Source organism: Flavobacterium sp. KACC 22758, from assembly GCF_028736135.1.
Taxonomy (GTDB): Bacteria; Bacteroidota; Bacteroidia; order Flavobacteriales; family Flavobacteriaceae; genus Flavobacterium; species Flavobacterium johnsoniae.
Map to the genome: position 1 here is coordinate 1,845,066 of NZ_CP117878.1, position 57,671 is coordinate 1,902,736.

Below are 57,671 nucleotides of genomic sequence, written 5' to 3' on the forward strand. Positions count from 1 at the left end.
GAAAGTAATTCTCCGAAACTTAAAATAGTATCGGCAGTTCTTGGAGACAATTCGCCTAATAAGAAACAACCGTCTAATAAAGTTTCTAAATGATTGATGATTCTTTTTACGTGGCTTAAAAGACTGCTTTGTTCACTTACGGGAATTAGTTCTTTTAAAGTATCAAGGTGTTTTTTCTCGATTTCGGCTACAACTTCTCTAAAGCTTTCATCGTTTGCCGCCGCTTTTGCCGCTGCAGATTGAAGCAAATCGGTCACTTTGCTAAGAGCAGAAACGACAACAACAAGTTTGTCATTTTTAGCTTTTTGATTAACAATTTCGAGAACGAGTTTTATATTTTGAGCATTGGCTACAGAAGTTCCGCCAAATTTTAATACTTTCATTTTGTGATATTTTTTAATAAGGTGCAAAGATTTTGAGTAACAAAGGTTCAAAGGTTATTAACTGTGAACTGAAACTGAAAACTGCGGCTTTTTTTTTCTTTGTAAATGTTTTTTATGTATCCAATAACTCTCTTCTTTCAAGAAAAAAGTATAGGTAACCTAGGATTATATGTAAAAATGTATACCCCTAAGGGGTAGTAGTTGTTGTAGTAGAAATTGTGGCAGCAGCAATTGCAGCTCCTGTTTGAGCTGTAATAATTGTAGATTGATATTTTATGCTGTTACTTTTCATTTGATTTTTCAAAAGTACAGCTTTTTATAAAAGTTAAAAACTTCAAAAGCCTTTTTACGAATATTTTAATAATTCAAATCTCTGCAATTCAATATTGAGCATTTGTTAAAATTAGATATGTTAAGTTGAGTTTTTAATATATTTCAGAATTCATTTAATAAAGAAACAGGATTGGCAGTGTTTTGATTTTTAATAAAAACTGCCGGAAAAAGCACTAGCTGACACCATTTTACTATTGTTAAAAAAATAAAAGTATAGAAATGTGCAGGTTAAATTTTTAATTATTGTGATAAAATGTTGCTTTTTAATGTTGATTTGTTGAATTTTGACGTTTTAAAATTTGAAATCATCATGAGAGAAATCCATTATATAAGTACAGAAACGATCACTTTAGAAACACTTCACGAAATTTTATCAAATAACAAAACACTTGAACTGTCTGAAGAAGCTAAAGTAAACGTTCAAAAATGCCGTGATTATTTAGATAAAAAAATGGCAACGCATACAGCGCCCATTTATGGTATTAATACTGGTTTTGGATCTCTTTACAGCGTAAAAATCTCGAATGAAAATTTATCTAAACTTCAGGAAAACCTTGTAAAATCTCACGCCTGCGGAACAGGGGAGGAAGTTCCTGCAGAAATTGTAAAAATGATGCTTTTATTAAAGATTCAATCTTTAAGCTACGGGCATTCTGGAATTCAGTTAATTACATTACAGCGTTTGGTTGATTTTTATAATAATGATGTTTTACCAATAATTTATACGCAGGGTTCACTTGGAGCTTCTGGCGATTTAGCACCTTTAGCGCATTTATCTTTGCCTTTAATTGGTGAAGGAAAAGTGTATTTTGAAGGAAAAAAAACAGAATCAGCAGAAGTTTTAAAACATTTTAACTGGGAGCCAATTATTTTACAGTCAAAAGAAGGTTTGGCTTTGTTAAACGGAACTCAGTTTATGAGTGCTTATGGCGCTCATATTTTAATTAAAGCATATAAATATTCGTATCTGGCAGATTTAATTGGAACCATTTCTTTAGAAGGTTTTGATGGAAGAATCGAGCCGTTTAACGAATTGATACATTATATACGTCCGCACAAAGGGCAGATCGTAACGGCGCAGCGAATTACAGAATTTTTAGACGGAAGCGAAATCATTGCTCAGGAAAAGAAACACGTTCAGGATCCGTATTCTTTCCGTTGTATGCCTCAGGTTCACGGCGCTTCAAAAGATGCAATTGATTATGTTAGAAAGGTTTTCAAAACAGAGATCAATTCAGTAACCGATAATCCTAATATATTTATTGAAGCCGATCAGATTATTTCGGGCGGAAATTTCCACGGGCAGCCTTTGGCTTTGGCTTTAGATTTTATGGCAATTGCTTTGGCAGAATTAGGAAGTATTTCTGAAAGAAGAACGTATCAGTTAATTTCCGGATTGCGTAACCTTCCTGCATTTTTAGTTGATAATCCGGGATTAAATTCTGGATTTATGATTCCGCAGTATACTGCTGCAAGTATTGCCAGCCAGAATAAACAATTGGCAACGCCTGCCAGTATTGACAGTATTGTTTCGAGTAACGGACAAGAAGATCACGTAAGCATGGGGGCAAACGGTGCAACAAAAGCCTTACGAATTTTAGATAATTTAGAGCGTATTTTAGCAATCGAATTATTAAATGCTTCACAGGCAATTGCCTACAGAGAGCCTTTAAAATCAAGTGATTTTATTGAAATGTTTTTAAATAGTTACAGAGAAGTAGTGCCTTTGGTAAAAGAAGACAGAATCTTACATAATGATATAGAAAACACAGTGTTATTCCTGGAGAGTTTCCAAATAGAAAACGATTTGTTAACAATGGCTTAACATTGCAAAGTATTAATGGAAGTAATTTTGCACTATCAAAAATATAAAAATGTCAATAAACAGTATTTTCCAATTTTTAGTGCCGAAAGACAAGAAATTCTTTCCACTTTTTGAAGAAGCTTCAAGCAATTTAATTGAATTAGCTTCTAACTTACACGAAGCTGTAAACCTTCCATTAAAAGAAAGAGAAATTCTTTTTCAAAAGATTGACGAATTAGAACAAAAGGGCGAAGACATTACACGTCAGACCAATTTGGAATTAAGCAGAAACTTTATTACTCCATTTGATAGAGAGGATATTCATACATTAATTACTTCTATTGATAACGTTGCTGATTACCTTCATGGTGCAGCAAGCCGTATGAGATTATATCAGGTTGATAAGATTACAAAATCTATCAGAAAAATGACTGAGATTAATCTTGAAGCTTGTCAAAACATTGACAGCGCTGTAAAAGAGTTAAGAAATTTACAGAATTTTAAAATCATTAAAGATGCTTGTGCCAGAATTAATAAACTGGAGAACAAATCTGATAATGTTTATAATAAAGCAGTTTTTGAAATTTTTGAAAACGAAACAGATGCTAAAAACATCATTAAATATAAAGAAGTTTTATCTGTTTTAGAATCAGCGACAGACAAATGTAAAAGTGTTGCAAACATACTAGAATCTATTTCTGTAAAACATTCTTAATTCAATTTTTCAATCTGAAGTTATAACTTTATGACGCTACTTATATTAATTATAGTATTGGCCTTAATTTTTGATTACATCAATGGTTTTCATGATGCGGCAAATGCTATAGCGACTGTTGTTGCCACAAAGGTTTTGACACCTTTTCAGGCGGTTGTCTGGGCAGCATTTTTTAACTTTTTGGCTTATTGGGTTTTCGGATTTGGTGTTGCAGATACTGTTGCCAAAACTGCGCACACCATGGAAATTAACCTGGTTGTAATTCTCGCTGGAGTAATTGCGGCAATCTGCTGGAACTTATTGACTTGGTGGTTAGGAATTCCTTCAAGTTCTTCACATACATTAATTGGAGGTTTTGCCGGAGCAGCTGTTGCACATGCAATCGCAGTTCACGGTTTTTCTGGCTATGTTGGAGAAGACGGTGCAACACATTATTGGTATGAAATTGTAAGCTGGTATAAGGCAGGAAAAGATGGTGCAATGCCCTCGGGAGTCCTTATTATTATTGCTTTTATAGTTCTTGCGCCATTATTAGGAGCTTTGGCTTCTTATTTAATTTCTATCTGGTTATTAAATGCTTCTCGAAAAAGTATTGGTCCTAAAATCTTTACTGGAGCATTAATGATTGCTACAATCGTATTTGTATACTATCAGATGATTCCTTATTCAGAGATTGATAAACCAAGATTTGATTCTCATTTTTGGAGTGTTGCTTTTGAAGCCCACAATATTAAATGGTTTTTAGTTGCGTTCATCGTCTTGACAGTTAGTGGTTTTTGTTTAATATTCAGTAGCTTAAACCTTCATCAGGCTGACGCTGCTTTGAAAAAAATGCAATTACTATCTTCTGCAGCGTTTAGTTTAGGACACGGAGGAAATGACTCTCAAAAAGTAATGGGAATTATTGCTGCTGCGGTTGCTGTTTATATCAATACCAATCACGGTGTACATATGGATGCCTGGTTAGATGTTGTTCTGCCAAATGAAGATTTAGGAATTAAAGGACAAATGCCAAGCTGGATTCCGTTAGCATGTTATTCTGCAATTGCAGCCGGAACCTTAAGCGGTGGATGGAAAATTGTAAAAACAATGGGATCTAAAATCACAAAAGTAAGTTCGTTTGAAGGTGTTGCAGCTGAAACTGCAGGAGCTTTAACGCTTTACTTTACAGAACATTTAAAAATTCCGGTAAGTACAACACATACTATTACAGGATCTATTATTGGTGTTGGATTAACAAAACGTGTATCTGCAGTTCGCTGGGGAGTTACAGTAAGTTTAGTTTGGGCCTGGATTTTGACTATTCCAATTTCGGCTATATTAGCAGGTTTGGTTTATTTTATACTAAGTGTATTTATTTAGTAAAATGATTATCGAAAAATGTGAGTTGTAAATTGCATTTTCTTAAATATTTAAAAGCCGATTTCAAATTGAAATCGGCTTTTTTGTTTGTATTGATAGATGAATTTTGTGTCTTAGAATGATAGTTTAAAAACTTTTAATGGATATTTTAAAAATGAAACAATAAGACCTTTGCAAAAAAAATAAGAGCAGTGATAAACTTTTGTTTACAGCTCAATTATGTAATATAAAACAAAATACAAATGCAAAGAATTAATCGTTTCTCGGCTTCAGTTGCTGCTTTAATGTTTATGGGTATCACTTTTTGTTCATGTGACAGTAAACCAGATGATAAGAGAAAGGTTTATTTATTGGAAGATAAAAAGAAAGTTACTGATACTCCAGATCAAAAAACAGATTCTATTTCTTATTTCTTAAAAGAATGTGTAAACAGAACACTAACAGGTATTAAGACAGATGAATTAAAATATTTTTCAAAAGAAAAAAACGATACAGTTCTGGTAATTGTTAAAGTTGGAGATATGAAAGGTATTGAAAAATCTTCCAGAAAAGAATTGTTATTTGCTGTTGAAGACTGTCTAAAAGCAGTTGACTATTTTAAAAATAAGAAAATTTATATTGACGTTGAAGGAAGATTTAATACGTTATTAGTCAAAACACCTGTAAAAGCCGATTTAGACGGTAAATTTGCGGATAGTGATTTGATTTTACCATTTTACGGAAAAAATATAATTCCTAATAAAGAAACTAAGTAATTTAGCACACTTAATTTTCTCGTTTTAATAAAATATGAATTCTGAAATAACATATCAAATACAAAGAATCAAAAAGAAGCTGCTTTTAGCAAAAGAAATTGATAAGGACTTAGAAGTTTTTGGAGCAGACAGTCATAAATATGTTGTAGGCGAAACAGCAGCTGCTGATGAAATTTTTGAATTTGAAAAAAAATACAATGTTTCTCTTCCACATTGTTACAAAGCTTTTTTACTGCATATAGGAAATGGTGGGATATCATATGAAAACTCTGCAGCGGGGCCTGGTTATGGAGTATTTCCCTTTGCTGAAAATGTTGATGAATTTGTTTATTCTAATCCAGAGAATTGTTTAAGTCAGAATTGTTTCATTTATCCAAAAATGAGTGATGAATTTTGGGAAGAATCAATCAAAAATATTGAGGAGAACGATGATATTTCCGAGGAAGATTTTGAAGCTGAACTAGGCAGGATATTTGCGGGAATTTTGCCTCTTGGAACACAAGGCTGTTCTTATTATTATGGTCTAGTTTTAAATGGAAAATTTAAAGGACGGGTAGTAAATGTTGATTTAGACAGACAGAAACCTTTTTTTGCTTTTGAGTCTAATTTTTTAGATTGGTACGAACGCTGGTTAGACGGAATTACGGCAGAAACTGCAATGGATGAAAAAGATTTGTTTAATTATACTTTGGGTGGATCGACGGCACATATTTTAGATGTATTTGTTACTACAGAAGGTGAGGAAACAAAATTAGAATGTTTGCTAGGTCTTTTAAAAAAGAAAAAGATTGATTCTCCCACATTAGATATTTTAGAAAAAGAATATAATTTAAGTTCAGGTATAATCCAGAAAAATCTCCTTCAAATACTTGTAAAATTCGATTATGATCGTGCTTATCCTTATTTGATTGATTGGGTTCAAAAAGATTTATTAAGTGTTTTTCAATTTGTATACTGGTATGCAAAAGACAAAAGTCTTGACTGGCTGGAAGTAATTAAAGAAAATGCTTCAAAAATTAACGACGATGAGACTTTTAACTTTTGTACGTATTTATTAAAAGAAACAGGTACTGATTATAGTTCAGTTATAATTTTATTCACTTCGCATAAAGATGTATCAATACGAGTAACTGCCTTTTTTGCGCTTGGGCAGTTAAAAAATAAGGTTGATTATTTAGAAACTTTTATTTTGGGTTTAAATGATAAAGCAAACAGAGTTGTTCATATTACATTACAAGCTTTAGAAGGTATTAACGACAAAAAGCTTTTGCAGCATTATAAAAATATTGCTGTACGATTTCCAAAAGAGAAAGATTATATTTTAATAAATCTAAATCATAGACTTAAAGCTTTTGGATTAACGAATGAAACAATAAAAGAAATAGATCCTGATAACTATTAAACAAAAGCCGATTTCTAATTTGAAATCGGCTTTTTTGATGTTTGTAGTTAAAATTTTTGAAGATTTTTATGATTGTGTTTTCGCTTATAATGCGATTGTTTAAGATGTTTTTGATCTGCAGAAATAACACTTATCGTTCCATCCATTTCCAGCATGGCAAGTTTGATGTCGGTAAGATGTTCTAAACCGTGTTCGCGTGCCGCTTCCTTTAATTCTTCGTGCGAAATATCCAGTCTGCTCAAAGCTTTGAAATCTAATACTCCGTCATGAATTAAAACTTCGGGTTTGTCAAGTATTAAATCGCCTAAGATTTTCGATCTCTTTGTTAGTTTTTTAATGGCAAAGTTAATTACAAATAAAACTAAAGCTGCAACCAAACCGCCAACAAGGCTAGTGTCTGGACCCACCATTGCGTTTTGAACAGAATTGCTGATTAGTAAAATCAGAATAATATCGGCAGTATTTAATTGTGAAAGTTCTTTTTTACCGAAAATGCGAAGGGCAATTGTCATGAAGAAATAAACAGCAACACTTCTAAAAATAATATCTAAATAAGGAAATGACATAACTTTTTATTTTAAAGTTAAATAAAAAAAGCTTTGTCAAAGGTTCTAAACTTTGACAAAGCTGCTAAATTATTTGTAGATAATTAAGTTAAAATGAACTTAACTATCTATAGTTTGAAATTTTTCTCAATCGCTTTAATCATTTCTCCGGCAACATCTTTGTTTGTTGCGCCCTCAATTCCTTCAAGCCCTGGAGAAGAGTTTACTTCAAGTAATAAAGGTCCTTTTGAAGAGCGAATAATATCAACTCCGGCTACTTTTAAATCCATTGCTTTTGCGGCTTTTATGGCAATCTTTTTTTCTTCGGCCGTTACTTTAATTACAGATGCTGTTCCGCCAAGATGTATATTGGCTCTAAATTCACCCGGCATTGCTTCGCGCTGAATAGCTGCAACTACTTTTCCGTCGATTACAAAACAACGTATATCTTTTCCGTTTGCTTCTTTAATAAATTCCTGAACTAAGATGTTGGCATTTAAACTTTTAAAAGCATTAATTACACTTTCTGCAGCTTTTTTGGTTTCGGCTAAAACAACTCCTTTTCCTTGTGTTCCTTCTAATAATTTTACAATTAGAGGTGAACCGCCCACCATTTTAATTAAGTTGTCTGTATCAAGCGGAGAATTGGCAAATCCTGTAGTTGGAATATCAATGCCGCTGTTCAAAAGAAGCTGCAATGAATATAATTTATCTCTGGATTGTGTAATAGCTGTGGCTGAATTTAAAACAAAAACCTTTAAAGCTTCAAACTGACGTGTTAATGCACATCCGTAAAAAGTAATACTCGGACGGATTCGTGGAATAATAGCGTCAAATTCGTTTAGAATTTTTCCGCCTCGGTAGTGAATTTCAGGTTTTTTAGCATCAAGTTTCATGTAACATTCCTTTATGTTCAGAAAGTGCATTTCGTGGCCGCGCATTTCGCCGGCTTCCATAATACGTTTGTTGCTGTATAATTCCGGATTGCTGGCCAAAAGACCAATTCTTAAACCTGTAGTAGCTTTTTCAGAGTTTTGGTATAATTCTTTTAAAGTTTCCGGAGAAGGCTGTCCTAAAAGATATTTTTGTTCAGGATCTACTAAAACTCTTCCGCTCATGGCCTCGCGTCCAAGAAGCATACGAAAACCCATTGAATCACGATTAGTTAAAGTCATTTCAATTGGCCATTTTGCATCGCCAATTTTTAAATGCGTCTGAATAACATAACGATGTTCTCTGTAACCGCTGGAACTTTTTACAATTCGTTTATCAACAAGCGGGGCTTCACAGTGAATAATGGTTTTAATGTTATTTTGAATTGGGTTAATATCAAATTTTACCCAATTAGCATCATTTTTTATAAAAGGAGCAATATTGATTGCATGCATTGCCGAAGTTTTGGCACCAGAATCGACACGAGCTTTAATTGTCGGGATTCCAAGTTCTGGAAATGAGCACCATTCTTCACTGCCTAAAATGACTTTGTTTTGAAGCATATTTTGTTTTTTATTATAGAATTTGAATTCAAAAATAGCTATTTGCTTTTACTAAAGATAGTGATTTTTGCAAAAAAAATACCCGTTATGTTATGAAAACGTAACGGGTAAATTATTTTTGTTATAAATTTTAACTAATTTATTGATTAGTCGGCTCTTCGGCTTTATGAATTTCTACTGATAGTTCTTGCGAATCATCTTTTAGATCCATCATAATTTCATCACCTGAATGTATTTTTGAAGTGATGATTTCTTCGGCAAGCAAATCTTCAACATATTTCTGAATTGCTCTTTTAAGCGGTCTTGCTCCAAACTGTTTATCGAAACCTTTTTCAGCAATAAAAGCTTTTGCTTTGTCAGTTAAGCTTAACTTGTAGCCTAACTCTGCAATACGAGAATATAGTTTTTTCAATTCGATTTCGATAATCAAATCGATATCAGCTTTTTCTAGTGCATTAAATACAATTACGTCATCAATTCTGTTTAAGAATTCAGGAGCAAAAGTTTTCTTTAATGCATTTTCGATAATGCTTTTTGAGTTTTCATCTGCCTGAGCTGTTCTTGCTGCAGTCCCGAATCCAACACCTTGTCCAAAATCTTTTAACTGACGTGCACCAACGTTAGATGTCATGATGATGATAGTGTTTTTAAAGTCAATTTTACGACCTAAACTATCTGTTAAATATCCGTCATCTAAAACCTGAAGCATCATATTGAATACATCTGGGTGTGCTTTTTCGATCTCGTCTAAAAGAACTACACAATATGGTTTTCTACGAACTTTCTCAGTCAATTGCCCGCCTTCTTCGTACCCAACATATCCCGGAGGCGCTCCAACTAAACGAGAGATCGCAAATTTTTCCATGTATTCACTCATGTCGATACGAACTAATGCATCTTCAGAATCGAATAATTCTTTTGCTAATACTTTTGCCAGCTGTGTTTTACCAACACCAGTCTGACCTAAGAAAATGAACGAACCAATTGGTTTGTTTGGATCTTTAAGTCCGGCTCTGTTACGCTGAATAGAACGTGCGATTTTAAGAACGGCATCATTTTGACCAATTACTTTGTTCTGAATTAATTCAGGTAATTTGGCTAATTTATTGCTTTCTGTCTGTGCAATTCTGTTTACAGGAATTCCGGTCATCATCGAAACAACATCGGCTACATTATCTTCTGTAACTTCAATTCTGTTGTTTTTAGAATCTTCTTCCCATTGTTCTTGTGCAGCAGCAAGATCTTTTTCTATGCGTTTTTCGTCATCGCGAAGTTTGGCAGCTTCTTCATATTTTTGTTTTTTAACTACCATATTCTTCATTTCGCGAACTTCTTCTAACTGACGCTCTAAATCTAAAATTTGTTTAGGAACATCAATATTAGTAATGTGAACACGAGATCCGGCTTCATCAAGAGCATCAATCGCTTTGTCTGGTAAGAAACGTTCAGACATATAACGATCTGTAAGTTTAACACAGGCTTCAATAGCTTCTTGTGTGTAAGTTACATTGTGGTGATCTTCGTATTTGTCTTTTACGTTATTTAAAATAGCGATTGTTTCTTCAACAGAAGTTGGTTCTACAATAACTTTTTGGAAACGTCTTTCTAATGCACCGTCTTTTTCAATATATTGTCTGTACTCATCAAGAGTAGTGGCACCAATACATTGGATTTCACCTCTTGCTAAAGCAGGTTTAAACATGTTAGATGCATCAAGCGAACCTGTTGCTCCTCCAGCTCCTACAATAGTATGGATTTCATCAATAAAAAGAATGATATCGTCGTTTTTTTCAAGCTCATTCATAACGGCTTTCATTCTTTCCTCAAATTGTCCTCTGTATTTTGTTCCGGCAACTAAACTAGCCAGATCCAGAGTAACAACACGTTTGTGGAAAAGAATACGTGATACTTTCTTTTGAATAATACGTAATGCAAGTCCTTCTGCAATAGCAGATTTACCAACCCCGGGTTCTCCAATAAGAAGCGGGTTGTTCTTTTTTCTTCGGCTTAAAATCTGCGAAACACGTTCAATTTCTTTTTCGCGTCCCACAACAGGATCTAGTTTTCCTTCCTCAGCCATTTCTGTTAAATCTCTCCCAAAATTATCTAAAACCGGAGTCTTGGATTTTTTGTTTGACTTATTGGCGGGATTATTAAAACTACTTTCCTTTAAACTGTCATCTTGTCCTGAATCGTCATTATACGATTCGTTTCTTGGCAAGTTTTCTAAGAATTCTTCTTCGTTTGGCGTCATATTTAAATATTGTTCTTTAGCCACGTCATAATCTATTTTAAGTTTATTCAGCAGCTTGGTTGTTGGATCGTTTTCGTTTCGTAAGATACACAGAAGCAGGTGAGCGGTGCTTATCGACGAGCTTTGAAATACTTTAGCTTCAAGAAAAGTGGTCTTCAGGGCTCTTTCGGCCTGTCGGGTAAGGTGAAGGTTTTTCTTTTCTGTATTTACCTCAACGCTGTGATTTGCCGGGCTCAGTATTTCTACTTTCCTGCGTAAATGATCTAAATCAACTGCTAGGTTATTAAGTATATGAATAGCTTTTCCGTTACCATCTCTTAATATGCCCAGCATAAGATGTTCTGTACCAATAAAGTCATGTCCTAAACGAAGGGCTTCTTCCTTACTGTACGTAATAACATCTTTTACTCTTGGTGAAAAATTATCATCCATAATATATAATTGGTAGTGTAAATTTAATTATTTACTGGTTGAAAAACAAAAATCATACCTATCGAGATCTGCTGTCAGCTAATTGACAAAAAAAATAACAATAAAAGCGTTAAAAAACGCTTAATTTATTAACTAAAAGCGAAACTAAAGTTGTTAATAAATCATTTAAATAAGTGTAAGGAAATAGCTGAAAAAATTTTAAAAAAACGTATCTTGGCACGCTTTGAAACTAATATAATTATTTAAACATAACAACTTATGTCTGAAGGAGAAAAGTTAATTCCTATTAACATTGAAGATGAAATGAAATCAGCTTACATCGATTATTCGATGTCAGTAATTGTATCGAGAGCGCTTCCTGATGTTAGAGATGGCTTGAAACCAGTACATCGAAGAGTACTTTATGGAATGTATGATTTAGGTGTAACTTCAAGATCTGCCCATAAAAAATCTGCGAGAATTGTGGGAGAGGTTCTGGGTAAGTACCACCCGCATGGAGATACTTCTGTTTATGATGCAATGGTGCGTATGGCACAGGAATGGAGTATGCGTTATTTATTAGTGGATGGTCAGGGTAATTTTGGGTCTGTTGATGGTGACAGTCCGGCAGCGATGCGTTATACTGAGGCCAGAATGCGCAAAATTTCAGAAGAAATTATGGCAGATATCGAAAAAGAAACAGTTGATTTTCAATTGAACTTTGACGATACAATATATGAACCAAAAGTAATGCCTACAAGAGTTCCTACTTTATTAGTAAATGGAGCTACCGGTATTGCAGTTGGTATGGCAACTAATATGCCGCCGCACAATTTAACCGAAGTAATCAACGGTACTTTAGCTTATCTTGATAATAATGATATCGAAGTAGATGAGTTAATGACTCATATTAAAGCTCCTGATTTTCCAACCGGAGGTATCATTTACGGTTACGAAGGTGTTCGTGAAGCTTTTAAAACAGGTAGAGGACGTATTGTAATGCGTGCAAAAGTTGGTTTTGAAGAAGTTGACGGAAGAGAATCTATCATCGTTACCGAAATTCCATATCAGGTTAACAAAGCCGAAATGATTAAACGTACGGCAGATTTAGTTAACGAGAAAAAAATTGAAGGTATTGCTAATATCCGTGACGAATCGGATAGAAATGGTATGCGTATCGTTTATATCCTAAAACGTGATGCTACACCAAACGTAGTTTTAAATACCTTATATAAGTATACTCAATTACAATCTTCTTTTAGTGTAAACAATATTGCATTAGTAAAAGGACGTCCTCAATTATTGAATCTAAAAGATATGATTCACTATTTTATTGAGCACCGTCATGATGTAGTAGTAAGAAGAACGCAGTTTGAATTGCGTAAAGCAGAAGAAAGAGCGCATATTTTAGAAGGTTTAATTATCGCTTCTGATAATATTGACGAAGTAATTGCGTTAATTAGAGGTTCTAAAAACACAGATGAAGCAAGAGAGAAATTAATCGAAAGATTCAAATTATCAGATATTCAGGCTCGTGCAATTGTTGAAATGCGTCTGCGTCAGTTAACAGGTCTGGAGCAGGACAAATTAAGAGCTGAGTATGATGAATTGATGAAATTAATCGAGCATTTAAAAGCTTTACTTGCAGATGTTAATCTTAGAATCGACTTGATTAAAGAAGAACTTACTGAAATTCGTGATAAATACGGAGACGATCGTCGTTCTCAAATCGAATATTCGGGTGGAGATGTAAGTATTGAAGATTTAATTGCTGATGAAAATGTAGTAATTACAATTTCGCATGCAGGTTATATTAAGCGTACAAATTTATCAGAATACAAAACTCAGAATAGAGGAGGAGTTGGTCAAAAAAGTGCTGGAACAAGAGATCAGGATTTCTTAGAGCACATGTTCGTTGCAACAAACCACCAGTACATGATGTTCTTTACTCAAAAAGGAAAATGTTTCTGGATGCGTGTTTATGAAATTCCGGAAGGAAGTAAAACGGCAAAAGGAAGAGCGATTCAAAACCTTATCAATATCGAAAGTGATGATAAAGTAAAAGCTTTCATTTGTACACAAGATTTAAAAGACAAAGATTATATCAATACTCATAACCTTGTAATGGTAACAAAACAAGGACAGGTTAAGAAAACTTCTTTAGAGAAATACTCTAAACCTCGTGCTAATGGAGTTGCCGCTATTACTATTAAAGAAGGTGATGAATTGCTTGAAGCAAAATTAACCGACGGAGAAAGCCAAATTATCCTGGCAGTTAAATCTGGTAAATTGGTTCGTTTTGAAGAAACAAAAACACGTCCGATGGGAAGAACAGCTTCTGGAGTTCGTGGAATTACTTTAAAAGATGATACTGATGAAGTAATTGGTATGGTTACTGTTGGTAAAAATGATGTTGCTGATTCTCAAATTTTAGTTGTAACTGAAAACGGATACGGAAAACGTACAAAATTAGTTGATGATGATGGTGAAGACGTTTACAGAATTACAAACCGTGGCGGTAAAGGAGTTAAAACCTTAAATATTACAGATAAAACAGGAAAACTGATTTCTATTAATGCTGTAACAGATTCAGATGATTTAATGATTATCAACAAATCTGGATTGACTATTAGAATGGCAATTGAGGATTTACGTGTTATGGGACGTGCTACTCAAGGTGTTAGATTAATTAACCTAAAAGGTAAAGATTCTATTGCGGCTGTTACAAAAGTAATGAAAGATGACGCAGAAGAAGTTGTAGTTGACGAAGATGGAAACGTTGTAGAATCTGTTATTGAAAGAGTTAAACCGGATCTTGATGAAGTTCTTGAAGATGACGGAACTGCTGACGATGACGACGACGACTCTGATGATGTAGTTGAAGACGAAGACGATTCGGAAGAAGAATCTGAGGAATAAATTTAAATTAGTCCACAAGAAAATTAAATTAAATATACAAATTGAACATTATGAAAAGTAAATATGTTATACTAGCATCAGCATTACTGATTTCTGTAGCTACATTTGCTCAAAAAGATCAAATTAAAAATGCAGAAAAAGCGTTAAAAGGCGGTGATGCACAAGGAGCTCTTGCACAATTAAAAGATGCAGAGAACTTAATTGTTAATGCAAAAGATACTGAGCAGGCACAGTACTATTTCGTACAAGGAAATGCTTATTTAGACCTTGCAAACAAAAAAGTTGAAGAGAGTAAAAACTTAAGTGCTGCTGCTGACAGCTATAAAAAATTAATTGATGTTGAAAAAGCTTCTGGAAAACAGAAATATTCAACTCAGGCTGCAGCATCTATCACAAACATCAAGGGATTATTGATTAATTCTGCGATTGCTGACACTCAGGCTAACAAGCATTCAGAAGGAGCTAAGAAATTGTATGATGCTTATTTGTTAGACAAAAACGATACAATTAATCTTTATTATGCAGCTTCTACAGCTGTAAATGCTCAGGATTTTGATACTGCGCTTCCTATGTACGAAGAGTTAAAAAAATTAAACTATTCTGGAAAAGGAACTTTATACTTAGCTGTAAACAAAGCAAATAATAACGAAGATAACTTCGCTAATGCAAAAGAAAGAGATTTAGCTGTAAAATTAGGAACTCACGAAAAACCTAAAACAGAAGCTATTCCTTCAAAAAGAGGAGAAATCTACAAAAACCTGGCTTTGATTTTAGTTCAAAAAGGAAAAATTGAAGAAGCTAAGAAAGCAATTGCAGATGCAAGAAAAACAAATCCAGATGACAGCTCTTTAATTCTTACTGAAGCTAATTTATATCTTGAAACAAAAGACTACGATCAGTACAAAAAATTAGTTGGAGAGGCTTTACAAAAAGACCCAAACAATGCTGATTTAGTATTTAACTTAGGTGTATTGAGCGCAAATGCAAAAAACAATGCTGATGCTGAGAAATACTACTTAAAAGCAATCGAAATTAACCCTAACTACACAAATGCTTATTTAAATCTTGCTGCTTTAAAATTAGAAGCTGAGAAACCAATCATTGATGAAATGAATAAATTAGGTACATCTGCTAAAGATATGAAGCGTTACGATGTATTAAAAGCACAAAGAGAAGATGTTTTTAAAGGTGTTATTCCTTACCTTAAAAAAGCAAATGAGTTAGATCCTAAAAATGATGATGTTGCAAAAACATTATTAGGAGTTTACAAAGCGTTAGAAATGACAGCTGAGGCAAAAGCTCTAAAAGCTACGATGAACTAATAATATTAGGTAAATTATAAAAAAAACCATTCACATTGTGAATGGTTTTTTTATGCCTTATAATTACTTTTTAGCTCACTAATGAAGCAGATAAAGTAATTGTTGTGTTTAAAAGTTTTGAAATTGGACAGATTTCTTTTGCTTTAGCTGCTGTTTTTTCAAATTCTTCTGCTGATATAGAAGGCACTTTTCCTTTTAAATCTAAATGGATTAAAGTAATCGAACCGTCTTCAAAAGTTACTGTAGCTTCTGTAGAGAGATCATCAGCGGTAAAACCTGCTTCGTTAAGCAAGAAGCTTAATTGCATCGTAAAACAGCCTGAATGAGCCGCAGCAACCAATTCTTCGGGGTTAGTTCCAACTCCGTCAGCAAATCTTGTTTTAAAAGATAATTGAGCGTTATCTAAAGTTGTACTCTGAGTACTTATAGTTCCTTTTCCTTCCATCCCGGTTCCTTTCCAGTTGGCATTTGCTTTTCTTGTAAATTTCATTGTCTTTTAATTTAAAATTAATATTAAATGTTATTTGTTGTTAATAGCGGTAACTCAAATATAATCAATATTTTGCAGAATAGTTTTATAGAATTTAATTCGAATGTTAAGTTTGGTGTTCAAATAGAGTGAAGGTTTAACCGCAAAGTACGCAAGGTTTTTTCTATAGCTGAATGCTATTAAAACGCAAAGTTCGCAAAGCTGATTAATAAAAAGCTTTGCGAACTTTGCGTAAATCATAGCGCACTTTGCGGTAAAATGCACACATAAAAAAACTGCAATGAATAATAATTCACTGCAGTTCTTATATTTTAATTACTCCTGACCTAAGTTTCGTAATTGTTTCAATTTGTCTTTCCAAACCTCAAGACTTTCTTTGTGAATAGCAATGTTTTTACGTACTTCTGTAACAATTGAATTCTCTTTTTTAGCATTTTTAGTGTTGGTAAAGAATTGAATGTTATTTTCTAATTGGAAGATTTCATTCTGTACTTCTTCAATTTTACGCATAATAAAGATTTTTTCATTATCTAATTTGCGTGTATCGTTACTATCAGATAAAGAATCTATTCTGTTGGTAAAACGCATCATTTCAGATTCTTTTTTGCTTAAACTTAGTTTTTCAAAAAGAGCATCTAAAATTTTATTGAATTTACCTTCAATATGACGTCTGGAAAAAGGAACTTTTCCATAACCTTTCCAGATTTCAATATGCTGTTTAATTGCATCAAGATCTGTTTTATGATCTCCTGTTAACTGGTAAGCTCTTAAATTCTCTAAATATGCTTTTTTATTATCAAAAGCGGCAACTTCATCTGCATTTTCTTCTGATTTGTGTTCTTTTAGTTTATCAAAATAATGATTGCAGGCATCTTTGAATTCTTTCCAGATTTTATCTGAATATTTTTTAGGAACGTGTCCAATTTGCTTCCATTCTTCCTGAATTTGTTTCATTACTGGAGTAGTAGAGCCAAAATCAGTGCTTTCCTGTAATTCTTTTGCTTTTGCAACAAGAGCCATTTTCTTGTTCAAATTATCGTTTTGATCTTTTTTGATATCTTTATAAAACGAGTTTTTGAATGCGTTGAAATTTCTAACCGCAGTTTTAAAGGAAGCCCAGGTTTCTTCGTTTACTTCTGAAGGAACTTTTCCTGCTGCAAAAAAATCATTTCGTAAAGCTTCAACTTTTTGAATCTGAACCAGCCATTGAGAATGAGAATTCACTTTTTCAGTTCCTAGAACCTCAATTTTTGCAATGATTTCTTTTTTAGCCTCAAGATTTTGCTGTTCATTCGCTCTTTGGCTTTCAAATAAAACTTCTCTCTTATCGTGGATTTTTTTAGTCAGTTCGCTGAATTTATTCCAGATAGAATCACGATGTTCTTTTGAAACCGGACCAATATCCTCTTTCCATAAACGATGTAAATCTTGTAATTCGCGGAAAGCTTTATTTACATCAGTTTCATTTACAAGTTCTTCAACTCTTGCAATAATTTTTTGTTTTTGATCAAGATTGTGTTTAAAATCTAAATCGCGGGCTTCACGATCTAAATGCAGATAATCATAAAAATTTTCTACATGAAAGTGATAGTTATTCCAAACGTGATTGTATTTGTCTTTTGGAATTGCTCCTGCATTTTTCCATCTTTCTCTTAAATCGTTAAAATGTTTAAGAGTATCTTTTATGTTTTCCTGCGGATTTATAAGTTCTTTTAGTTCTTCAACAATTGCAAGTCTGTTTTCCAGATTTGATTTTAGATTAGTTTGTAAATGCTTAAAGTGTGCATTTCTTTTCTCTCTAAAAACATTGTAATATTCATCAAATTTTGATTTTAAAGGAGAATGATACTCAAACTCTTCGTTTGGATCTTCTTTAGATGCATTAAATTCATCTCTTTTTTCATCTAAAAAATGATTGTATTGTAGTAAAAATGATTTTTTGATTTCTTCAATATGATCTTTTACAGACATAATTTTGTCTATATTGATCAGCTTTTTAAGTTCATCAACAAGAGCATCCAAAGAAAAAGTATGATAGTCCTTCATAGGAATGTCATGACGTTCTTTTAGTGTCTCATCTTCGCTTTCTTCAGCATTTGAATTTGTTATGGCATCTAATGCATTTTGATGATCAGGTTGTTCTGTTTCAACAGTTTCTGCTACTGTGTTTTCAACAGCTTCTTCAGCTTTTTCAGAATCTGAGTTTTCAATTGCATTACTTTGCGTAGAATCGCTTATTTCGATTCCTGATTTTCCGTCTGCTTCTTGCAGGTTATCATTCTTTTCTTCTAACATTTTTAAATGTATAAGGTTTTTACTTTAAACAGTGCGAAAGATAGTAAAGGTGTTTCTAACTACAAAATAAATCGTTTGTTTATGCAGTATTTTACGATAAAATTCTTATTCATAATAGAATAATGCATATAGATATATAAAATTTTATCCCTTTTTTACAAGAAATAGAAATTTCAAATCATTGCATTTTTAAATCTTTTTTGAACATTTTCCTCATTTTTCGTCTTAGAATAAAATCAGAATCCCTGCCTCTAATCCGTAATTGTATGATTTTTGGCCTCCAAATGCAATGCTGGGATGAATGTAAATTAAATTATCGGGAGTAATTTTTCTTCCAAATTCTAAAAATGCATTGTTTTGAAATCCTTTTACAGTGTTATTATACCGAAATGCTGCATCTACAGCAATCCAGTTTCTTCCAAAAAACCATAAGATAACATTTTCAAATGCCGTTACATTTATATCATTCCGGCTGCTAGAACCCGCAAAACTGGTTTGATATTCTAAAGATGAAATCCATAAATACCTTTTTGATTGTAAATAACGGCCATAAAAAACGGTGGGAATAAAAACCCATTTTCCGCTTCCAAAACTGGGATCAGAGGCCGAATTTGAAACAACTCTTGCTCTCAAGGCAATGCCGTTATTTCTTTCCATATACGGTATAAAACTTATGCCGGCGCTGACGTCGCCAATTCCGGTTTTATTGACAGAATTAGTATTTGCTGATATTAAAGGAAGATCAAAACGAAGGTTCCAGGCTTTATTTCCTATTGGATACAGGAAACGTAATTGAGTAGTATTGTATGATCCATTTTCAGTATCTAAATACTCATTAAAAAATAAAATAGTTTTTAGAAAATAATGATATCTGGCTTCTGAAAATGGATTATTATATTGAATAGTATCTTGTGCTTTAACAGCAGATGAAAAAAGAAAAATTATGCAGAAGTAAAATTGTAATATTTTCATAACTATCTACAAATGAGTAGACTAATTTACGAAAATTACTTTAACTTCTTGAAAATCAGCTTTTTTATTTATTCCAGATCTTCCAGGCTTTCTCTGCCTGAAAAATAAGCATATCGTATCCGTTTTTGATTACTGCGCCTCTTTCTTTTGCATTTTTTAGAAATTGAGTTTCAGCAGGATTGTAAATCAAATCGTAAGCAATATGTTTTTCTGTAAAAAACTCATAAGGCAGATCCGGGCAGGCTTCTACGTTAGGACTTGTGCCAACAGGAGTACAGTTAATGATAATTTGAAAATTATCAAAAGTTGTTGCGTTGATTAAATTATAATAGATAATATTTTCTTTGGCTTCTCTCGAAACAAAAGTATACGGAATATCAAGTTCATCAAGTGCAAAAGCAACACCTTTTGAAGCACCTCCGGTTCCTAAAATCAAAGCTTTTTTATGGTGCGGCTCCAATAATGGTTTTAATGATTTTTTAAAACCGTAATAATCGGTGTTGTAGCCTTTTAATTTTCCGTTTTTGGTAAATTTAATAGTGTTTACAGCACCAATTAAAGCTGCTTTTTTTGAAAGTTTATCCAGAAAAGGAATAATTTGCTCTTTATATGGAATTGTAACATTTAAACCTTTCAAATCAGGATTGTTTTTCAATAATCCGGTAAAATGGCTGATTTCAGAAATATCGAAGTTTTCGTAGCTGTTGCCGGCGAAAATTTCGTCGTTGAATTTTTCTGTAAAATAACCTTTTGAAAATGAGTAACTAATATTACGGCCCAATAAGCCAAATCTTCTCTTTAAAACTTCAATCATTCTTATTTTCTGTGTTTTTCGATGTAATTTCTAACTGTCTTTTTTGTCCATACTACAGGAAATAAATCTTCGATAAGGATATAATTATCAAAGTTTAAACGCAAACCATTACTTAAGTGGAATTTTGCTTTTGTATTGTCCTGAATCATGAAATATAAACCTGCTAAACGATATTCGATTTCGTTTTCTTCCGGAAAATATTCTGAAGCTTGTAATAAGGTTTGAATGGCACTTTCAAATTCTCCTAAAAACTGCAGTATATCAACCCAGTATAACCAGGTATCAAGTGCATAATCTCCAAATTCTACTGCTTTTCTGTATCCAAACTCAGCCTCTTCAAAAAAGTTCATTTGTTTGTTGATCGTTGCATAACGTTTCCAATACAAACGATTTTGATTGTCAATTGCTAATGCTTTATTGACAAAAAATAAGGCTTTTTGAAAGTTTTTCTGGCGAACATGGAAATCAGTAATTGCGATCCAGCCTTTATCTAAAAGCGGGTCTTCGTGAACAGTCTGGTTGTAATATTGAAGTGCTTTTACGGCATTTCCCAGTTTTTCATAACATTTTCCTATTCGAAGTAAAGCATAAGATGTTGCATCGTCTAATTCGATTGTACGATTATAACTTTCAATTGCTTCATTGTATTTTTTAAGACGCTCATAAGCTTTTGCTTTTTCCATAAAAGCGCCCAAAAATTCGTCATCAATTAAAGTTGCGTAATCAAAAGCACGTATAGCTTCCTCATATTCTTTTACTCCATAGTGAAGTCTGCCAAGCTGATGCCAGGCAATTTCGCTGTAAGGATTTTTGTTGATATAGTCGTTTAAATATACAATAGCTTCTTTGTTTTGATCTAAAAACTCAAAACAATATACTACGTTATATAGGGCAGATTGATCTTCAAAATCTTCTTCAAGACATTTAATGAAGCTTTCCTTTGCCAGTTCAAGATTATCCATAAAAAGATATTCCATTCCAATTAAGTTATACACGTCAGCATAATCATCTGTATACTGCAGAGCAATTTTAAGTAATTCTACAGCTTTTTCGTGTTGATCTCTTTTAGAGCAGATATTGGCTTTCTGAATATAAATTTCCTCGTTGTTAGGTTCAATTGCATACAACTCGTTTAAAAGCTTCTCAGCGATTTCAAGTTTGTCTTCGTAAACCAGCATTTCTACTTGTACTAATTTTAAGCCCGTAGATTTTGGATGCTGATCTAATGCAAGTTTTAAGGCCTTTTTTGCTAAATTAGCCTTACCTATATCTAAATAATGAAGAATAATTTCTTCAAATTCTTCAGAATCAAAAAAGAGCACTTTGTTAGTTTTTAACATCGACTCAAATTTTGATAAGGATAGGTTATAATCTTCTTCTTCGTTGCTTAATTGCATACTTTGTTTTATTTGAAATTAGCCTGTTATAAATTTAGGCAACCATATTATTGATGCGGGGAAGGCAAATTAATTGTTTTGAACAATTTAATTAACAATAAGGACAGAATTTTTATTCTGTTTTTAGATTCAATCTTTTGATTTTTAAAAGATTAATTTGGTTGATATTAAGCTTGCTGTTTTCTCATTATTTCGTCCATAACTTCTAAAATTATAGAACAGCCTTCCTTTATTTCTTCTTCGGAAATGGTTAATGGCGGTGTTATTCGAATTGCACATCCTTCAAACAGAAGCCAGAACAGTATTAAACCTTTATCCTGACAATTTAAAATCACTTCATTGGTTATATCTGCTGTTTCGGTCATTGCGGCCAGCATTAATCCTTTTCCTCTAACTTCTTTTATCAAAGGATGTACCAAAAGCGATCTGAACAGTTTTTCCTTTTCCAGTGCTTCATTCATTAAATTTGTTTCAGTTAATTCCTGCAAAGTAGCAAGACAAGCTGACGCAATGACAGGATGGCCTCCAAAAGTGGTTATATGACCCAATTTAGGATTTTCTGTTAAAAGGTCCATTTTTTCTGCCGAAGCTGTAAAAGCTCCAACCGGCATACCGCCTCCCATACCTTTTCCCATTACCACAATATCTGGAACAACGTCATAGTTTTGAAAACCAAAAAGCTTCCCTGTTCTTCCAAAACCCGGCTGAATTTCATCAACAATCATCAAGGCTCCAACTTCATCACAACGCTTGCGGACTTTTTGCAGAAAGTTATTTTCCGGCTGAATAAATCCGGCACCTCCCTGAATGGTTTCAAGAAGAATTGCTGCGGTTCTGGTTGTTATTTTTTCAAGATCGGCTTCGTTGTTAAAAGTAATAAAATCTACATCCGGAAGCAAAGGTCTAAAAGCTTGTTTGCGTTCTTCAAATCCCATTACGCTCATAGAACCCATTGTGTTTCCATGATAAGCATTGTGACATGAAATAAGCTGGCTGCGTCCTGTTGTTCTTTTAGCAAGTTTCAAAGCACCTTCTATCGCTTCTGTACCCGAATTGACTAAATAGGTTTTGTTTAAAGATTCTGGCAGGAGAGAGGCCATTAATTTGCAATATTGCACAGCCGGACTTTGCGAATATTCTCCGTAAACCATTACATGCGAATATTTGTCTAACTGGTCTTTAATTGCCTGGTTCACTCTCGGATGCTGATGCCCAAGCGTGCAAGCAGAAACTCCGGCAACAAAATCTAAATATTTTTTATTGTTTGTATCGTATATGTAAGATCCAACAGCGTGCGAAACTTCCATTCCTAAAGGATAAGGAGAAGTCTGTGCCTGGTATTTTATAAAATCTGGGTTCATTTTTTTTAAGGTTCAAAGTAGCAAAGGTACTAAGGTTCTGAGGGTTCTCTTGTTTCAGGTTTAAAGTTTCAGGTTTTATAAACTGAGATTGAATACTGAACATTGAAAACTGCAACTAATTCTACCGCAAAGATCGAAAAGATTTATGCAAAGTTTGTAAGCTTAAAATTAAGATTACATTTTAATTGCAGTCATCTTAATGTTAGACAAACTGAAAACTGTGACTGCGTCTGAAAACTAAAAAAAATAACTACTTCTTTTTATCTTTTGTTTCTGTCTTTGGCGCCGGTTTTTTCTTGTCGTAATTCAAGGTTTCTTTCCTTACTTTCAGCGGAACATTTTTGTTTTTCTCTTCCTGTTCTTTGCCTTCTTTTATTAATTTTTCATTCAGTTCATTATCTTCTTCTGTAAAAATATCATCTTTCGATTTTATTCTTTCATCGCCGCGCCAGACAAAACCACGCAGTTTACGCGCGTTTTCAGGCAAATCTGTTTCAGGGTAAATATCGCCGTCAACTTTATTAAAGAAAGTAATAGTTTCAATTAGATTATTTTCTAAAATCAAATTGATTTTACTGCTTACATTTTTATTAATCCCGATAAGTTCATTATCGTCGTTCCGCATAAAATAGACGACTTCGGTATTTTTGATGACGTCGACATCATGGAGTTTTCCTTCTTTAAACTTTCCAAATAAATTGATGCCCTTGACCTGATTATAACCTGTTCCAAGGGTATCCTTTGATATTATAAAAGTGTTATTGAGGACTTTTAAAGAGTCTAATTTCTTAGTATTATTATCGCCTATCAAGTGCATTACATCTCCGGTAATCTGACTTTCTCCGTTCCAGATAATTGGATTTCCAATTAGTTTAGTTAATGCCGTTTTTGAGTTTGAATGTATCGAATCGCATTTTCCGCTCATATCTGTTTTATAGAAACGAACATTATTAAAAGCTCTTAAAATTCGTTCGCCTTCTTTTCCGGTTACCATCAGTTTTTTTCCGTGAATGTAAACCGAGTCATTTTCAACTAAATTAATAGCAACAGCTCTTTTGGTAACAAACATCGAATCTTTCAGTTTGAAAATTTCGGCATAATGTCCTTTTACGATACCTTTATTTATAGAATCGGTAATTTTTACATTTCGCGTTGCCGAAGCAAATTCGGTATTTCGATTGTAATATAAACTATCACCTTCAATAAGTCTGTCATCATATTTTATATACGATTTCCGTAAAAAATGCGCGAGATTCTTCTTTGTGTCATAAAAACCTCTTTCGGTATAAATATAATTGGCTTTACTCGTAATAGTTGATGGACCAAGTAAATAAGTATGACCAGAATTACTGTAATAATCTAGATGATTTGATTTAATAACATATTTTGGGTTTGTAATCGTAACTTGAGTCAGGAATTGAAACTTTTTTTCTGCTGCAAAATATCTTCCTGATTTACTCACTAAAGTATTGTCTTTGTTTACGATTGTTCCTTTTGTGTTATAATAAGCCTGCTGAATATTACGGTCAAAATGAATGGTATCTGTTTGCAAAGTAGCGTCAGGAGAAGTCATAACGGCATCTCCGGTTGCAAAAGCCTGCTTTAAATTACCACTGTATTCAGCATATTTACTGTTCAAAAATAAAGTATCACCTTGCACCAGCTGTACATTTCCAAAAGCTTTTAGATAATTTTCCCCTTCAAAAATATAAGCTTTATTACAAGTCAGAACGATTCCGTCGTGATCTACTTTTACATTACCGCTCAAAAGCACTGCACCCGGCACCAAAGGTTCGTTACGTTCAAAATTATCGGCATGTTCTACATGAATCTGTTTCGGAGCAGTTTTTGCTGATTTTGCTGCTTGTGCAAAAGTAGATTGTACGCTTAAAACAAGCACGCAAAATATAAAAAAGAGTAATTTCTTCAAGTGATTAAATTTTTGTCAAATTTATGAAAAAGGATATAACCTTAGATTGTTATTAGCATTAATTTATATTTTTAGGTTTAGAGGGGCAAAGAGGTAAAATTTCAAAGGTAGAAATTGATTTTTTTTGCATTTTTAAGACATTTAAAAAAAGCTTTGTTCTTTTGAAACTCTGCTTCTCTGTGCCTTAAAATTTATCAACAAAACCTTGAACTCTTACGTTGTAGTTCACGATTTATGAATCAGGAAAAAACAAATCAGGCTTACTATATTCTGAGTTTTAAAAAATAAACTAAATTTAAGAATTGGTTTTGGATTAAACTTTCATTTCCATATCGTTAAGTTAGATTAAAAAATATGATAAAAAGTAAATTTGTTGCCACAGGAATAGCTGTGACAATGTTGTTTTCGGCTTGTAAAACAAAAGATTTAAAAATGAGTGAAGTAAAACAGGAAAATTCAAAAGAACAAAAAGTTGTAGTCTATCAGGTTTTTACCCGTTTGTTTGGAAATAAAAATAAAACCAATAAACCTTGGGGAACAATTGAAGAAAACGGAGTTGGAAAGTTTAATGATTTTACAGACAAAGCACTTCACGAAATTAAAGATTTAGGTGTAACTCATATTTGGTATACTGGTGTTCCTCATCACGCTTTGGTTCGGGATTATACAGCTTACGGAATCTCAAATGACGATCCCGAAGTAGTAAAAGGACGTGCAGGTTCGCCTTATGCCGTAAAAGATTATTACAATGTAAACCCAGATTTGGCTGTAAATCCTGCAAACCGACTTCAGGAATTTGAAGATTTAATTGCACGTACGCACAAAGCAGGATTGAAATTGCTTATTGATGTTGTTCCTAATCATATTGCGAGAAAATACGAAGGAAAAAACAATCCTGAGGGTGTAAAAGATTTTGGTGCCGATGATGATATAACGGTTGAATATAAAAGAGATAATAATTTCTACTATATTCCAAATTCGCATTTTGAAATTCCTGAAGGAGATATTCCATTAAATGGAGAAAAAAATGCTCTTGTCGATGGTGTTTTTGATGAAAATCCGGCAAAATGGACAGGGAACGGCTCCCGAAAAGTAAAGCCGGATCAAAACGATTGGTATGAAACCGTAAAAGTAAATTACGGCGTTCGCCCAGACGGAACTAAAGATTTTCCTGAACTTCCGGCAGGTTTTGACCAGAAATCGTACAAAGAACATTTTGCTTTTTGGCAGGATAAAGATGTTCCGGATTCGTGGAAAAAGTTTAAATCGATCGCTTTGTACTGGACGGCAAAAGGCGTTGATGGTTTCCGTTACGATATGGCCGAAATGGTTCCGTACGAATTTTGGAGTTACATGAACTCGGCAGTCAAAATGAAAAATCCTGATGCATTTTTACTGGCAGAAGTTTATAATCCTAATGAATATCGTAATTATATTCGTTTAGGAAAAATGGATTATTTGTATGATAAAGTAGAAACGTACGACAAATTGAAAGATATCATTCGCGGAAAATCGTCTCCGGATGGATTATCAGATATTCAAAAAGGAATGGCGGATATCGAACATCATATGCTTCATTTTTTAGACAATCATGATGAACAGCGTTTGGCTTCGCCGGAATTTGCAGGAACGCCAGAAAGAGGAAAACCTTTAATGGTTGTTTCGACAACTTTAAGTACTTCTCCTACGATGGTGTATTTTGGACAGGAAGTAGGTGAGGTCGGAAATGAAAATGCCGGTTTTGGAACGCGTTCCAGAACTTCGATTTTTGATTATATTGGAGTTCCAAATCATCAAAAATGGATGAATGAAGGTAAATTTGACGGAGGACAATTGTCTGATTCTGAAAAAGCTTTGCGTGATTTTTATAAGCGATTATTGAATTTCTCTCTAAAAAGTTCTGCTTTAATGGGGAGCTTTCAGGAAATCCAATCCGTTAACCGTCAAAATACGGCTGGTTACGACGAATTAATTTATTCTTATGTCCGCTGGTCTGAAAACCAAAAGTTAATTGTTACGGCTAATTTCTCTTCAGAAAAAACAAGCGAGTTTGATTTAAAGATTCCTGCCGATGTCATTTTAAAATGGAATTTAAAAGATGGAGAATATCAGCTTACAGATCAATTGTACAAAAAAACTTCGGTAAAACTAATTGTGAAAAATGGAGAAGGAAGCGCCAGAATAAAAATCCTGCCTTCTGAATCGTTTATTTTTGAATTGCAATAAGAAAAGTGAAACATAAAAAAAAAGCTGATACGATTTGTATCAGCTTTTTTGTTTTATACTTTCTTAACCTTTTTGAGGGCTTCGATATAATATTCGTTTACTTTTTCCCAATTTATATGTTCGTAAAAAGCGTCAATATAACTTCCTTTTCTGTTTTGATAATCCAGATAATAAGCATGTTCCCATAAGTCGATGCCTAAAATTGGCGTTCCCGGAATCAAAGCATTTTTCATCAGCGGGTTATCCTGATCTTCGGTAGTTGTAATTTGAAGTTTTCCGTATCTGTCAACCACTAACCAAACCCAGCCTGAACCAAATTGTTTTTCGGCTTGTCCTTTAAACTGCGTTGTAAGGTTGTTAAACGAACCAAATTCTTTATTAATTGAGCCTGAAAGTGTATCTTTTGGTGTCTGCTCTTTTGGTGTCAGAATATTAAAATAGAGAGTATGATTGTAATATCCTCCGGCATTCTGACGCAGTTTTGCATTGTTTAAATCTAATTTCTTTAAAATATCCTCAATTGGCATATTTTCAAACTCAGTCGAAACAATAGCTTTGTTAAAATTATTGGTATACGACAAATAATGTTTAGAATAATGCGTCTCCATTGTAAGAGATCGTAGAGCAGGGCTTAGTCCGTCATAAGCAAAAGGCAGTTTGGTAAGTTCAAAAGAACCCGGATCTGCTTTTACATCATTGGGTGATCCAATTACTATTTTTTCTTCCTTCGTAGGAAGAGGAACTTCTACAACTTCAGTCAGTTTGTTATTATCATTGCAGGAAAATAATAATATGAATGAAGGTAAAATGCTGAAAAGAACAATGATTTTCTTCATAATATTAATTTATTTTGATGTTAGCGAATTGATAATTTCTATGTAATTTTCTTTAGCTTCATCTGTCGATAAATGACTAATCTGCATCCAGGCATTAGTTTTAAAAGCATTTCTTAAATCAAAATTCTCCGACTGATTGTAAACAGCAGTTCCAAAAGTGGCCTGTTTGTAAAATGCATAAAGTCTTAGCTGCACATCTTGCGGCAGCGAGGCCTGAGTCATATTCATTGCAATCTCTACAGCCTCAGAAAAACGTTTATCTAAATCTTTGTCTGCCATTTATGCTTTTGTAGCAATAATAGTTTTACCGCCAATTGCTTTTTGTCCTAAAACAACATTTATTGGTGTACCTAAAGGTAAAAATAAATCTACTCTCGATCCAAATTTAATAAATCCTGCATCTGTTCCTTGTACAACCTGCATTCCTTCTTTAGCATAATTTACAATTCGTCGTGCCAAAGCTCCTGCAATTTGTCTGTAAAGAATTGCGCCAAAAGTATCGTTTTCGATAACTACAGTCGTTCTTTCATTTTCTTCGCTGGCTTTTGGGTGCCATGCAACCAAAAATTTTCCAGGATGATATTTACTGAATTTTATAATTCCGTCCATCGCATAACGTGTAACGTGAACGTTGATTGGCGACATAAAGATAGAAACCTGTAAACGTTTATCTTTAAAATATTCGCCTTCGTAAACTTCTTCAATAACTACAACTTTTCCATCTACCGGAGCAAGAACATGCTCGATATTTCTAACAGCGATTCTTTTAGGATTTCTAAAAAATTGCAGAATGATAATTAAAATTACTAAAGCAAAAATCTGCACTAGTTTTTGCAGCCAATAGATATCAATAAACTGGTCAGCTAATAAAACCACAACAACAGTGAAAATTACACCTAATAAAATAGACGGGCCTCCTTCTTTATGAAACATAATATAAAATTTGATAAAATAAAAATATAATTGGTGCTACAAATATAACACTATCTAATCGATCTAGTATACCTCCATGTCCGGGCATAATTGAACCGCTGTCTTTTACGCCGGCAATTCTTTTAAATTTTGATTCGATCAAATCGCCAATCGTTCCAAAAATACTCACGATTAAGGCAATGATGGTCCATATTAAGATTGATTTGCTGCTAAAAGCCGGATTAGGCTGTATGTAAAATTTTGAAATTAAAAAACCTGCAAAAGCAGCGAAAATCATTCCGCCTACAAATCCTTCTATCGTTTTTTTAGGAGAAACACGTTCAAATAATTTGTGTTTTCCGATAGATTTTCCAACTAAATAAGCGAAAGTGTCGTTTGTCCAGATTAAAACAAACAGTCCTAAAATAATTTTCGGATTGTAATCGTTGGTTCCAAAGGAAATTTTGACAATAAAAATAAATGGAAGTGTAATATATCCTAAAAGGTATAAGTATTTTGAAGAGATGCTTACTTTTTGAACTGAATCATAAAATAAGAATATGATGCATTTAATAGATACTACAAGCGTAATTGCTAATAATACAAGGTCTAATTGCTGAATATTGGTTTCTAAACTTATATTCGATTGAAATGTCTGATTTAGATAAGCAGCAGTTTGTTTGTTGTAATGGCTTATGAGAATTACAATGCTGTACAGTAAAGTGCCAAATAAAATCGAGAAGACTTTATTCAGGTTTACGATATTCGAAAACTCATAAATAGTAATGATTAGAAAAATACCAAAAAGAAGGATGAAGCTCTCAGTAGAAAACAGGATTGAAGTTAACAACAGAGCAATATAAACAGCACCAGAAATGGTTCTCTTAAGCGTTTCGTTCATCTTAAAGATCTTCTAAGAGCAGTAAATAAAGGTTTTTGGCAACACTTCCGTACTGCGTAAAATCTTCTTCTTTTGCTTTTTCGAAATATTTTATTGTAGTGATATTAGTTGGGATATCTCTATCGTATTTGCGTTTAATGGCGCTTAAGCCGTCGCTTTTCATTGGGAGAATCTGGCTTGTTGTAGCAATAATTACAATATTTGCCGGTAAATCGTTTGGTTTGTTTTGTCTGATTTGTTTAGATGAAAACAAAATAGAACCTTCGTCTGCAATTAAATTTTCGCAGCTTGCCAATAAAAATTTTGGATGAGAAGGAGCAATGTAAAATAATTTGTTTTCTTCGAGTAAATGAAAAAGAGCCGACTCGTAGCACAAAACTTCGTTTTCAAACCAGTCGTTTTCTTCTAAAATATTTTCGAATTGTTCTGCAACTTCCTGCGTGTTTTCACAATACAAAAATTTACCGCCATTTTTCTTGAAGTTGAAAATGAATTGTTCGTCTAAAGATAAATGACTATTCGGGACAGGAGTTCCTGCGTATTCACTTTCGTGCTCTTCGTCAGAAGCAGATTCGCCGGAACCAAATATTTTTTTAAAAAAATTCATTTTTTATATGAAATACTTTACATGTTAATTGAAAACGTTCAAAGATAAAAAAATCTTAATTCAAAAGCCTGTTTTGAATTAAGATTTTAAAAAATATTACATATTTATTGAGTAATTTACGAAACGACCTCTTCTAAATTTTTATCCCAGGTACGTTTTCCGAAAATTGTTTCAAGATCATCTTTAAAGATTACTTCTTTTTCGATTAAGATATCAGCAAGCTGATTTAATTTATCTTTATTTTCTTCAAGAATTTCAATAGCTCTCTGGTATTGACCTTCAATTAATTCTGAAATTTCTGCATCAATAATTTTTGCTGTTTCATCAGAATAAGGTTTAGAGAAATTGTATTCGCTTTGTCCAGTTGAATCGTAATAAGTAACGTTTCCAATTTTGTCATTTAAACCGTAAATGGTTACCATAGCACGAGCCTGACGGGTTACTTTTTCTAAATCGCTTAATGCACCAGTCGAAATTCTGTCAAAAGTTACTTTTTCAGCAGCTCTTCCGCCCATAGTTGCACACATTTCGTCCAGCATTTGGTCTGTTCTTACGATTTGTCTTTCTTCTGGTAAATACCATGCAGCTCCTAAACTTTGTCCGCGAGGAACAATTGTTACTTTAATAAGCGGTGCAGCGTGCTCTAACATCCAGCTTACAGTTGCGTGACCCGCTTCGTGAATTGCAATCGCTCTTTTCTCTTCTGGAGTAATGATTTTGTTTTTCTTTTCAAGACCGCCAATAATTCTGTCAACAGCATCAAGGAAATCTTGTTTGTCTACAGCAGGTTTGTTATTACGAGCGGCGATAAGTGCAGCTTCGTTACAAACGTTAGCAATATCAGCACCAGAAAATCCTGGAGTTTGTTTAGCTAAGAAATCAAGATCAAGACCTTCAACTTTTTTAATAGGAGCTAAGTGAACTTTAAAAATTTCAGCTCTTTCGCGAATGTCTGGTAAGTCAACAAAAATTTGTCTGTCAAAACGTCCTGCACGCATTAAAGCTTTGTCAAGAACGTCGGCTCTGTTTGTTGCAGCTAAAACAATTACATTAGAGTTTGTACCAAAACCGTCCATTTCTGTTAGTAATTGGTTCAAAGTGTTTTCTCTTTCGTCGTTTCCGCCAGACATATTGCTTTTTCCTCTTGCTCTACCAACTGCATCGATCTCGTCGATGAAAATGATAGCAGGAGATTTTTCTTTTGCCTGTTTAAACAAATCACGTACACGTGATGCTCCAACTCCTACAAACATCTCTACGAAATCAGAACCTGATAACGAGAAGAAAGGTACTTGTGCTTCGCCGGCAACAGCTTTTGCTAATAAGGTTTTACCAGTTCCCGGAGGTCCTACAAGTAAAGCTCCTTTAGGAATTTTACCTCCAAGATTTGTATATTTTTCTGGGTTTTTAAGGAATTCTACAATTTCCTGAATTTCTTCTTTTGCACCTTCTAAACCAGCTACATCTTTAAAAGTAGTTTTGATATCAGTTTTTTCATCAAAAAGTTTAGCTTTTGATTTTCCGATATTGAAAATCTGTCCGCCTCCGCCAGCGCCTCCGCCAGACATTTTACGCATAATGAAAATCCATACACCAATAATGATGATGATAGGCAGTAAGCTGATTAAAATATCGCTCCAGTTGTTTTTCTGGATGAAATTGAAGTCTTTTAATTTCCCTTCGTTAACCGCTTTTTCAAGTTTAGTTTGAAAAATCTGGTCGTTACCAATTTCTAAAGTATAGTGAGGGCCTTTGTTAGCTCTGTCAAAAATATCTTTTGCAACTTTTTTGTTAGCTGGGTCTTTAAGTGCGGCAGCATTTAAATATACCTCAGCTTCAGCTTTATTATAAACGATAACTTTTTCAATTTGTCCTTTTTCTAATAAAGTATTGAATTTAGAAGAAGTCAATTGAGCAGGTTCGCTTAAGTTAGATCCTCCGGTAGCAAAACTTATAAATAAAAAAACTAAAAGTATTGCGGTATATATTAACCAGGGACTTATTTTAAATTTATTCGGATTTGGATTATTATCTTTAGCCATTTAGAAAAATTTTTCTTTAGTATTTGTTTTCGATTGTAGTTATTTTGGCGTCACCCCAAAGGCTTTCGATATTGTAATATTCACGAATGTGTTTTTGGAAAACATGTACCACAATATGCACATAATCCATAAGAACCCATTCTGCATTATCGGTTCCTTCTACGTGCCATGGTTTATCTTTTAAGTCTTTAGATACTGTTTTTTGAATTGAGTTTACAATGGCGTTAACTTGGGTATTTGAGCTACCGTTGCAAATGACAAAATAGTCACAAACCGCTGTGTCTATATCTCTTAAGTCAAGAATGTCAATATCATTTCCTTTTACTTCCTCAATCCCTTTGATTATGTTCGCCAATAGAACATCATTATTAATAGTCTTTTTCGCCATGAATTATTTTATATGAATTTGTAAAGTTACCAAATTTTGTGATTATTTTTGAACCTTAACAAAATATTAAATTAAGATATTTAAATTATTTAATGAAACTAATCAAACTCGATGCCATAGATTCTACAAATGATTTCCTAAAATCAATGTCAAGTCAGGATGAACAGGAGAATTTTACAGTGGTAACGGCTGAAAATCAGACAAAAGGCAAGGGGCAAATGGGCGCTGTTTGGAAATCTGAAACCGGTAAAAACTTAATTATGAGTGTATTGGTAAAGGATTTTCTTTTTGATAATGAAAAGGTTTTTAACTTAAATATTATCGTTTCGTTATCTGTTTTAGAAGTTTTAAAATCTTTAAATATTCCTGATTTATGTATAAAATGGCCAAACGACATTATGTCATACAATAAGAAAATTGGTGGCATACTTATAGAAAATACTCTAAAAAGTGATGGCAGAATCGTGTCAGTTGTCGGGATTGGGCTTAATGTTAATCAAACGAATTATACTGAACTGCCAAATGCTTCTTCGCTGGCTGTAATTTCCGGAAAAACTTTTGACAAGAACGCTTTGGTTGTTTCTATAGTTGAAAAAATGAAAGAAGAAATTGAATTATGGCAGACTAATACGGCAGTTTTTTGGGAAGATTATTTTAATTCACTTTTCAAAAAAGGAGTTCCAATGCCGTTTAAAAATCTACAGAATACAAACTTTATGGGGATTATTCAGGGCGTTTCTCCAGTAGGGAAACTGCAGGTTTTACTTGAAGATGATTCGGTTGCAGAGTTTGAGATTAAAGAGATTCAGATGCTTTATTAAGCGACTAAGGTTCTGAGGTGCTAAGATTCTAAGGTGCTAAGGTTCTGAGTTTCTAAGATTCTAAGATTTTGAGTTTCTAAGATGCTAAGGTTTTTACAGAGATTTAAACGTGCTGTTTGTAAGGAAAAATCTTCACGAGAAACTCTACAAAGATTGGCAATTTTAGGAGCGGAGCTACTTGCAAAGATTTGCTTCGCCTGTTCGCTATCGCTCGAGTCTCCTTCGTCGAAATGACAAAAAATGAGGTGAAATTTTTGCGAACTTTGCGTATTTCCTTGCGGACTTTGCGGTTAAAAAAAATGTCCAACAATAGTCGGACATTTCAATTTATAATTCACAATTCACAATTCACCATTATTAAAGTTTGTGCATATTGTTTGCTAAAGTTTCAATAAACTTACCAATTGGACCTTTAACCATCATTGCCATCATAGCGTTAAATTCGCCTTCGAAAAACAATTGTACGGCACTTTCTGAGTCAGAAACGCTGTCGATGTTTGATGTTAAAGTAAATGGAAGTTTATCACTTGCAGCGCCCAGAACAATTTTGTTTGGAGCTGTTTTGTCTTTCATTTTTAATTTGATTTCCGGCATGCCTTTCAATCCAAAAATAAAAGAGTCTTCGCCAGTAACCTCAAATTTTGCAATGTTATCCGGCATTAATTTTTCAAAATTCTTAACATCAGTCAATTGATCGAATAAATCCTGTGCTGATTTCTGAACAGTAACTTTTGGACTTTCTAAGTTCATATAATATTTTTTAATTTTTATTTAACCGCAAAGGGCGCAAGGTTTTTTACTAAGTTATGTATAATTGCGCAAAATTCGCAAAGTTGAAACTTTAAATAAACTCCAAAATCCAAAAAGAGCAGAGCGATTTTTAGAAAATCTAAAATCAACAATCTAAAATCTAAAATCTTATTCCTGTCCCCAAGTTGATGGGCTTACGCTCCATTCTTGTAATGTAGACTGCTGGTCTTCTGTAATGTATTGTTTTTGAACGGCTAAATCTAATAGATTTTCGTAGTTGCTTAATGTGAATAAATCAACATTGGCTTCTTTGAAGTTTTCTTCGGCAACGCCAAAACCATAAGTAAAAACGGCAGCCATTCCTTTAATGTTGGCACCTTCGTTTCTTAAAGCTTCTACAGCTAATAAACTGCTTTTTCCGGTGCTGATTAAATCTTCAACCACCACAACATTTTGTCCTTTTTGTAAAAAACCTTCAACTTGGTTTTGTCTTCCGTGTTTTTTTGGTTCTGGACGCACATATACGAACGGAAGTCCTAGGCTTTCGGCAACCAAAATCCCAACTCCAATGGCTCCAGTGGCAACACCGGCAATAACATCAGGCTTTCCAAATTGTTTTTCGATGTTCTTCGCAAACTCGTCGCGAACGTAGTTTCTAATGCTGGGAAATGAAAGAATTAACCTATTATCGCAATAAATAGGAGATTTCCATCCAGAAGCCCATGTAAAAGGATTTTCTGGATTCAATTTAATTGCATTTATTTGCAAAAGCAATTCAGCTGTTTTTTCGGCAGTATCTTTATTAAAAATCATAGTACAAATGTATAAAGTTTTTGTAAACGACAAACCACTTTTTTTGACAAATGAAATCTCGAAAGAAACAGATTTCCAATTGTTCTTGTTGGAGAGTATTGATATCGAACAGCTTATAGTTAAAATTTTTCAAAATAAAATTCAAAAAGCCATTTTATATCATCCCGACGAAAGTGAAATAATGAAAACCCTTAAGGCCAAAATTCCGGTAAATAAAGCCGGCGGAGGCTTTGTGTATAATAAGAAAGGCGAGGTTTTATTTATCTTTAGAAACGGAAAATGGGACCTGCCAAAAGGCGGAATCGAAAAAGGGGAAGACATTGAAGCGACGGCTATGCGTGAGGTAGAGGAGGAGACAGGGGTAAACAAGCTTCGTATTACGAGTAAACTTCAAAAAACCTATCATATCTTTAAACGTAACGGAAAATACAAACTTAAAATCACACATTGGTTCGAAATGTTTTCTGATTTTGAAGGAACGCCGCACGGGCAGATAGAAGAAGGAATCGAAAAAGTGGCGTGGTTAAATCCTGAACAGATTAAAGAGGCTTTGACGAACTCTTATGAAAATATTAAGCTGTTGTTTGAGGAGAAAGAAAAACCAATGGAAAAGCTTGCTTCGCCTATTGCGTATCGATCTGGGCCAGAATCTAAATAACGAGTAATTTTAAAATAGAAATTTAATATTTCATGTATTAAAAATCGTACTTTTGTTTGGTAAGCAAAAAATTGATTGTAATGCATTTTGATGGTAGGATACAATTTAATTTTGTTTTTTACCAGTTACTTGATATTGCCATTAATATTATCTTTGAATTATGAGCACATTTACAAAACCAAGCCATATAGGGCGAAAAATAAGCCGAATTCGTGAACTTCGTGACATGAAGCAAGAAGCTTTGGCACAGGCTTTAGGAACAAGCCAGCAGACTATTTCTGCTTTGGAAAATAGTGAAGAAATTGATGATGAAAAGCTAAAACAGATTGCAAAAGCCTTAGGAGTAAGTGTTGAGGCATTGAAAAACTTTTCAGATGAAGCAGCAATTAATTATTTTAATAATTTCTATGATAATAGTAACGGGACTAATTTCGGAACTAATAATAATTGCACTTTTAATCCTTTAGATAAATTAATCGAAGCTTACGAAGAAAATAAAAAGCTTTACGAACGTTTGGTTCAAGCTGAAAAAGATAAAGTGGAGTATTTAGAAAAAATATTGAAGGATAAATAAGTTTTTTATTCTTTCTGGAATTTAAAAAAGCCTAATAAAAATTGTTTTTATTAGGCTTTTTTTGTTGTTTTTAGGTTTTATCTTTTTGCTGGCACGAGCATCTCGCTCGTGTATTTTTTATTGTATTGATTTTGAATGTATTAAGAGCAGATAATTAACTTAAGATTATGCTTGTAAATAATAAATGTATTTATTTTTGTGTTAAAATTTAAAAATTGAAAGAAAATATTTATATATTTTATTCTTAATTAAGTAAAAAGATTACATTTATACTTTAATTAAATTGTAGATTATAATCTACAATTGCTTTGCAATTGAAATTAATAACCGCTGTTAATGATATGGAAAAAGACGAAGACAAAGAAAAAAAGAAACAACAGGTTTTATTTGTAAGCCAGGATTATATACTGCCGTTTCGGCCTCTTGAACTCAATCACGAGTATTCAGTTTTGTACACAATAGAAAAGGGAGATAAAAAACAAACCCTTGAGCAAAATTTTAGTTTAAGGAGATTAAAACCTGACAGCAGTCAAAATGAATATCATTTTATTCAAATTGATAAAATATCAGAATTATTGGTTGATGGAAAACCCGTAGATTCAAGAGCTTACAAAGTGGCAGAAAAAACTGCCGAACTCCTGTATCCCTTAAGAATCGTGGTAAACAAATACGGAAAATGGGTAGACATAAATAGTTACTATAAACTAAAAGAACGCTGGGAAAATCAAAAAGAAGCCATTAAAGAACTATTTGATGGAAAAACCTTTGAGATGTTAGCCCAAAATATCGAAAATGCTATCGAAGATGACAAATCTCTGGTAGGATTAATTTCCGGGAATTGGTTTTTAAGAGCCTATTTTAACGGAATACACAGAGCCTATACCCGGAGGTTTGAAAGAGAAAGAACTTTGTATTTTCCTGCTGCTGCAGAAGTTGAGGATATTGAATTTTCGATTGTTCAAAAAGTTAATCCTTATTTAAATGACCTAAATCTGATAGAAGTAACACAAAGCGGAAAATCAGAAGATGAAAATACAGAAGAACATTATCACGCCCAATATTATTTGAATCCTAATAATTATCTAATTGAATCTCTCCATTTAGAATGTGATTTAATTGATATGCGGCGAAAAATTAAAGTAGAAGTTAAAAATCTGGATCAGAGTAAAATCAGTATAGACAATGCAATATCTCTTTTAGTATAAAAATAAAACCTAACACATTATGAAAAAACATGTTGTTGTAGACGGTGCTTCGTGCAAATGTAAATTTAGTGAAGACACAAAAGCGACTGATATTTTAGTAGTAAAATCGCAGAAAAAGCATTTTGCAAATGATAAAGGAGCTGATAAAAAACTTATTGCCACAACAAAAGACGTCAATCAAACCTTAAAGAAAGGCACATTTGGCAAATGCACTTTGCAGCCAACATCAGGAGGGAATTCTCCTTGTGTTGCATTGCCGCTAAAATGGGATAATCCCTATGAAAAAATTACACTGAGCAATCAGGGTAAAATTTTAACCGAAGACAGTAAAGCATCATGTTATATAGGCGGACCTGGCTGTATTGAGATTTTTAAACACGGACAGACAGCCGAAGTAGGAAGCGGACAGATGCAGAAAGCAGATCGTGATGTTTTACAGCAGATTAACCCATTATTAAATCTGGATGAGTCAGAAGAACAGCTTTCTGATTGTTATTAAAAAGTACAGCATTATGAGCAAAGTAAAAATATACGGGAATCCTAACCCTGTAATTGGAATAAAAGAATATTACTCTATTCATGATTTTTTTGGCAGTTCAGCATCTTCACAGACAGCTGAACCGCAATTTCAAAATACACCTGATGAAAATATTAAATGGAGTGTCTGGATATTATTGGGAAAATCATGGGTAAAAATGTCAAAAAACAATAAAACGGGAGCAACTGTAGACTACACATTTACCCAGATAAGCCTTAAACGAAAAGGAATCAGGATGCTCGTTGATGCAAACGGCGAAAAAGCGATTCTTGATATAAAAACCAAGAATACTGAAGAAAGAAAAATTCTTCATGTTGAAATTCTGGACTGGAGCAAAAAAAAGCCTGCAAAATTATTTAGTTATGGCGAAAAGATAACCGCCCGTGTTCACTGCCTTAATATGGAAAAATTCCCTATAACCGTTACTTTATGGGAAGACGACGGAGGCAAAAAAGACCTTAGCGATATCAGCATTGAAAGTAAAGAAGTCAACGTTTTAAATGGAAAAGCAGATGTCGAATTTACTTTCGATCCGGGCAAAGTATGGCTTGCCAATGCAAAATCAGAACCAAATGAGTTAAACGAAGGTACATTTCATGAATATTATGTAACAGCTGAGTTTTACAAAAAAGTTTCGAAACCTACCGAAAATGTCAATGTAATTAATCCAGATTATAAAGAAGATATATTTGCAAAAGTGCCGGTTTCTAAACCATCTGAACCGGAAAAAAAATCTCCAGCAGCACAAAAAGGACCTTCTAAAAAAGAAACCAGAGGGATCTCAAAAACTGATAAAAAAGCGCATGATTATCAGGAACAGAAAGTTGTTGTAAAACCAACTGTTGTTTTTAACCCACAGCAAGAGTTTATTAATAGTCTGATGATGGTTGATGTTGGGGATTCTGTGTGGAATAAGAAAAAAGGTTCATGTGCTTGTAAAGAAAATAATTTTTACTGGAGCAAGATGCTCACATGTGATGAACGAAAAAAAGTGCTTCAAGTATGTGCAAAACTTTGGGGCGAAGATAAAAAGAAAGATAAGGCAAGTGAATTAATGGCAGTTATGCATCTTGAAACAGGTGAAAAAAATATGTTTAAACCTTATGCAGACAATGGAGCTGGTTATTCTGGTTTAATACAGTTTAGTGATGCTGCAGCAAGAAATTTAGGTACTACAAGAAGCGCTTTAAAAAAGATGACTTTTATAGAGCAAATGGATTATGTTCATGACTACTTTGCTTCAAAGAAAGAAATATCAAACATGGTTGACTTGTACTTGCATGTTTTAAAACCAAATGCTGTAGGAAATGGAAATAACCCAGATTATGTTCTTTTTGACGAAAGCATTTCTGTGCCAGATGGTGATGGAAGCCAGACAAGTGCTGAACAGCGAAAAATAAATATTGGAAAAGAACCTTGGGTAACCAAATACGGCTATTCTTCAAATCCATCATTTATGAAAGGTGATGAACACACACAAAGAAAAAAATGGGTTTACACCAGACAACGTTTTGAAGACCGCTGGGGATTTATAAACGGAAAAACCACAGTTGCTGATGTTCACCTAGAATTAAAACAAGCACATTATAATCCTGGAGCAAAATATTTATTTACGGGTGTTTGTGAGAATGTTGAAGAAGAAAATAATAATAATACTAATGACAGAGCACCGTGGATGAAAATTGCGATTGATATGGCAAAAGAAATGAAAGGCTGTACTGAAGATAAAGAACCTATGTATGGCAATGCAAAAAAATTCTTAAAATATTGCGATAATGCTTCTGAACCAACCGATGGAAATAATGGAGCTTGGTGTGCAGCATTTATGAATTGGTCGATAAAACAGACCAGGAATGATGCAACAAAGCTCCCATATAAACATAAAAATTCCGCTTCTTCACAAGCGCCGTTAAATGATAAAAATTATGTAAAAATCAGTGAACCAATATATGGATCTATAGTTGTCTATAGATCTAGTAATGGTAAAGGTCACACAGGTTTTTTATATGGAAAAACTACAAAAGGGGAGTATATTTTATTGGGTGGTAACCAAGATAATACTATAAGATTCGACTCTTATGGTGAATATACAAGTAATTCTAAGAAGAAAAAATTATACGGATTTTATCTTCCTGCGGATTATGTTGTTAGTGATGTAGATAAATTAAATGATAATGATATTTATGATAATGAGGATATGATAAATATTAAATATGGAATTGTTGTTGAAAAATCAACCGGTAAAACAAATTAATAATAATTATGAAAAATATAATTTTAGTGGTCGTGTTTATGATTGTATCATGCAATAATAAAGAAAACAAAAAGGAACGTAGTGACAATAATATTAAAAAAGAAAATAACCAAAATATGGAATTGAATATAACTGAAATTGAAAAACATATCGAGTTACAAAAAAGAATTGAATCCGATGAAATAGAATATGAACATCCTTATTCATTTGCCGAGAAGGATTTGAAGCTTGCTTTTCAACTGATAGAAGAAGGATTAAAAAAACAAAATTATAAAATACCTACATTAGAAAAATTTAATCAAGTTATAAATATTAAAAGCAATTATGAATGGTATTATTCAGTACATTTTAATGGTGATTGTTTAGAATGGAAATACGACAATTTACTGTTTTCTCATTTTGATTTAATTGATAGAGGACATTATGTTTTCACTAATAAACGGTTCATCACTGATTTGTTCTTATTAGAAGAAATCGTTAAAATTAATAAGGATCATTCATATACCCTACAAATTCCTGAATACATTGTTGCTCGTAACAAATATCTATTCAATGATAACAAAGCAAGTTTAGTATGGCTGAAATTCAATGATGAATATTTTTTAGAATCACTTGTAAAAGTTTTTGGTTATGTTCAAGATGAAGATTTATTAAAATGGGTTTTAGACAGAAACCTAAATGACGATGAATTTGATAAATTATTATTAACCAAAACCTGCGATAACAAATACATTTTCCATAAAGAGGTTTTTGAAGTTATGACAAAAGCTGACAAGAAAAGTAAGGAAAGCTATCTTCTTTATCTACGAGGAAAAACAGAACTTCCAAAAGTAGATGATACAAATTTTAGTGACACAGCAAAAATATATGCTCTCTATTGTTATTATGCTACAAAATTTACTCAAAGTATTGATCAAGGCGATGTTTATACCTTTTTTCCAAAATTAAATGAGAAAAAGTATGAAGAGGAATTCAGAAAAAATAATTATTACAACATTCCTGATTTTAAAGAATTATTTGAAGATACTAAAAATGGTGGCATTGGTTTGCCTATGTAAAAGTTAAGTTTATGCTTTTCAATTTCTGAACTATGCACGAGCGAGACGATCGAGCCAGTATGGGGAAGAAAATAAAAGCTTTACGAACGTTTAATTCAAGCTGAAAAAGATAAAGTAGAGTATTTAGAAAAAATATTGAAGAATAAATAAGTTTTTTGTTCTTTCTGAAATTTAAAAAAGCCTAATAAAAATTGTTTTTATTAGGCTTTTTTAAATGTTACTAAATTTAATTAATTGAACTTTTTTTAAATTACTAAAGTAAGACTATATTTATTGTGTTCAGGATTGAATTTTTTTATTTTTATTTTTATTGTATTACCTAATGAATATATTTCAAGAAAATTATCTGGTAATTCACTACAATGTAATAGTCCAAAAAATGATGTGTCTACTATTTCACAAATCATTCCATAATGTTGAATATTTAGAACAGAAGCCTCATAAATTTTAGATTTCGATAGATTTGGTTTTGTGTTTGTTTTTATGTTTTTATCAAAATCGTCAATATCAGAGTTTAATTGGTTAAAATCAATTGGTGTAAAATCAGTATCAATTATTTTACCAGTTATAAATGAAAAATTACTATTGTAATATTTTTCTAGATAATCTAAGATATTTCTTGAATGCAGAGATACTGATTGTATTGATAGATGAGCATATTCTCCATTTCCTGAAAGATCTGTAACTATCTTTTCTGCTAATATATTATCCTTATACCACATATCTTCAGCTACAGATGCTAGATAATCAATATTCCTTATAATTTCATAGTTTGCACAACCAATTGTAGTAATAGTTATTAAATCATTTTTGTTAAAAAAATCAGGATTTAATGATTCATTTTCAATGAGGTTAAATCTTAAAAATGATTTTAATTCTTCAATAATTCGATTTTCATCGTGTCCGAGTGAATTTAAAAATTTAATTAAAAAATCTGTTTTTATATAGCCAGTAAGATTTTTATGGGCATCGGTTGAAAATCGATTATCAAACAAATATTTTAGAATTGAAACTCTAATAAAAGGATCAGGAATTTCGTCGCTAGGTACGCTAAAAAATAAGTTTTTTATTCTTGAATTTGAATCTGTATAATATACTTTATTTCCTCTAATGAAAACCTTGCTTATTAAGTGATTTGGGAGAATATAATCGCTTTGAGATTTTATAATCTTTGTGATTTCAGCTTCATTAATATGCCCACTTTTGCAGAAATCTAAAAATATTTCAATACCATTACGAATGTTTCTACCTGCAAATCCTGAGATAAGTTTTTTGAAAAAATTATTATTAAATAAGGAACTCAAAATGCTTTTTAAATATTTTTCTTCATCTTTAGAAGGATATTTTACTTTAATTCCATTACTTAAGTAATAATAACCATCTTTATTGTTATTCGATAATTTGGAAATATAAGATATTCTTGATGAGAGAACTTGTTCTAAATTAGGAGGATTTATTTTGAAAATTAAATCTTTTACAACAGTATCTAATGGTTTGTCATATTTATGATTCTCGTAAGTTGTATCTCGTAGAGGTAAAAAAACTATCGTCTTAATATTATCTTTTAGCCAATTAGCTACTTCAAACATTAATAATTGTTCTTCAACATTTCTTTTGTCGCAATTATCTAATACAATTACTAGTTCTTTATTCTTTTCATTAATTAATCTCAAAATAAATTTATCTAATGTTAAATCAACATCATTTTGAAATTTTAATAAATTTTCAGCTAACAAACTTCTATAATTTGGATCTGTTTCACTGAATAAAGAAAGAACTCCTTTTTTTAAGGAATTTATTTCTTCTTGATATAATTCTAAAATAAAAGCTAAAGTGTCAAATTCAATTTCACTATGACTTTCTTTAATATTGTCTATTATTGATTTTTTTATCCATTTGTAAATTTCCTCCTTGTTAACGGGGGCATCATTAAGATTTAAATTAATCCAGTGGGTTGTATCTCTGATTTGTTGTTCTAAAGCTACCTCCTTTAAATATGTGGTGAATGTAGATTTACCTGATCCAACACTGCCAATAAGAAGTAAAACTTGATTATTAAGGTTTTTAGGATTCTCAAATTTTCCTATAATTTCAGATGGATTTTCAAAATTTGATATTAATATTCCGTCATTATTAAAAATACGCTTTTTAATAATATTATCAATTGGTGAAATATGTGATTCTACCTTATTTAACTTGACATAGGCATTTTTTACAATATCATTTTTTTCTATTTCTAGTTTTGGATTAAAAAGATGTCTGTATTGAATTGAAATATTTTCACCAAAAGAATTACTTGATTCTAAATTTCTAATATTTTTACCACCTAATAAATTTATTGGATTTTTGAATTTAGCATCAGTTCGTATTTTTGATCTGAAATTTCTAGCCAATGTTTCTAATTTAGTATAGTTGAAAGTACTTAAGAATTTGTCAAAGTCTATATCAGTATTAACCCAATTGATTCTATCTATTTTAAATTCAGGAATATTAGTATCACTATTACCCGCAAATAATTTTTTACCGTCGCTTGCAATTATTAATTGGCAAGGGTTAACATTCTTAGGGAATTCTCGATTAATTTCATTTGCATATAAGCATGCTTGTCTGTATGCTTCATCTAAATCTTCATTTGGTTTTTTAGCTTCCACAATTAATAAAGGGACACCTAAAATAGTAATTGCAAAATCAGGATAATATAATTTTTGTGAAGTTCCTTTATCAATTAATATTTTTTTTAAACTAGCTTTAGTCTGAATATGATAATGTTCTAAACCTAGTCCTTCAGGTAATTTATTTTGTAAAAGAGGTAAAATTATTTTCATTTCTACATCACTTTCTGTAAAATTTTCTATATCCATAACATATTCTGTTTTTGGTAGATTTCTTTTCAAAATATTTTATATTTATTAGTTATATCAAATGTTCGCTGATTTTCAAAAATAAAAATTATAATTTAATAAATTTTATGGAAAACCGTAAATAAAGTCTGTAAAATATTAAAAGTTATTTTCTAATCTACAAAATACGATAAACAGGATACTGCATATGCGCCTTTTCATAATAAACAGAATGTTTATAAATCCAATCCAATTGTGCTTCGGCGTTTTTAGCAAACTCATGGTCGTTTTGTTTTTTAGTTTCTAATTCTGCTTTTAGAGCTGGATTTTCTTTTAAAAGCTGTCCGGCAGTATCTTCAAAAATATATTCAGAATAATGTTCTTTTTGCTGTAAAATCGGGTCGAAGAAATTCCAGTTAAAAAACGAATCGACACCTTCTGGTTCAAAAGCTTCTACGAGATATTTTACGCCTTTTTGGTTCGTTGGCACGATGTAATCTCCTTTGGCGAAAGCCATTTTAACGATTTTAGAAGTTACAGTTGTGTTTCTGTGCAGATAATGTCCTTCGTAAGCAGACGGAACGGTTTTAAAATCGGCAATTCTGTAGCTTTCGACTTCTATAATCGTATCGTTTTTAATTTGTTTAAACGAGATATTGTTGTTTTTCAAAAGATCAATAATATTCCAATATCCTCTCGGCACAATATAAGCCGTAGGAATCACGACTTCCTTAACCGATTTGAATTCTTTGATGTATGGAACGTCTTTTTTATAAGGTTTGCTTCGGTCATAATACAAACGATTTCCAGTTGTAGCGTCGCTTTTTTTGTAACCTGCTTCATAGCCTAAAAACGAAAAAGTGGTGGCTTTTGTACTGTCTAATTCCCATTTTAAAGTGTATGATTTTTTGGGCTGATATTGTTCTAAATTTTTTACTCTTAAATCTTTTATTTTTTGATAATTCGCATCGGTAAAATCCAAAGTCGATTTCATGTATTCGTAAGTCATTTTTACACGTTCGGCATATTTTTTCAGCATGTGTGTTTCGACCACAAAACCAATTGTATTAAACAACGAAGTGTAACCCGTTGTATATCGCGGACTATCGACAAACTGCCCAAAACCTTTGTCTGGAGTATCTTTAAACGAATCGACATAAGGCGTAGTTTCGATTTTCTTTTTCTGAAGATCTTTTACCAAAGCCGGCATCATTTCGTTATTCATAAAATCGCCCAAAATGGTTCCCAATTTATTATGCTGTGTCATGATATACGTTAGTTTGTATTGATAATCAGAACCGTTGCTTACGTGATTATCGATAAAAACATCGGCATTTATTTTCTGGAAAATCTCAACAAAACTTTTTGTATTTCTGGTATCTGATTTCATTAAATCACGGTTCAAATCGTAGTTTCTGGCATTTCCTCTAAAACCATAAATTTCTGGTCCGTCTTGATTGGCACGAGTTGTCGAATTTCGGTTTAAAGCACCGCCAATATTATAAACCGGAATGGTAACCAAAACGGTATTTTTTGGCGCTTTTATTTTTCCTGTTGCCAAATCTCTGTAAAACTGCATGGTTGCGTCAATTCCGTCTGGTTCGCCCGCGTGGATTCCGTTATTGACAAACAAAACGGCTTTGGTTTTCTGGATTTTATCAAAATCAAACTCTTTGTCAGGATTAAAGGTAATCATGCGCAGAGGTTCACCAGAATCTGTCAGTCCCATTTCCTTCATTTGAATCGTTGGAAAATCAGCTGCAAGCATCTTAAAATAAGCAATTGTTTCCTGATACGAAGCAGATTGATTTCCGTTTCCTTTCTCAAAAAACGTATCGTATTTTTTAGTGTTTTGCGCAGTAGTGGTTATAGTGAGAAGTGAAAATAGAAATGTAAAAAGTTTCATGGTTTTGGTTTTATAGTAAATCAAATATATAGTTTTTTGTTTCAAGTTTCAGGTTTCAAGTTTGATGTGCGTGGTGTTTTTTTAACCGCAAAGAGCGCAAAGGTTTACGCAAAGTTCGCAAAGTTTATGTTCAAGGCATTGCGAACTTTGCGTTTTTATAAAACCTAGTATATATAATTCCTTGCGCTCTTTGCGGTTAAAAATAAACTTGAAACCTGAAACAAGAAAAACTTGAAACAACTTTTTTGACTACTTTTGCAAAATGAATAAAAATCACCATTCCAACAATATACTTTCGAATTTAGGGATTCAGAGCCTGAACGAAATGCAGGAAACTGCTCAGGATGTAATTCTAAACGATAATAACGTTTTACTGCTTTCGCCAACAGGATCAGGAAAAACGCTGGCATTTTTGCTTCCGGTTTTAGAATTATTACAGCCTGAAATTCTTTCGGTTCAATGTTTAATTTTGGTTCCATCGCGCGAATTGGGACTTCAGATTGAACAGGTTTGGAAGAAAATGGGAACGCAGTACAAAGTAAACATTTGTTACGGCGGACACTCTATTGATACTGAAATCAAAAATTTAAGCAATCCTCCGGCAGTTTTAATTGGAACGCCTGGAAGAATTGCCGATCATATTGACAGAGAAACTTTTAGAACGGATAAAATTCAGACTTTAATTTTAGATGAGTTTGATAAGTCTCTGCAGTTAGGGTTTCACGAGCAGATGTCTTTTATTATTGGCAGATTACCAAAAGTAAATAAACGTGTTTTGGTTTCGGCAACTTCTGATATTGAAATTCCAAAATATACACGAGTGGTAAACCCGACAGTTTTGGATTTTATTCCGGAAGAAGAGGAGAAAGCAAATCTTTCGATGAAAATGATTGTTTCGCCATCCAAAGATAAATTAGAAAGCTTGTTTAATTTAATCTGCTCTTTAAAATCAGAGTCGGCTATTATTTTCTGCAATCATCGTGATGCCGCAGAACGCATCAGCGACACTTTAAACGAAAAAGGTATTTATGCTACTTATTATCATGGCGGAATGGATCAGGACGAACGTGAGCGTGCTTTGATTCAGTTTAGAAACGGAAGCATCAGCTACCTCATTACAACAGATCTTGCCTCACGCGGACTGGATATTCCTGAAATGAAACATGTTATTCATTATCATTTGCCTTTAAAAGAGGATGAGTTTACGCATCGTAACGGACGTACAGCACGTATGCAGGCAACAGGAACGGCTTATATTATTGTTCACGAAAGTGAGAAAAAACTAGATTATATCGATTATGATATGCAGGTTTTAGATGTTAAAAATATAACGTCGCTGCCTAAACCTCCGCAATTTCAAACTATATACATTAGCGGCGGTAAAAAGACAAAATTGAATAAGTTTGATATCGTAGGTTTCTTTTCTCAAAAAGGGAAATTAGAAAAAGATGATTTAGGACTTATCGAAGTAAAAGATTTTGTTTCGTTTGCAGCAGTAAAATTCGGTAAGGTAAAAGACCTGTTGAAAGCGGTAAAAGATGAAAAAATGAAGGGTAAAAAATTTAAAATTGAAGTTGCCCGCAACGTTATAAAGAAAGAAGAAGATAAAAATAAGAAATTTTAGCCTTTTTGAGATAGCTGTACAGAGTTATGGTTTAGTTTATGTGCTTGTAAATCAGTTTTTTATAATTTACCGAACAAGATTAACAATTTTGTGTTAAAAAAATAATGATTTGATAGGTGTTTTTTCAATATTTCTGTGTTTTTTTGTTGCAGTAAAATTGTAACCCCAAATTCACTATGAAAAAGATTATTACCATTGCCATTTTGTTCTTTAGTTTTGTTTCGTTTGCGCAAATTAAAGTTATTGAAACAGTTCCTGTAGAAAAATTAGGAAAAGTAAATAATAACTACATTCAGAAAATTGGAGACGAATATACAGTGTATTACACTAGTATTTTAAACGATGATGATTCTTCACCTTTAAGAAAATTTAGTTTCAAAAATGTTAATAATGATTATACTAATCTTTACAACATTATCGTAGGTGGTTTTACAGCTGCTCCGTTATATGACATTAAATTAGAATTGCCAAACAACTACATCTGGTTACACTACACAGGAAACGTTGTTCCAGACAAAGCTACAGTTCAGTTCATGGTTTCCAGCAAAGACAGAGATTCTGCTACAAACAGCGTTTCTGAGCCATTCGTAAAAGATCAAATCAATAAATTATTCCAAAAGTAATTTTTTGTTAGAACAATATATTTAAAAAGCCCGTTCAGTTTTATGAACGGGCTTTTTTTGTTTAAGGTTTCAAGTTTCGGGTTTCAAGTTGATATACCTTGTTTTTGATTTTACCGCAAAGCACGCAAAGTTTTTTTCTAATTTAAGACTTTATAAAAGCGCAAAGTTCGCAAAGCTTTGTGGATAAAACTTTGCGAACTTTGCGTAAATCATTGTGTGCTTTGCGGTTAAATTATTAGTATTCTAAAAAAACTTAGAATCTTAGCGACTTAGAACCTTAGCACCTTTTTAAATCTTCTTCACATACTGTGTAATAATCACAATCTGTTGTCCATCAACTTTTCCTTCGATGTATTCAGCGTTTTCGTGGTCTAAACGAATATTACGAACAGCAGTTCCTTGTTTGGCAACCATGCTTGATCCTTTTACTTTTAGATCTTTAATTAAAACTACAGAATCTCCGTGTTGTAAAACCACGCCGTTACTGTCGCGGTGAACCAGTTTATTTTCGTCATCTTCGCCTTCTCCGGTTGCTTTTGCCCATTCAAGAGTATCTTCGTCTAAATACATCATATCAAGCAATTCCTGAGGCCATCCTGCAGCGCGTAAACGGCTCAACATTCTCCAGGCTGTAACCTGAACCGGAATATTTTCATTCCACATACTGTCATTAAGACATCTCCAGTGATTTAAATCGACATTGTCAGGGTTTTCAATTTGGTCAATACAGGTGTTACAGGCAAATACAGCTTCATCAATGCCTCCTTTTTTAGTTGGAAGTACTTGATAAACTTTTAAATTTTCTTCAGCGCCGCAAAGCTCACATTTAGATCCGCTTCGTTTGCTTAATTCTCTTTCGATACTCATTGTTTGGTGTTTATTTTAAAAATGCGAAATTACTTATAATTTGCTTCGCTGGCAAATTTATGCTTTTGATTGTTGTATATGCGATTGCTTCGTGTCTCGCAATGACTTTTAGAGTGTTTATTTCTTAACTCGAACCGCATCCGGAACCAGCATTTCATATTCGCCCCCATGACGCAATACATCGCGCACAATGCTCGAACTGATAAAAGAGGTACTTGCGGCTGTCAATAAGAAAACTGTTTCTATTTTAGAAAGTTTTCTATTGGTATGTGCAATTGCTTTTTCAAATTCGAAATCGGCAGGGTTGCGCAGACCTCTTAAAATGAAATGAGCTTTTTGTTTTTTAGCCAAATCAATGGTTAAGCCTTCATAAGTTATTACCGAAACTTTTGGTTCGTCTTTAAAGGTTTCTTGAATAAAGCGTTTTCTTTCTTCTAATGAAAACATGTATTTTTTTTCGGCGTTTACACCAATAGCAATTACAATTTCATCAAATAAAGGAATTCCTCTTTTGATAATATCTTCGTGTCCAAGTGTAATGGGATCAAATGATCCTGGAAATATGGCTTTTCTCATTTTTTTGAGGTTCTAAGGTTCTGAGATTTTAAGTTGCTATACCAATAGTTATCGGGATTAAGCTTTGCTTTTGGAATTTGGATTTTTATTTTAGGTTATTCTAAGGGTTTTGATTGCTGGAACCCATTCATCTTTATGGCAGATTTCGCAGCTTGCGGTTCCTTTTTTTACTTCTTCTGTATGACCGCAGAAAGTACAGGCATAAATCCCGTCTGTTGCGATTATTTTACTTTTTTCATTAAATAAACCGGGTAAAATAGGCAGTCCGTGTTTCACTTCTTTATCTTCATAGAAAAACACACTTATTTCGCCGCTTGGTTCTATAAAAGCATGTTTTACCTGTCCTAAATGTTCGATTGATTTTACGCGGAGTTCAGAGAAAAATTCGTCTTGTGCCAAAGTTTCTTTTTTAAAACTCGATACAGAAAACTTACCGTCGTTGATTAAGCATTCGGTTTTGCCTTCTATAAACTCTTCAAATTTTTTGCTCTTTCCGGTAAGCCAGGTTACAGAACGATAAAGGGTAATAATTACCAAAAAAACAATTGCCGCAGGCACGATTCCAACATCTTCATAAAACATTGGGTCGCCCGCAGCAGAACCTAATGCAATGATAATTACGGTTTCGAAAATAGATAATTGTTTTACGCCTCGTTTACCGGCTAGTTTTAACGTTAGCAGTAAAATGGTAAACATTACTGTCGAACGAAATATTACTTCCAGAAGAAAAACCTCTGGCAGTTCGTTAAAAAAGAGCCTATTCCATTCGAAGATTTCTTTCATTTTTTTTAAGGTGCTAAGGTTCTAAGCTGCTAAGATTCTAAGGTTTTGACTTTACTTTGTTTAGTCTGATATTTATAGGTTTAAAAAATAAGGTGCTAAGATCTTATAACCTTAGCACCTTAGTATCTTAGAACCTTTATGCAAGCGATAATTCAATAGCATTTGTAAATAAATCTTCCAGAGAAATTCCGGCTGCTTTTGCTTGCTGCGGAATCAAACTTTCGGTTGTTAAACCCGGAATAGTGTTCATTTCAAGCATATACGGTTCGTTGTCTACAATGATGAATTCGCTTCGTGAGAATCCTTTCATTTTTAAAACTTCGTAAGCACGTTTTGCAGTTTCTCCCACTTTTTGAGTCAGCTCGTCTGAGATTCTCGCTGGTGTTATTTCTTGTGATTTTCCTTCGTATTTTGCCTCGTAATCAAAGAAATCATTGTCTGAAACAATTTCTGTAATTGGCAATACTTTGATTTCGCCTTTGTAATTGATTACGCCGACAGAAACTTCAGTTCCATCAAGGAAACTTTCGATGATGATTTCGTTATCTTCTTTATACGCAACTTCAATTGCAATTGGAAGTTCGGCCTCAGATTTTACTTTAGAAATTCCGAAACTAGAACCTGCTTTGTTTGGTTTTACGAAACAAGGAAGTCCAACTTTTTTAACAATCTCGGCAGTATTGATTTCGTCGCCTTTGTTCAAATAATAAGAAATTGCGGTTTTGATTCCGTAAGGTTTTAAAACCGATAATAAATCTCTTTTATTAAATGTTAATGCCGATTGGTAATAATCGCATGAAGACTGCGGCAATCCAATTAATTCAAAATAAGCCTGCATTAATCCATCTTCGCCCGGAGTTCCGTGAATGGCATTGAAAACGCAGTCGAAAGTAATTTTTTCGCCGTTTACCGTTACAGAAAAATCATTTCTGTCAATTGGAAATTCGGCGTCATTTGCGTCTACATAAACCCATTTCTCTTTAAAGATATGAATTCGGAATCCGTTGTATTTTGTTTTGTCAAGATATTGGTACACAACGTTTCCGCTGATAAGCGAAATTTTGTATTCGCTTGAATATCCGCCCATGATGATGGCAATGTTTTTCATTGACTTTTATTTATTTGTTTAATCGTTAATTTGTTTGTTTTTTCTGCGCATTACACAAATTGCCGCAAATTGTTTTTTTTCAATCGGTTTATATCTGTGTCATCTGTGTGCCAATTACATTGAGCGCTCTCTAAGCTTGCGTTCCTGAAAAAGACTTTCCTGTTTTAAACAAAATTATCATTTTTTTTGAAATGAAATACTTTATCTTTGCGTTCATCTAAAAATAAATTTATGAGTTTACGTAAGTATTTAACCAGCCGTGTGTTTTTTTTACAAGTGTTAGGTGCAGCTGCTATTATTGCTGTTTTAGGATATTTGTTTATGCATTGGCTGACGTTTACAACTGATCACGGACACGAAATTGCGGTTCCGAATCTGGCCAGATTAACTGAAGAACAAGTTGAACAAAAACTAGACGAACTGGACTTAGATTATGTGCTTTTGGACAGTGTTGATTACAGAAGTGAATATCCGAAATTTAGTGTTGTAGAGCAGGATCCGCTGCCGGGAACTAAAGTAAAAGTAGGAAGAAAAATATATATTAAAATTAATTCGTCTGGATTCTCATCTGTTAAGATTCCTGATTTAATTGAAAAAACATATCGTGAAGCGGTTCCAACTTTAAAAGCTTTAGGACTTGAACCGGGAACTATTACGTATATTCCAAATCTTGGAAAAGATATGGTTCTTGAAATGCGTTACAAAGGCAGAAACTTAAAAGTAGGAGACCGTGTATTGAAAGCATCTAAAATTGATTTGGTTTTAGGTGACGGAAAAGCGAGTTATGTAGATGACAGCCAGGCAGACAGTACGGCAGTGCCTGTAGAAACCCCACAAGATGAACAATAATATTGAAGAAAATTTAGATCTGGAAGACGAATTATTCGAGCATTACAGATTTGAAGTACCAAAAGGTCAGGCGTTTTTGCGTATTGACAAATATTTAATGTATTTGATTCCAAATGCCACACGAAATAAAATTCAGAATGCGGCAACAGACGGAAATATTTTTGTAAATGATATTCCGGTAAAATCAAATTACAAAGTAAAACCTTTTGATGTGATAACGATTATGTTGTCGCATCCGCCATTTGAAAATCATATTCTTCCAGAAGATATTCCGTTGAATATTGTGTATGAAGATGATGCTCTTTTGCTGATTAATAAAGAGCCGGGAATGGTTGTGCATCCGGGTCACGGAAATTACACAGGAACTCTTGTAAATGCTTTGGCGCATCATTTTGATAATCTGCCAATGAACAGCAGCGAGCGTCCTGGTTTGGTTCACAGAATTGATAAAGATACTTCTGGACTTTTGGTTGTGGCTAAAACCGAAGCGGCAATGACGCACTTGGCAAAACAATTTGAAGCTAAAACAACAGAACGTGAATATATTGCCCTTGTTTGGGGAAATGTTGTAGCAGACAGCGGTACAATTGAAGGAAATCTTGCCAGACATTTAAAAGACCGCATGCAAATGGCAGTTTTTGCTGATCCTGAGATTGGAAAACCTGCTATTACGCATTATAAAGTTTTGGAACGTTTTGGTTACGTAACTTTGATTTCCTGCAAATTAGAAACGGGTAGAACACACCAGATTCGCGCGCACATGAAACATATCGGCCATCCTTTATTTAATGATGAACGTTACGGCGGTCATTTGATTTTGAAAGGAACCACGTTTACAAAGTACAAACAGTTTATTGAAAATTGTTTTAAAGCATTACCACGTCAGGCGCTGCATGCTAAAACACTTGGATTCGTTCATCCAAATACTGGTGAATTGATGCGTTTTGATACAGAACTGCCTCAGGATTTTCAGGATTGTATTGAAAAATGGCGCACGTATGTGAAATCGCATAATACAGAAGATGATAATTAGATAATTTGTCAATTAGAAAATTAGATAATTTCTTAATATTAAAAAAAAGCTCCCGATTGGGAGCTTTTTTTGTTTTTTAACCATTAAGATATTAAATTAATTAAGCAATACTTAACCGCGCTTTCTAATAAAAGAAAAATTAAGCGCAGAACTTAATTACCTTAATGTCTTAATGGTAAACCTAAACTATTTTTTTACAGCGTTTTAATGCTTAAATCAATTATTTTGGCTTCGCCGTTGGTAAGGAAACCCAGTTTTCCTTTTTGGCTTAAATTGCTCTTTTCAAGAGAACATTCCAGTGTTGTTTTGTTATCTACAGAAAAAAATAACTGATTATTTTGTACTTTAATTTTTATCGTATACCATTTGTTATTCTGCAATTCCAGATTTTTTTTAAACAATGTAGGTCCGCCTCGTTTGCCGTATTCGTCACTGTTTTTATGGTAAACACCTTTTCCTATTACAATGTTTTGATCAATTTGATAAAGATAAGTTCTTATGTAATTTTCTTTATCTGAGTTTAACATGACTTCAAACAAAGATTCTTTGGTCATATTGACTTTAAAATTAATCTCATAATTTTTTGGAAGCTGTTTTTTAGACATCAAAACACCCCAATGAGATGGGCCTCCGTTGCCGATTAAAGTATCGTTTTTGCGAATCCATTCGTTTGAATTGATGCTCCAGTTTGATTTTAATTCTCCAGAATCTGAAAGCTTATATTCTTTCTTTGCTGTTGAAATTGTGCCGGAACATGAAAACAGTAAAAACTGCAGGATCAATATTCCAATTATTTTGAGTTTCATTATGTTTTAATTTAATTCTGAATGGTATTTTATGTTACCAACTGATCCTGTTGGTGCTGGTAAAAGTTCAAATACCGAAGTAGGAGCAAGACCTTGTTCTATTCTGTGAGAAACATATAAAATCGTCACCTTAGTCTGCTGTTTTATGGTATTGATAAACTGAATTACCAAATCGACATTTTCGTCGTCTAAACCTTCTACAGGTTCGTCCAGAATTAATAAAGGCGGATGTTTTAAAACGGCACGAACAATTAAGGCAACTCTTTGTTGTCCCAGTGTTAAATCTATAAAACGTTTTTTTCTTAAATGACTCATTTCAATTACCTCAAGCCATTGCGAAACTATATTTTGTTGATGTGTTGTCGGCTCTGTATAAAGTCCGATTTGATCGAAAAATCCAGAAAGAATCATTTGCTCCACAGTGTGGCCTTTTTGAAATAAGTCCATCATAGAAGTTGTATAAATTCCGATTTGTTTTTTAATGTCCCAGACACTTTCTCCGGTGCCTTTTTTTCTTCCAAACAAATACAAATCCTGTCCAAAACCTTTTGGATTATCTCCTGTAATTAAGGATAAAATTGTGCTTTTTCCTGAGCCATTAGGGCCAATTAACTGCCAGAATTCACCTTGTTTTATAGTCCACGAAATATTATCTATAATTTTTCTTTCATCATAACTAACCGAAACATTTTCCAGTTTTATTAATACACTTTCGTGAAAAGAATGCGGTTCAACCGCTTTTGGAATTGCCGCTGTATTTAAGGTTTTAAAATGATTTTCGGTTTTTGAAATTGGGTGAAACTCAAAAGTATTATCTTTAATTAGTGCTTTGTTAGGTACAAATTCAAGAACATCAACCATACGATTCAAAAGCTGAATTATGGCAATATCCTGGATTAAATCTTTTAAAGAATCGGCTAGAATTACTCTCGAAGCCTGATCTAAATGATCAAACGGATTATCAAAAATGATAAAATCCGGTTTTTGATTGATGCAGTATTTTAAAAATTCTTTTTTGCGTTCTCCAGATGAAAAAGTTCGTAATTGCCTGTGCGATTCCGGAGAAGCTTCTACGCTGTCGTATTGGTATTCTTTTTCAATGAATTTTTCGATTGCGATATCAGAGAACAAAATTCCTTTTTGATTATTAAAAACGGCTAATTCTCCTTTTGCTTCGCCGTTTAGTATGCTGTCTATAAAAGCTTTTTTATTTACCTGATTAGATAAAAGTATATCCCAGTGCTGCATTTTTGTGTTTTCTATTTTTTAAACTGTTTTAAGCATTTTTAACACATAGTAAACATAGCTTTTTGAAACTTAAATAAAGGCGTTTCACTTGCATTTACAAACATAGTTTGCTATGTGTTAGAAGCGTGCTTCTTTTTATGCTCTTTTATACACAATAAAAATATATGTTTCTATGTGTTATAAAAAGAGATTATTGTTTGTCTTTAGTTGCCATTTCGCGGTCATTTCTGGACCATTCACTCCAAGAACCTACATAAAGTTTCGGAATTTCAATTCCGGCATAATCCATTGCTAAAAGCGTATGACAGGCCGTAACACCAGAACCGCAATGTACGATTATATTTTCGGATGGTTTGTTTTCTAAAACAGAGTTGTATTTTTCGGCTAAAATTTCTGCTGGTTTAAAAAGGCCGTTTTCATCCAGATTTTCACTAAACGGAACATTTACAGCTCCGGGAATATGTCCGGCGATTAAATCTAAAGGTTCTGTAAGTCCGTCAAAACGATTTTTATCTCTCACATCGATTACGATATTCTCACTGTTATTTCGAACTTTTTCTACTTCTTCAATATCGGCAGTTTTTAATTTCCATTCCGAAACGGGATATTTTTCGGCTGCTTCAAAAGTTTCAATTTCTGAACTCACAGGAAAACCCGCTTTTACAGCTTCTTGTAAACCTCCATTTACAACCTGAACTTTTTCGTGTCCTGCAGCTCTCAGCATCCACCAGAATCTTGAAGCTGCGTTTGAGCCGTTTTTATCATCGTAAATTATAATATGAAAAGAAGGTGAAATGCCAAGCTTAGAAAGTACATCAGAAAATTTGGAAAAAGATGGCAGCGGATGTCTTCCGCCATTTGCCGGATCTTCAACTGCCGCTAGATCTTTATTTAGATCAACATAACGAGCACCTTTTAAATGCTCTTTATTATAGTTTTCTTCGGCATTAATTCCTGCTCTGGCATCGATTAAAATGATTTCTGACGGATTTAATTTTAATAATTCGTCTGTATTGATGATAGAAGAAAGTTTTACAGCCATTTTATTTAATTTTTTTAGAATTCCCCAGCCAAAGCAATTCATTAAGAATTAACTGGTTTTGTGTTTTATTATCAAAAGTGTAGGAAAGTGTTTTATTGGTTTTGCCTTCGTAATCAATATCATTATGCCCCATATTTACATAGAACATTTTATATTTTGTATTGGTCCACACTACAGGATAATAGCCGCTGTGCCAGATTTCGTGTGCTTTTGGTCCTGTTCCTAAAGGAAAACTGCTTTCGTCTATTGCCAAAAGTATTTTTATATCCGGATTTTTGGTTAAATCATTGCTCCATCTGTACCATTCGTTTGGTGCAGAAGTAAAAGTTTTAGGAAGGTTTTTGGTTGCCGGATGCTGGTTTTCGACTCTTAAAACCGCCGATGTTGGTTTCCAGGTATTGCTTCCGTATTCGCCTGAACCTAAAAATGTATTGTGATACCAATCCCAATTTTGCGGATAGCTTGAATCTTTTAAAGCAAAGGCAGAAAAATGAAATCCGATAAAACCGCCGCCATTTTCCATGTATTTTTGAAAAGCTTCACGCTGTTCCGGAGCTTCGGGTCTTGTATCTAAAAATAGAACAACCTGATAATCGGCTAAAAATTTTGCATTTAAATTATTCCAATTGCTTGTAGAATCGTAAACAAAATGATTTTCCTGAGCAATTTTTGGAAACCATTTATTGGCTTCATGCACAAAACTTATATGTGCCTGATCGTTTTTGGCAGTGTAAAAAGCAATTGCCTTAAACTTCGTTTTTTCTTTTTTATGCTGAGAAAATCCTGTAAAACAAACTAAAAAAAGCATCAAAAAGATACTTTT

General features: G+C 33.1%; 49 protein-coding genes (2 of these 49 cut by a window edge). 19 read left to right on the top strand and 30 right to left on the bottom strand.

Annotated features, from left to right (window positions below):
• A protein-coding gene (gene thrA, locus PQ462_RS07985; protein WP_274253033.1) for a bifunctional aspartate kinase/homoserine dehydrogenase I crosses the window boundary here: on the bottom strand, nt 1-383 show its start. It extends 2,065 nt beyond the left edge of the window; only the first 383 of its 2,448 coding nucleotides appear in the window; the start codon lies at nt 381-383; the stop codon falls past the left edge of the window.
• A 643-nt stretch (nt 384-1,026) separates the two neighbouring features.
• Between thrA and hutH the strand changes: the two genes are divergently transcribed.
• The 5 genes from hutH (at nt 1,027) to PQ462_RS08010 (ending at nt 6,754) form a co-directional block, all read left to right on the top strand.
• Complete coding sequence (hutH, locus tag PQ462_RS07990) at nt 1,027-2,541, top strand: histidine ammonia-lyase (RefSeq protein WP_274253034.1); 1,515 nt, start codon at nt 1,027-1,029, stop codon at nt 2,539-2,541.
• A gap of 49 nt (nt 2,542-2,590) precedes the next feature.
• Nucleotides 2,591-3,235 (top strand): DUF47 domain-containing protein, encoded by a 645-nt coding sequence (locus tag PQ462_RS07995; protein ID WP_012024643.1) that lies wholly within the window; start codon nt 2,591-2,593, stop codon nt 3,233-3,235.
• A 30-nt stretch (nt 3,236-3,265) separates the two neighbouring features.
• Nucleotides 3,266-4,597 carry an inorganic phosphate transporter gene (locus PQ462_RS08000; protein ID WP_274253035.1) on the top strand — a complete coding sequence of 444 codons (1,332 nt, stop codon included), beginning with the start codon at nt 3,266-3,268 and terminating at the stop codon, nt 4,595-4,597.
• Nucleotides 4,598-4,839: 242 nt separating this feature from the next.
• Nucleotides 4,840-5,352: a hypothetical protein gene (locus PQ462_RS08005; RefSeq protein WP_274253037.1), complete on the top strand. Its 513-nt coding sequence runs from the start codon at nt 4,840-4,842 to the stop codon at nt 5,350-5,352.
• A 34-nt stretch (nt 5,353-5,386) separates the two neighbouring features.
• The gene (locus PQ462_RS08010) at nt 5,387-6,754 is read left to right on the top strand and encodes an SMI1/KNR4 family protein (RefSeq protein ID WP_274253038.1); all 1,368 of its coding nucleotides are present in this window, start codon (nt 5,387-5,389) and stop codon (nt 6,752-6,754) included.
• A 47-nt stretch (nt 6,755-6,801) separates the two neighbouring features.
• On the opposite strand, the gene PQ462_RS08015 is transcribed toward PQ462_RS08010, so the two are convergent.
• The 3 genes from PQ462_RS08015 to PQ462_RS08025 form a co-directional block, all read right to left on the bottom strand.
• On the bottom strand, nt 6,802-7,320 hold the full coding sequence (locus PQ462_RS08015) for a DUF421 domain-containing protein (protein WP_012024647.1): 519 nt from the start codon (nt 7,318-7,320) through the stop codon (nt 6,802-6,804).
• Nucleotides 7,321-7,427: 107 nt separating this feature from the next.
• Nucleotides 7,428-8,795: a 30S ribosomal protein S6--L-glutamate ligase gene (gene rimK / locus PQ462_RS08020; RefSeq protein WP_012024648.1), complete on the bottom strand. Its 1,368-nt coding sequence runs from the start codon at nt 8,793-8,795 to the stop codon at nt 7,428-7,430.
• Between the two features lie 139 nt (nt 8,796-8,934).
• Complete coding sequence (locus PQ462_RS08025; protein ID WP_073409774.1) at nt 8,935-11,481, bottom strand: ATP-dependent Clp protease ATP-binding subunit; 2,547 nt, start codon at nt 11,479-11,481, stop codon at nt 8,935-8,937.
• 258 nt (nt 11,482-11,739) lie between these two features.
• On the opposite strand from PQ462_RS08025, the gene gyrA reads away from it, so the two are divergent.
• A complete protein-coding gene (gene gyrA, locus PQ462_RS08030) occupies nt 11,740-14,379 on the top strand; it encodes a DNA gyrase subunit A (protein WP_274253039.1) in 2,640 nt (879 codons plus the stop codon).
• Nucleotides 14,380-14,429: 50 nt separating this feature from the next.
• Nucleotides 14,430-15,701, top strand: a complete 1,272-nt coding sequence (locus PQ462_RS08035) for a tetratricopeptide repeat protein (RefSeq protein ID WP_274253040.1) — start codon at nt 14,430-14,432, stop codon at nt 15,699-15,701.
• Nucleotides 15,702-15,771: 70 nt separating this feature from the next.
• On the opposite strand, the gene PQ462_RS08040 is transcribed toward PQ462_RS08035, so the two are convergent.
• The 7 genes from PQ462_RS08040 to PQ462_RS08070 all read right to left on the bottom strand — a co-directional run bounded on the left by PQ462_RS08040 (nt 15,772) and on the right by PQ462_RS08070 (nt 24,960).
• Nucleotides 15,772-16,191: an OsmC family protein gene (locus PQ462_RS08040; protein ID WP_012024652.1), complete on the bottom strand. Its 420-nt coding sequence runs from the start codon at nt 16,189-16,191 to the stop codon at nt 15,772-15,774.
• A 315-nt stretch (nt 16,192-16,506) separates the two neighbouring features.
• Nucleotides 16,507-18,486 (bottom strand): DUF349 domain-containing protein, encoded by a 1,980-nt coding sequence (locus PQ462_RS08045; protein WP_274253041.1) that lies wholly within the window; start codon nt 18,484-18,486, stop codon nt 16,507-16,509.
• 225 nt (nt 18,487-18,711) lie between these two features.
• A complete protein-coding gene (locus PQ462_RS08050) occupies nt 18,712-19,458 on the bottom strand; it encodes a lipid A phosphoethanolamine transferase (RefSeq protein WP_274253042.1) in 747 nt (248 codons plus the stop codon).
• A 64-nt stretch (nt 19,459-19,522) separates the two neighbouring features.
• Nucleotides 19,523-20,272 (bottom strand): shikimate dehydrogenase family protein, encoded by a 750-nt coding sequence (locus PQ462_RS08055; protein ID WP_274253043.1) that lies wholly within the window; start codon nt 20,270-20,272, stop codon nt 19,523-19,525.
• 2 nt (nt 20,273-20,274) lie between these two features.
• On the bottom strand, nt 20,275-21,669 hold the full coding sequence (locus PQ462_RS08060; RefSeq protein WP_012024656.1) for a tetratricopeptide repeat protein: 1,395 nt from the start codon (nt 21,667-21,669) through the stop codon (nt 20,275-20,277).
• A gap of 167 nt (nt 21,670-21,836) precedes the next feature.
• Nucleotides 21,837-23,030: an aspartate aminotransferase family protein gene (locus PQ462_RS08065; protein ID WP_073409779.1), complete on the bottom strand. Its 1,194-nt coding sequence runs from the start codon at nt 23,028-23,030 to the stop codon at nt 21,837-21,839.
• Nucleotides 23,031-23,280: 250 nt separating this feature from the next.
• On the bottom strand, nt 23,281-24,960 hold the full coding sequence (locus PQ462_RS08070; RefSeq protein WP_274253044.1) for an OstA-like protein: 1,680 nt from the start codon (nt 24,958-24,960) through the stop codon (nt 23,281-23,283).
• A gap of 354 nt (nt 24,961-25,314) precedes the next feature.
• Here PQ462_RS08070 and PQ462_RS08075 point away from each other — a divergent pair, with 354 nt between their 5' ends.
• Complete coding sequence (locus PQ462_RS08075; protein WP_274253045.1) at nt 25,315-27,186, top strand: alpha-amylase family protein; 1,872 nt, start codon at nt 25,315-25,317, stop codon at nt 27,184-27,186.
• 53 nt (nt 27,187-27,239) lie between these two features.
• Here PQ462_RS08075 and PQ462_RS08080 read toward each other — a convergent pair whose 3' ends face one another.
• The 7 genes from PQ462_RS08080 to rsfS all read right to left on the bottom strand — a co-directional run bounded on the left by PQ462_RS08080 (nt 27,240) and on the right by rsfS (nt 32,872).
• Nucleotides 27,240-28,022 (bottom strand): superoxide dismutase, encoded by a 783-nt coding sequence (locus PQ462_RS08080; protein WP_012024661.1) that lies wholly within the window; start codon nt 28,020-28,022, stop codon nt 27,240-27,242.
• 9 nt (nt 28,023-28,031) lie between these two features.
• A complete protein-coding gene (locus PQ462_RS08085; protein ID WP_012024662.1) occupies nt 28,032-28,301 on the bottom strand; it encodes an acyl-CoA-binding protein in 270 nt (89 codons plus the stop codon).
• Nucleotides 28,302-28,955: a phosphatidylserine decarboxylase family protein gene (locus tag PQ462_RS08090; protein WP_012024663.1), complete on the bottom strand. Its 654-nt coding sequence runs from the start codon at nt 28,953-28,955 to the stop codon at nt 28,302-28,304. It lies immediately after the preceding gene.
• Complete coding sequence (locus PQ462_RS08095; RefSeq protein WP_274253047.1) at nt 28,945-29,835, bottom strand: phosphatidate cytidylyltransferase; 891 nt, start codon at nt 29,833-29,835, stop codon at nt 28,945-28,947. Before PQ462_RS08095 ends, PQ462_RS08090 begins: the two co-directional genes overlap by 11 nt.
• Nucleotide 29,836: 1 nt before the next feature.
• Nucleotides 29,837-30,442, bottom strand: coding sequence for a hypothetical protein (locus PQ462_RS08100; protein WP_012024665.1), 606 nt, complete (start codon nt 30,440-30,442; stop codon nt 29,837-29,839).
• A gap of 116 nt (nt 30,443-30,558) precedes the next feature.
• A complete protein-coding gene (ftsH, locus tag PQ462_RS08105; RefSeq protein ID WP_274253048.1) occupies nt 30,559-32,484 on the bottom strand; it encodes an ATP-dependent zinc metalloprotease FtsH in 1,926 nt (641 codons plus the stop codon).
• 16 nt (nt 32,485-32,500) lie between these two features.
• Nucleotides 32,501-32,872 (bottom strand): ribosome silencing factor, encoded by a 372-nt coding sequence (gene rsfS, locus PQ462_RS08110; RefSeq protein ID WP_012024667.1) that lies wholly within the window; start codon nt 32,870-32,872, stop codon nt 32,501-32,503.
• A gap of 92 nt (nt 32,873-32,964) precedes the next feature.
• Here rsfS and PQ462_RS08115 point away from each other — a divergent pair, with 92 nt between their 5' ends.
• A complete protein-coding gene (locus PQ462_RS08115; RefSeq protein ID WP_274253049.1) occupies nt 32,965-33,693 on the top strand; it encodes a biotin--[acetyl-CoA-carboxylase] ligase in 729 nt (242 codons plus the stop codon).
• Between the two features lie 357 nt (nt 33,694-34,050).
• On the opposite strand, the gene PQ462_RS08120 is transcribed toward PQ462_RS08115, so the two are convergent.
• Complete coding sequence (locus tag PQ462_RS08120; RefSeq protein WP_012024669.1) at nt 34,051-34,443, bottom strand: hypothetical protein; 393 nt, start codon at nt 34,441-34,443, stop codon at nt 34,051-34,053.
• A gap of 168 nt (nt 34,444-34,611) precedes the next feature.
• Nucleotides 34,612-35,256 carry an orotate phosphoribosyltransferase gene (gene pyrE / locus PQ462_RS08125; protein ID WP_012024670.1) on the bottom strand — a complete coding sequence of 215 codons (645 nt, stop codon included), beginning with the start codon at nt 35,254-35,256 and terminating at the stop codon, nt 34,612-34,614.
• 7 nt (nt 35,257-35,263) lie between these two features.
• Here pyrE and PQ462_RS08130 point away from each other — a divergent pair, with 7 nt between their 5' ends.
• The 6 genes from PQ462_RS08130 (at nt 35,264) to PQ462_RS08155 (ending at nt 41,543) form a co-directional block, all read left to right on the top strand.
• Nucleotides 35,264-35,914 carry an NUDIX hydrolase gene (locus PQ462_RS08130; RefSeq protein ID WP_274253051.1) on the top strand — a complete coding sequence of 217 codons (651 nt, stop codon included), beginning with the start codon at nt 35,264-35,266 and terminating at the stop codon, nt 35,912-35,914.
• A gap of 160 nt (nt 35,915-36,074) precedes the next feature.
• Entirely contained in the window at nt 36,075-36,488 is a 414-nt protein-coding gene (locus PQ462_RS08135) for a helix-turn-helix domain-containing protein (RefSeq protein ID WP_274253052.1), read from the top strand.
• Nucleotides 36,489-36,802: 314 nt separating this feature from the next.
• Complete coding sequence (locus PQ462_RS08140; protein ID WP_274253053.1) at nt 36,803-37,693, top strand: hypothetical protein; 891 nt, start codon at nt 36,803-36,805, stop codon at nt 37,691-37,693.
• Between the two features lie 19 nt (nt 37,694-37,712).
• Nucleotides 37,713-38,192 carry a DUF4280 domain-containing protein gene (locus tag PQ462_RS08145; RefSeq protein ID WP_274253054.1) on the top strand — a complete coding sequence of 160 codons (480 nt, stop codon included), beginning with the start codon at nt 37,713-37,715 and terminating at the stop codon, nt 38,190-38,192.
• Between the two features lie 13 nt (nt 38,193-38,205).
• Nucleotides 38,206-40,485: a hypothetical protein gene (locus tag PQ462_RS08150; RefSeq protein ID WP_274253055.1), complete on the top strand. Its 2,280-nt coding sequence runs from the start codon at nt 38,206-38,208 to the stop codon at nt 40,483-40,485.
• A gap of 8 nt (nt 40,486-40,493) precedes the next feature.
• Nucleotides 40,494-41,543, top strand: coding sequence for a hypothetical protein (locus tag PQ462_RS08155; RefSeq protein WP_274253056.1), 1,050 nt, complete (start codon nt 40,494-40,496; stop codon nt 41,541-41,543).
• A gap of 245 nt (nt 41,544-41,788) precedes the next feature.
• Here PQ462_RS08155 and PQ462_RS08160 read toward each other — a convergent pair whose 3' ends face one another.
• The gene (locus PQ462_RS08160) at nt 41,789-44,404 is read right to left on the bottom strand and encodes a type I restriction endonuclease (RefSeq protein ID WP_274253057.1); all 2,616 of its coding nucleotides are present in this window, start codon (nt 44,402-44,404) and stop codon (nt 41,789-41,791) included.
• Nucleotides 44,405-44,561: 157 nt separating this feature from the next.
• The gene (locus PQ462_RS08165; protein WP_274253058.1) at nt 44,562-46,289 is read right to left on the bottom strand and encodes a M14 family metallopeptidase; all 1,728 of its coding nucleotides are present in this window, start codon (nt 46,287-46,289) and stop codon (nt 44,562-44,564) included.
• 262 nt (nt 46,290-46,551) lie between these two features.
• Between PQ462_RS08165 and PQ462_RS08170 the strand changes: the two genes are divergently transcribed.
• Nucleotides 46,552-47,913: a DEAD/DEAH box helicase gene (locus tag PQ462_RS08170; RefSeq protein ID WP_274253059.1), complete on the top strand. Its 1,362-nt coding sequence runs from the start codon at nt 46,552-46,554 to the stop codon at nt 47,911-47,913.
• 176 nt (nt 47,914-48,089) lie between these two features.
• The gene (locus tag PQ462_RS08175) at nt 48,090-48,536 is read left to right on the top strand and encodes a hypothetical protein (RefSeq protein ID WP_012024680.1); all 447 of its coding nucleotides are present in this window, start codon (nt 48,090-48,092) and stop codon (nt 48,534-48,536) included.
• A 288-nt stretch (nt 48,537-48,824) separates the two neighbouring features.
• On the opposite strand, the gene PQ462_RS08180 is transcribed toward PQ462_RS08175, so the two are convergent.
• The 4 genes from PQ462_RS08180 to PQ462_RS08195 form a co-directional block, all read right to left on the bottom strand.
• Complete coding sequence (locus PQ462_RS08180; protein ID WP_073409147.1) at nt 48,825-49,403, bottom strand: PhnA domain-containing protein; 579 nt, start codon at nt 49,401-49,403, stop codon at nt 48,825-48,827.
• A gap of 117 nt (nt 49,404-49,520) precedes the next feature.
• The gene (gene coaD / locus PQ462_RS08185; RefSeq protein ID WP_274253060.1) at nt 49,521-49,979 is read right to left on the bottom strand and encodes a pantetheine-phosphate adenylyltransferase; all 459 of its coding nucleotides are present in this window, start codon (nt 49,977-49,979) and stop codon (nt 49,521-49,523) included.
• Nucleotides 49,980-50,069: 90 nt separating this feature from the next.
• Nucleotides 50,070-50,762: a DUF421 domain-containing protein gene (locus PQ462_RS08190; protein ID WP_012024683.1), complete on the bottom strand. Its 693-nt coding sequence runs from the start codon at nt 50,760-50,762 to the stop codon at nt 50,070-50,072.
• Between the two features lie 136 nt (nt 50,763-50,898).
• Complete coding sequence (locus PQ462_RS08195) at nt 50,899-51,870, bottom strand: D-alanine--D-alanine ligase (RefSeq protein WP_012024684.1); 972 nt, start codon at nt 51,868-51,870, stop codon at nt 50,899-50,901.
• Between the two features lie 231 nt (nt 51,871-52,101).
• Here PQ462_RS08195 and PQ462_RS08200 point away from each other — a divergent pair, with 231 nt between their 5' ends.
• Both PQ462_RS08200 and PQ462_RS08205 read left to right on the top strand, forming a co-directional pair.
• The gene (locus PQ462_RS08200) at nt 52,102-52,719 is read left to right on the top strand and encodes a PASTA domain-containing protein (RefSeq protein ID WP_149207867.1); all 618 of its coding nucleotides are present in this window, start codon (nt 52,102-52,104) and stop codon (nt 52,717-52,719) included.
• Complete coding sequence (locus tag PQ462_RS08205; protein ID WP_274253061.1) at nt 52,709-53,752, top strand: RluA family pseudouridine synthase; 1,044 nt, start codon at nt 52,709-52,711, stop codon at nt 53,750-53,752. Before PQ462_RS08200 ends, PQ462_RS08205 begins: the two co-directional genes overlap by 11 nt.
• A 194-nt stretch (nt 53,753-53,946) precedes the next feature.
• Here the strand turns inward: PQ462_RS08205 and PQ462_RS08210 are convergent, their stop codons facing one another.
• From PQ462_RS08210 to PQ462_RS08225, 4 genes are all read right to left on the bottom strand, one after another.
• Nucleotides 53,947-54,558: a family 16 glycoside hydrolase gene (locus tag PQ462_RS08210; RefSeq protein WP_274253062.1), complete on the bottom strand. Its 612-nt coding sequence runs from the start codon at nt 54,556-54,558 to the stop codon at nt 53,947-53,949.
• A 6-nt stretch (nt 54,559-54,564) separates the two neighbouring features.
• Nucleotides 54,565-55,806 (bottom strand): ATP-binding cassette domain-containing protein, encoded by a 1,242-nt coding sequence (locus tag PQ462_RS08215; protein WP_274253063.1) that lies wholly within the window; start codon nt 55,804-55,806, stop codon nt 54,565-54,567.
• 190 nt (nt 55,807-55,996) lie between these two features.
• Nucleotides 55,997-56,848, bottom strand: coding sequence for a sulfurtransferase (locus PQ462_RS08220; protein WP_274253064.1), 852 nt, complete (start codon nt 56,846-56,848; stop codon nt 55,997-55,999).
• Between the two features lies 1 nt (nt 56,849).
• Nucleotides 56,850-57,671 carry the 3' portion of a ThuA domain-containing protein gene (locus PQ462_RS08225; protein WP_274253065.1) on the bottom strand. 36 nt of this gene lie beyond the right edge of the window, so only the last 822 of its 858 coding nucleotides appear in the window; its start codon lies beyond the right edge, outside the window — the gene reads right to left on this strand; the stop codon is at nt 56,850-56,852.

Excerpts from the sequence above, each read along its gene's own strand:
- PQ462_RS08000 (WP_274253035.1), top strand. The coding sequence starts at position 3,266 with ATGACGCTACTTATATTAATTATAGTATTGGCCTTAATTTTTGATTAC.
- PQ462_RS08005 (WP_274253037.1), top strand. The coding sequence starts at position 4,840 with ATGCAAAGAATTAATCGTTTCTCGGCTTCAGTTGCTGCTTTAATGTTT.
- PQ462_RS08150 (WP_274253055.1), top strand. The coding sequence starts at position 38,206 with ATGAGCAAAGTAAAAATATACGGGAATCCTAACCCTGTAATTGGAATA.
- PQ462_RS08165 (WP_274253058.1), bottom strand. The coding sequence starts at position 46,289 with ATGAAACTTTTTACATTTCTATTTTCACTTCTCACTATAACCACTACT.
- PQ462_RS08055 (WP_274253043.1), bottom strand. The coding sequence starts at position 20,272 with ATGATTGAAGTTTTAAAGAGAAGATTTGGCTTATTGGGCCGTAATATT.
- PQ462_RS08040 (WP_012024652.1), bottom strand. The coding sequence starts at position 16,191 with ATGAAATTTACAAGAAAAGCAAATGCCAACTGGAAAGGAACCGGGATG.
- PQ462_RS08080 (WP_012024661.1), bottom strand. The coding sequence starts at position 28,022 with ATGAAGAAAATCATTGTTCTTTTCAGCATTTTACCTTCATTCATATTA.
- ftsH (WP_274253048.1), bottom strand. The coding sequence starts at position 32,484 with ATGGCTAAAGATAATAATCCAAATCCGAATAAATTTAAAATAAGTCCC.
- PQ462_RS08135 (WP_274253052.1), top strand. The coding sequence starts at position 36,075 with ATGAGCACATTTACAAAACCAAGCCATATAGGGCGAAAAATAAGCCGA.
- PQ462_RS08085 (WP_012024662.1), bottom strand. The coding sequence starts at position 28,301 with ATGGCAGACAAAGATTTAGATAAACGTTTTTCTGAGGCTGTAGAGATT.
- PQ462_RS08095 (WP_274253047.1), bottom strand. The coding sequence starts at position 29,835 with ATGAACGAAACGCTTAAGAGAACCATTTCTGGTGCTGTTTATATTGCT.
- PQ462_RS08180 (WP_073409147.1), bottom strand. The coding sequence starts at position 49,403 with ATGAGTATCGAAAGAGAATTAAGCAAACGAAGCGGATCTAAATGTGAG.
- PQ462_RS08015 (WP_012024647.1), bottom strand. The coding sequence starts at position 7,320 with ATGTCATTTCCTTATTTAGATATTATTTTTAGAAGTGTTGCTGTTTAT.
- PQ462_RS08010 (WP_274253038.1), top strand. The coding sequence starts at position 5,387 with ATGAATTCTGAAATAACATATCAAATACAAAGAATCAAAAAGAAGCTG.
- PQ462_RS08190 (WP_012024683.1), bottom strand. The coding sequence starts at position 50,762 with ATGAAAGAAATCTTCGAATGGAATAGGCTCTTTTTTAACGAACTGCCA.
- PQ462_RS08100 (WP_012024665.1), bottom strand. The coding sequence starts at position 30,442 with ATGAATTTTTTTAAAAAAATATTTGGTTCCGGCGAATCTGCTTCTGAC.
- hutH (WP_274253034.1), top strand. The coding sequence starts at position 1,027 with ATGAGAGAAATCCATTATATAAGTACAGAAACGATCACTTTAGAAACA.
- PQ462_RS08120 (WP_012024669.1), bottom strand. The coding sequence starts at position 34,443 with ATGAACTTAGAAAGTCCAAAAGTTACTGTTCAGAAATCAGCACAGGAT.
- PQ462_RS08035 (WP_274253040.1), top strand. The coding sequence starts at position 14,430 with ATGAAAAGTAAATATGTTATACTAGCATCAGCATTACTGATTTCTGTA.
- PQ462_RS08155 (WP_274253056.1), top strand. The coding sequence starts at position 40,494 with ATGAAAAATATAATTTTAGTGGTCGTGTTTATGATTGTATCATGCAAT.
- PQ462_RS07995 (WP_012024643.1), top strand. The coding sequence starts at position 2,591 with ATGTCAATAAACAGTATTTTCCAATTTTTAGTGCCGAAAGACAAGAAA.
- PQ462_RS08065 (WP_073409779.1), bottom strand. The coding sequence starts at position 23,030 with ATGAACCCAGATTTTATAAAATACCAGGCACAGACTTCTCCTTATCCT.
- PQ462_RS08205 (WP_274253061.1), top strand. The coding sequence starts at position 52,709 with ATGAACAATAATATTGAAGAAAATTTAGATCTGGAAGACGAATTATTC.
- PQ462_RS08160 (WP_274253057.1), bottom strand. The coding sequence starts at position 44,404 with ATGGATATAGAAAATTTTACAGAAAGTGATGTAGAAATGAAAATAATT.
- PQ462_RS08210 (WP_274253062.1), bottom strand. The coding sequence starts at position 54,558 with ATGAAACTCAAAATAATTGGAATATTGATCCTGCAGTTTTTACTGTTT.
- PQ462_RS08090 (WP_012024663.1), bottom strand. The coding sequence starts at position 28,955 with ATGTTTCATAAAGAAGGAGGCCCGTCTATTTTATTAGGTGTAATTTTC.
- PQ462_RS08050 (WP_274253042.1), bottom strand. The coding sequence starts at position 19,458 with ATGAAAATATTACAATTTTACTTCTGCATAATTTTTCTTTTTTCATCT.
- PQ462_RS08220 (WP_274253064.1), bottom strand. The coding sequence starts at position 56,848 with ATGGCTGTAAAACTTTCTTCTATCATCAATACAGACGAATTATTAAAA.
- PQ462_RS08145 (WP_274253054.1), top strand. The coding sequence starts at position 37,713 with ATGAAAAAACATGTTGTTGTAGACGGTGCTTCGTGCAAATGTAAATTT.
- PQ462_RS08045 (WP_274253041.1), bottom strand. The coding sequence starts at position 18,486 with ATGTTAGAAGAAAAGAATGATAACCTGCAAGAAGCAGACGGAAAATCA.
- coaD (WP_274253060.1), bottom strand. The coding sequence starts at position 49,979 with ATGAGAAAAGCCATATTTCCAGGATCATTTGATCCCATTACACTTGGA.
- gyrA (WP_274253039.1), top strand. The coding sequence starts at position 11,740 with ATGTCTGAAGGAGAAAAGTTAATTCCTATTAACATTGAAGATGAAATG.
- PQ462_RS08115 (WP_274253049.1), top strand. The coding sequence starts at position 32,965 with ATGAAACTAATCAAACTCGATGCCATAGATTCTACAAATGATTTCCTA.
- PQ462_RS08175 (WP_012024680.1), top strand. The coding sequence starts at position 48,090 with ATGAAAAAGATTATTACCATTGCCATTTTGTTCTTTAGTTTTGTTTCG.
- PQ462_RS08025 (WP_073409774.1), bottom strand. The coding sequence starts at position 11,481 with ATGGATGATAATTTTTCACCAAGAGTAAAAGATGTTATTACGTACAGT.
- PQ462_RS08215 (WP_274253063.1), bottom strand. The coding sequence starts at position 55,806 with ATGCAGCACTGGGATATACTTTTATCTAATCAGGTAAATAAAAAAGCT.
- pyrE (WP_012024670.1), bottom strand. The coding sequence starts at position 35,256 with ATGATTTTTAATAAAGATACTGCCGAAAAAACAGCTGAATTGCTTTTG.
- PQ462_RS08200 (WP_149207867.1), top strand. The coding sequence starts at position 52,102 with ATGAGTTTACGTAAGTATTTAACCAGCCGTGTGTTTTTTTTACAAGTG.
- rsfS (WP_012024667.1), bottom strand. The coding sequence starts at position 32,872 with ATGGCGAAAAAGACTATTAATAATGATGTTCTATTGGCGAACATAATC.
- PQ462_RS08075 (WP_274253045.1), top strand. The coding sequence starts at position 25,315 with ATGATAAAAAGTAAATTTGTTGCCACAGGAATAGCTGTGACAATGTTG.
- PQ462_RS08130 (WP_274253051.1), top strand. The coding sequence starts at position 35,264 with ATGTATAAAGTTTTTGTAAACGACAAACCACTTTTTTTGACAAATGAA.
- PQ462_RS08060 (WP_012024656.1), bottom strand. The coding sequence starts at position 21,669 with ATGCAATTAAGCAACGAAGAAGAAGATTATAACCTATCCTTATCAAAA.
- PQ462_RS08195 (WP_012024684.1), bottom strand. The coding sequence starts at position 51,870 with ATGAAAAACATTGCCATCATCATGGGCGGATATTCAAGCGAATACAAA.
- rimK (WP_012024648.1), bottom strand. The coding sequence starts at position 8,795 with ATGCTTCAAAACAAAGTCATTTTAGGCAGTGAAGAATGGTGCTCATTT.
- PQ462_RS08170 (WP_274253059.1), top strand. The coding sequence starts at position 46,552 with ATGAATAAAAATCACCATTCCAACAATATACTTTCGAATTTAGGGATT.